Source organism: Phenylobacterium sp., assembly GCF_037189685.1.
Classification (GTDB): Bacteria; Pseudomonadota; Alphaproteobacteria; order Caulobacterales; family Caulobacteraceae; genus Phenylobacterium.
Genome location: NZ_JBBCIT010000013.1, coordinates 1 through 56178 on the forward strand (window position 1 = coordinate 1; position 56178 = coordinate 56178).

The following is a 56178-nucleotide window of genomic DNA, read 5'->3' on the forward strand; positions in this document are numbered from 1 at the left end:
CGGCCGGGGCGCATCCCGGCCGTCGCCGTCCTGGGCTCAGACGAGGGCTTCGAACTCGTCGACCAGGCGTTCCATCTGCCGCATGCCGGCCGCCCAGAAGGCCTTTTCGCGCGGGTTCAGGCCGAAGGGCGCCAGCGCCTCGACATAGGTCCTGGTGCCGCCGGCCGCCAGGAGCCGTTCGTAGAGCGGCGCGAACGCGGCGGGGTCCTCGCGGCGCTTCTCCATCAGGGCCCGGACCAGCAGGTCCCCGAACGCGTAGGCGTAGACGTAGAAGGGCGCGTGGACGAAGTGGCTGATGTAGGCCCAGTAGTGGCGGTAGCCGTTGTCCAGCCGCACGGCGGGGCCCAGGCTCTCGCGCATGATCTCCATCCAGAGCCCGCCGATCTCGTCGGGCGAGAGCTCGCCGTGCTGCCGCGCGGCATGGAAGCGGGTCTCGAACCGATGGAAGGCGATCTGACGGACGACCGTGTTGATTCCGTCCTCGATCTTCCCGGCCAGCAGGCCCCGGCGTTCGGCCTTGCTCGCCTCGCCCAGCAGCTTCTCGAAGACCAGGCCTTCGCCGAAGATCGACGCGGTTTCGGCCAGGGTCAGCGGCGTGCTGGCGAGCAGCGTGCCCAGCGGCTGGCAGAGCGTCTGGTGGACGGCGTGGCCCAGCTCGTGCGCCAGGGTCAGCACGTCGCGCCGCTCGCCCATGTAGTTCATGAAGACGTAGGGATGCCGGTTGGCCGTCACGGAATGGGAATAGGCGCCCGACTGCTTCCCGGGCCGCGGCTTCGCGTCGATCCAGGGCTGGGCGAAGAAGGTGCGCGCCGTATCGGCGAACTGCGGGGCCAGCGCCTCGAAGCTTTCCAGCACGATGCCTCTCGCCTCGTCCCAGCCGTAGGTGCGCGGCGCTCCCGGGTCCAGGGGGGCGTTGCGGTCCCAGTGCTCCAGGTGCTTCCGGCCGAGGACCTGCGCTTTCAGCCGGTAGTAGCGGTGGCTGACCGCGGCATAGCTCTCGACCACCGCCGCCTCCAGGGCGTCCACGGCGTCGGCGTCCACCTCGTTGGCCAGGTGGCGCGAGGCGGCCGGGGTGGGATACTTCCGCCAGCGATCCTCGACCTGCTTCTCGAAGGCCAGGGTGTTGAGGGCGAGCGCCAGCGTCGGCGCGCGCTCGGCCAGGGCCCGGGCCAGCGCCTGGGCGGCCGCCTTGCGGCGCGCCGGGTCCGGGTCGGACGTGCGGTTCAGCAGCTCGGAGAGCGTCAGGGTTTCGCCGGCGACGCGGGCCGACAGGCGGGCCAGGGTCTCGTCGCTCAGGCGCGCCCAGTTGGCGACGGCCGGCGCCTTGTCGATCAGGAGGCGTTCGAGGTCGGCCGTGAGCTCGTGGGGGCGGCCCGCCCGAACCTGGCGCAGCCAGGGCCGCCAGCGCCCCGCCGGCTTGTGCGCCTTCAGCGCGGCTTCCAGTTCGTCGTCCTCCAGCCGGTTGATCTCCAGGGCGAAGAACAGGCTCATGGCGCCGATCCGCGCCGACCGCGCCCGAAGGTCGGCCTCGAACTTGGACCAGGCCGGATCGTCGCGCGCGGTCGAGGCCGAGAGCGAGGCATATGCGCCCACGCCCCACATGAGGTTCACCGCCTGCTCATAGAGCTCGATCCCGTGGTCGATGATCCCGCCCAACTCGGCCGGGCGCGCGCGGGTGGCGATCATCCGGCCTTCCAGCTTGGCCAACTCGCCGTTGACGCGCTCGGCCTCGGTCAGGTCGGTCTCGATCCGCGGGTCCTCGCGGCTGGCGTACAGGTCGTCGAGTCGCCAGGTGGGCAGGGCGTCGGTCTTGAAGGGCGCGTTCATGGTCCGAGCTTAGCGCCGGGGCGCACGCCGGGCCAAGGAGGCGTTCGCGGCCATCGACGGGGTCCTCCGCCTCATCCTACAACGTCGGGATGATCGGCTCCGGCGAATCCGGCGTCCCGGCGGGGCGCCTGGCCATCCTGCATCCGCCGGGACGCATGGGACTGGCCGCCAACCCGTTCGGAAAAGACGTGGCGAACCTGCAGCTCTGGCAGGCGCTGGCCCGGCACGCGGGCTATGAGGTCCTCGACGTCCTGACGTTGCAGCCGGCGGACCCGGGCGAGCTGTCAGAGGCCCTGTTCGGCGCCGCGCCGGCCGTCACCCGTATCGAGACGGCGCTGCTGAGCCGGTCGAAAGCGCCCGAGGCGGCCGGCGCGCTGCTGCGGGGCCAACCCGAGCTCTACGACCTCGCCTGGATGCGCCGGCGCCGGTCGGGGGATCGCGCCTACAGCCTCCTGGGGTTGATCCACACCATCGCGCCGCCGGCGATGCGCCAGATGATCGCCATGACCCAGGTGGCGCCGATGCACGACTGGGACGCGCTGATATGCACCTCGCCCAGCGTCCGGGAGGCCCTGGAGGCGATGTTCGCCGGATGGGGCGAGCACCTCGCGGCGCGGACCGGCGGCGCGCCGCCGCCGCGGCCGCGCCTGCCCGTGATTCCACTGGGTGTGGACGCGGGCGGGTTCGCCGCCCTGGCCGACCGGCCCGAAGCGCGGGCGCGGGGCCGCGCCGGGCTCGGCGTCGCCGAGGACGGCGTGCTGGTCCTGTGGGTGGGCCGCCTGTCCTACTTCGAGAAGGCTTTCCCACAGCCGATGTTCAAGGCGGTGCAGATGGCGCAGGCGGCGGCGGGGCGGCGGATCACCTTCGCCCTGGCCGGCTGGTTTCCCGGTGATCAGGACCGGGGTCTGTACGAACAGGCCGCGCGCCGGCACGCCCCCGGCGTCGACGTGCGCTTCGTCGACGGCAACGACCGCGCACGCCTGGGAGACCTGTGGGCCGCCGCCGACATCTTCCTGTCGCTGGTCGACAACATCCAGGAGACCTTCGGCATCACGCCGGTCGAGGCGATGGCGGCCGGCCTGCCCGTCGTGGTCAGCGACTGGGACGGCTACCGATCGACCGTCCGCGACGGGATCGAGGGTGTCCTGGTTCCCACCCTGGGGGGGCCGGCCGGCGGGGGCGTGGGCGCCCATCTCGTCGAGCGGCACACCGTCGAGCAGGCGTCCTACCAGGCGTATGTGGGCGCGGTGGCCCAGCACACGGCGGTCCACATCGGGAAGGCGGCCGAGGCCCTGGCGGCGCTGGCCGCCTCGCCGGACCTGCGCCAGCGGATGGGCCGGGCGGGACGGGCGCGGGCGGCCCAGGTCTTCGACTGGCCGATCGTGGCGCGCCAGATCCGGGCGCTCACCGACGAACTGGCCGCCGTGCGCGCCGCCAGCCCGGATCCCGCGGCCCGGCCCCCTGCGGATCCGGTGAAGGGCGATCCGTTCCGGGACTTCGCCGGCTTCGCCACGGCCTCCCTGACGCTCGACACCTGGCTGACGCCCGCGCGCGGCGCGACGGCCGACCAGGTCCGTGACCTCGCGGACGGCGGGCTGGATACGGCCTTCTCCGGCTTCCGCGCGCCGCCCGAGACCTGCGCCCAGGCCTTCGAGCTGATCGCCGCGCGAGGGGGCGCCACGGGACGCGACGTGCTGCTGGCGTTCCCGCCCCCCCACCGCCGCGCGGTCGAACTGGGGCTGGCCTGGATGGCCAAGCATGGCCTGCTCGACTGGCTGGCGGCGGGTTAGGCCTTCAGGAGTTCATCCAGCCTGCGGATGTCGACCACCTCGGAGGCGACGCCGCCTTCGAGTTTCATCACCTTGTTGCAGTAGAGCTTGAGCAGCGGCGCTTCGTGCGTGGCCAGCACCAGGATGCCGGCGCGCTCGACCAGTTTCAGCAGGCGCTTGTGCGCCACCTTCTGGAAATCGGCGTCGCCCACGGCGATCCATTCGTCCATCAGCAGGACGTCGCACTCGACCGCCGTGGCGGCGGCGAAGGCCAGGCGTCCCTGCATGCCAGCGGAATAGGTCTTCACCGGCATCGCGAGGAACGGGCCCAGGCCGGTGAAGTCGGCGATCTCGTCCATGCGCTCGTCGATCTCGCGCGAGGACAGGCCTGCGATGCGGCCTCGCAGACGGATGTTGTCATAGCCCGTGGCCGAGGGGTCTATCCCCAGGCCCAGGTCCAGCAGCGAGGCGATCCGGCCCCGCACCTCGATCGTGCCCTCGTCCGGCTCGTAGGCGCCCGAAAGGGCGCGCAGCAGCGTGGTCTTGCCCGATCCGTTGTGGCCGATCAGGCCCAGCCGGTCTCCGGCTTTCAGCCGCAGGTTCACGCCGTTGAGCGCGGTCACGTCGGTGACGCCGGCGTGACGGCCCAGGACGCCCCCCACGTTCACCGCGCGCGCCAGGGCCTTCTTCAGGGACTTGGCGTCGGCCCCGTAGACGGGAAAGCGGATCGTCAGGTCGGTGCAGGTGATCGCGGCGCCGGTCATAGGTAGTGCACGAGCCGCCGCCGCGTGCGGGCGAAGATGAGGAAGGCCAGGGTCCAGCCGACCACCGCCATGACGATCAGCACCGTATAGGTAAGGCTCGAGACCGGCTGTCCCAGCATCGGCCCGCGCACGGCGTGAAGGAGGTGGTAGAAGGGGTTGTAGTCGAGGAACACCTGGTGCTTGCCGAAGCGGTCCGGCAGCCAGAACACCGGGGTCATGAAGATTGCGAACTGCATGATCGAGATCACGATCTGCGGCACGTCGCGGTAGCGCGCCGAGGCGATTCCCGCGAGCAGCGACGCCCAGCTCACGTTCACCAGCATCAGCACCACGCCCAGGATGGCCAGCGGGATGTCGGCGGTCGCCCAGTAGCCGTAGAGGGTCAGCATCGCCACGACGATGACCATGTGGTGGGCCAGGTTGATCAGGTTCCGGAAGACCGTGCGCCACACGAAGGTCAGCATCGGCAGACTGGTCTGCGACAGGATTCCCGACGCCAGGACGAAGGTTTCGCAGCCTTCGTTGATGACGCCGGTCATGACCCCGAAGAAGACGATGCCCAGCGCCACATAGGGCAGGAACTGAGCGAGCGGGATGTTGAACAGGCTCGCGTACAGGATGCCGATGCCCAGGACCATCAGCCCCATCGAGAGCGTGATCCAGAACGGGCCGAGGACCGATCCGCGATAGCGGGATTTCACGTCGTGCGTGGCGAGCGACCAGGCGAGCCCGATCCGCCCGAGCGAGTTCCGCAGGTCCCGCTGGGCCATCTGAAGCTGGAACAGCGCGCCGCGCTGCCCCGTCCGCAGCATGTGGGTGGCGGTTTGCATGGCCTCTCTCGACAGAAGGCGGGTCCGGCAGAAGGGAAGGCTCGACGGAAGGTGGGCCCGACAGAAGGCAGGCGAGGTATCAGCCGCGGGATTCGGGCGCAAGGATGGCTCGGGGCCCGGGCGTTTTGCCACGGCGCGGCGGGCGTGTTAGCCGGGCGCGTGGCCCACACCCCTGCAAGACCGGCCCCCGACCGGATCGCCCGTGACATGACCGGCCGTGAGGCGACCGGATTGCCGACCGTTTCGCTGGAGGGCGCGGGCGTCTGGCTGGTCGTGCCCTGCTACAAGGTCCGGGGGCATATCCTTCGCGTCATCCGCAAGACGCCGGCCTGGTTCGAGGGCATCGTCTGCGTCGACGACGCCTGCCCCGACGGCTCGGGCGACTTCATCGAGGCCGAGAACACCGACCCGCGCGTGGTGGTCCTCCGGCTGGCGAAGAATCAGGGGGTCGGCGGCGCCATGCTGGCAGGCTACGCCGAGGCCGCGCGGCGGGGCGCGCGTGTGATGGTCAAGGTCGACGGCGACGACCAGATGGACCTGTCCTACGCCGCCCAGCTCGTCGCGCCGATCCTGCTGGGCGAGGCCGACTACGCCAAGGGCAACCGCTTCACCTCGATCAGCCACCTGACCACCATGCCGACGATCCGGGTGCTGGGGAACGCGATGCTGAGCTTCGCGGCCAAGCTCTCGACCGGCTACTGGAACATCTTCGACCCCACGAACGGCTATACGGCCATCGAGGCCAACGTGGCCGGACTGGTGATGGAGAAGCGCATATCCAGGCGCTTCTTCTTCGAGACCGACCTGCTCTACCATCTCGGTACGCTGCGGGCGGTGGTGCGCGACGTCCCGATGCCCGCACGCTACGCCGACGAGGTCTCGAACATCCGCATCGGCCAGATCGTCGGACCCTTCGCGCTCAAGCACCTGCGCAACTTCGCCCAGCGGGTCATGGGCCAGTACTTCGTCCGCGACTTCAACGCCGCCAGCCTGGAGCTGGTGTTCGGCCTGTTCTTCTCGCTGTTCGGCGTGGGCTACGCGCTGAGCTACCTGGCCAGCCGGGTGCCGGGGCAGGCGGCGTCCGCCGGCGTCGTCATGCTGGCGGCGCTGCCGGTGATCCTGGGCGTGCAGTTCCTGCTGCAGGCCATGAACTTCGACGTGCTGAACGTGCCCAGCCGTCCGATTCACCCGTACCTCAATGTGCTCAAGGAGCTGGAATCCGAGGAGGGCGCGCCGTGAGCCCGAAGGACATGGCGCTTTGCGCCACGCTGGCCCTGGCGATGCCGCTGGGCCAGATGCTGTTCAAGTGGGGCGCGGTCTTCAATGCGCGCCTTGAAGGCCCGCTCCTGCTGCGCATCCTCCAGAACGGGCCGTTGCTGGGCGCCTTCGCCTGGTACGGCCTGACGGCGCTGCTCTGGTTCTACATCCTGACGCGGGTGCCGCTTTCGCTGGCCTACGCCTTCTCGCTCACCGGAACCTGCCTGGTTCCGCTGGCCGCCTGGCTGGTGTTCAAGGAGCAGTTCTCGTGGAGCATGGTGGCGGGCTACAGCCTCATGATCGCGGGCCTGTTCCTCGTGGTGCGCCCCGCGTGAGCGCCTGGACGCCGGACGGGAACGGGGCGCGCTGGGCGCTGTGGCTCGTGCTGGCGGCGGCCTATGTGATGGTGCTGCGGCTCAACCTGCCGGGCCATCTGTCGGTCGACTCGGTGCTGGCCCTGCGGGAGGGGCGCCTCGGTGTCCGCGACACCTGGAACCCGGCGGTCTTCGGCTGGCTGCTGGGTCTCGCCGACCGCCTGCATCGTGGGACCGCGCTGGCGATGGGCGTCGGCGCCGCGCTGCTGTTCGCCGCCTGGGCGGCGATGGCGGGCCTGCATCGCCGGACGTCCTGGCTGGCTCCCGTGGTGGCGGGGGGGCTCGTGTTCCTGCCCCAGGCGCTGATCTATCCCGGCATCGTCTGGAAGGACGTCTGGTTCGCCGAGTGCGCCGTGGCGGGTTTCGTGCTGCTCGCCTTCGCCCTGCAGGCGCGTCCGGCGCTGGGGCGGCTGGCCCTGTTCGTCGCGGCGGCGGCCCTCTTCGCGCTGGCGGGCCTTCTGCGCCAGAACGGTCTCGTGCTCGCGCTGGCGGCGGGGGCCGCGATCGTGGCGGTGGGGTGGTCTGCGGGTCGCGGCCGGGCGCTGACGGCCGGGGGGCTGTGGGTGGCGACCGTCGCTTTCGCGAGTTTGGTGCTCAGCATGACGGCCCAGCCCCAGGGCGCCGGCGCGCGGCCGGATTCCGCAGGCGCCAAGGGCGTGCGGATCGTGCAGGTCTACGACATCATGGGCGCCGCCGCGCGCGAGCCCTTGCCCCTGTCCCGGCTGGACGCCTTCGATCCCGCCCTCGACGACCTGGTGCGGGCGCGTGCGCGTGACCTCTACTCGCCCGAGCGGGTCGATACGCTGATGGCCGACCGGGCGTTCGGCGCACGCCTGGGACAAGCGCCCGACTCGGTGGTGCGGGCCGAGTGGCTGGACCTGATCGTCCGCGAGCCGGCCGTCTATCTCGCCACCCGCGCCGACGCCTTCCGGTGGGTCTTCGCGACACCTGTCATCGACCGATGCCTGCCCGTCCACGTCGGCGTCGCCGGCCCGGATTTCGCCCTGAAGGACCTTCAGATGCCGCCCCGGCGGGCCGTCGGCGACACACGGCTCTACAACTATGTGACCTGGTTCCTGGACACCCCGGCCTACTCCCACGTCACCTATGCGTTCGTCGCGCTGGCCGTGGGCCTGCTCGTGCTCATGCGGCGGACCCCGGCCGACTGGGCGATGGCGGCGTTCATGGGCGGGGCGCTGGCGTTCACCGCCAGCTTCTTCGTGATCTCGCTGGCCTGCGACTACCGCTACCTCTACCTGCTGGACATCGCCGCCATGACCGGCCTGCTCTACGTCGCGCTGGCGCCGCCCTGGTCGAAGCGTGACAGCCAGGCGCGCGCGGTTTCGGGCCGCGGGCCACGCGCCTCGATGAAGCGGTAGAGCGAAAGCTGCCGGCCCAGGCCGAAGGCGCGGACGCTCACCCGGTCGAACATCGCCCGCACCAGGCCCTCGATCTCGGCGGCGTCGTTGACATGCTCGTGGGCCATGAGCTGGCCGTAGTCCAGGCCGTAGCGGAGGCGGAACTCCAGGCCGGTGGTCATGGACCAGCCCAGCCGCCATAGCAGCCCGCCCTCGGACGGGATCGCCGCCCGGAACACGCCCGAGGGCGTGAGCAGGAGCGCCGAGCGCGCGAGCAGCACGGGCAGGTCGCACACGTGCTCCAGGGCGGCGATGCTGACGATGCGGTCGTAACGGCGGTCAGCCGGAACGTCGGCGATATCCCCGAACGCGTCGCGCACCCGCCCCTGGTGGGGCGAGCCGGCGTAGAGCTCGGCGAACGGCTCGACGATATCGTAGGGCGCGCCGGCCGGCTCGAACGGGAGCTGGTTCAGGTTGCCGGCCCCGACCTCCAGCGTCGGGCGAGCCTCGCCCCCGGCGACGTCGGCGGCGACCTGTCGATGCATCCAGCGTTCCAGGCGCTGCGACAGCGAGGCGGCGGTGCTGCCGCCGGCCCGGTTCTCGGCGTACTGTCGCGCGTATATCTCCGCCAGTTTCGGCGGCAGGGGCGGGCGGGTCTTGGGGAAGCGCGCGAGCGCGGCGTCGAGGGTCATGGAGGGCTCACTTGCGGGCCAGGGCCTCGGACGCTTCCGCGTCGATGCGGTCGAGGAGCTGAAGGGCGGTGTCGAGGTTCCGCTGGTCGGCGCGCCAGCCGTCTTCGAGCCGGCGCGTGAGCGCGCGCAGTTCGGCCTCCAGGCCTTCGGCGACCTGCAGGCGGGCCAGGGCGTCGGCCAGCTCGATGCGGGCGACGGAAAGGTCGCGGGCCATCGGCGACACCAGGGCGCCGATCTCGCGGCGACGTTCGGCCAGGCGGGCCGCGGCGGCGTCCAGGGCCCGGGGATCGGGAGCCTCGCCCGCCGCCCGGGCCTGGAACCAGCCCAGCACCTGAGCCGCGATCTCGCCGGCCCAGCCCAAGGCCTCCAGGCCATCGTCGCCGGCGTTGTGGCGCAGTTCGGGGGTGAGGAACCCGTCGATGCGCTTGCCGGCCGCCTCGGTCAGGCGCGGCAGGGGCGCGGCATGCGCCGCCTCGATCCGCGCCACCTCGGCCCGCCAGTCGGCCAGCAGGGCGTCATAGCCGACGAAGGCCCGGGGCAGGTCCCGGGTATAGGCCTCGGCCGCCAGCATGTAGGCGCTCCAGACCAGCACCGATTTCTCGGCTGCGAACCCGTCGCGCCGGCGCAACGATCCGGCCACGGCCAGGGGATGGCGGACCGGGATCACGCACCGGGCGGCCACGCCGCGTGCGTCCAGCACCCGGCGCCACAGGGGCAGCAGGACCGTGGCGCGAGGGTCCTTCATCAGCGGCCAGGGCGTCCTGGGGAACTCCTCGTCGAACAGCGCCGTGGCCCGTTCGGCCCAGGCGTCTTCCTCGTCGGCCCGCAGCGGCGCATAGGGGAACGCGAAGGGATCGTCCCAGGCCGAGCCTCCGGCCCGCAGGCGCTCGTCGTTGAAGATCGCGATCTTCCAGGGCTCGAAGTAGCCCTTGGCGTTGTGCTCGTCCCCCGGCATCACGTTGGCGGGCAGGGTCGCGCCGGCCAGCGCCAGGAGCTGCGTCACCGCCGAGGTGCCCGAGCGGTGCATGCCCAGCACCAGATAGGCGGTGCGCGGCTTCGAAGGGACGGCCGTCTTGCTCATGCCACGCGGGTGGTACGGGCCGGCCGCCGCGGCTGCAAGCGCCGATCGCGCCGCAGGGGCCGAGGTTGATCCCCCCTGCCACATGTTGCATGTCAGCGCTCGCGGCGCCCCCGGCCGCCCGACCGTTCCCGGAGCTTCAAGGCCTTGACGGCCCCCCTCGTCGCCCTCGCCCACGACCGCCCCCGCACCGAGATCGGCTATCGCGCCGTGGCCGTCGCCTTCGACGCGCGGTTCTATCGTGCGGTCTATACCGACCTGCCGGCCGGGATGGACGCCCTGTGGCACTATCGGATGGCCGGGGAGGGGGAGGGCCGCGACCCGGCGCCCTGGTTCTCGACCGAGGCTTATCGGCGCGACCATCCCGATGTGGCGGAGGCGGAGGGCGGGCCCTTCGCGCACTATCTTCTGGAAGGCCGCTTCCAGGGGCGCGAGATCGCCGCCTCGCCCCATGCCTGGGCCTACCTGGACGCCTCCGGCTGGACGCCGCCGGCCTGGCAGGGCGACGGCCGGCGTGACTGGCAGGGTCGCCACAGGGGCGCTGTCGGCGCGGTCGCGGCCAGCCTTTCCGACCAGCGCGCGGTCGTCGGCGCCGACTTCGACGCCGCCTACTATCTGGCGGTGAACCCCGACATCGCGGCGTCGGGGATGGACCCCCTGGACCACTTCCTGCGGACCGGCTGGCGCGAGGGGCGCGATCCGGCCCCACGGTTCTCGGTGCGCGACTATCTGGAGGCGCATCCCGATGTCGCCGCCAGCGGCCTCAATCCCTTCGTCCACTACGTCATGGCGGGTCGGGCCGAGGGGCGTGCGGCGAAGATCGACCTGGGGTTCCGCTACGAGATCCTGTCGCGGGCCCGGCCAGCGGCCGATCGCCTGGCCGACGCCCGGAACACCGCGGCGCGTCTGCGCCCCGACGCGCCGGAACGGCTGGCCGAGGGGCTGGGGCGCCTGCGTGATCTCCACGTGACCTTCAGCCACGACGACTATGTGCGGAATTCGGGGGGGCTCCAGGCCTGCGTGCGACGCGAGAGCGCCGGGTTCGCGGCGGCGGGAGTGGCGCACCTCCACCTCTATCCGGCGTCCCCCTGGCCGATGGTGCGCGCGGCGGACGAGCCGGGTCTGCTGGGCGTGCTGCTGGACGGCGCCAGCCTGGGCGTTCATCCGCCGTCGGCCGTCGCCCGGGCGTTGGCCGAAGCCGTGACGACGCGGGGCCGGCGCACCTTCGCGGTGCACAGCCTGCTGGGCCATGACGCCGACGACGCGGCCGATATCCTTGCGGCGGCGGGACTCTCGGCGGGCTTCTTCTGGCTGCACGACTTCGCCAGCCTCTGCGCGGGCGTCCATCTGGTGCGCAACGACGTCGAGGATTGCGGCGCGCCGCCGTCCGACAGCCCGGCCTGCGGTGTCTGCGACTATGGCCCCTTCCGCGCCCGCCATGAGGCGGCGCACCGGCGCCTGTTCGAGCGCCTGGCCCTCACGGTGGTCGCGCCCTCGCAGGTGACCCTGGATTTCTGGCGCGCGCGCAGCGGCCTGCCGGCGAAGGGTGCCGTGGTGCTGCCGCATGCCGCGCTGACTTCGCGCACCGGGGGCGGCCGCCCACGGGCCGGCGTGTTCCGGACGGCCTTCCTCGGCATGCCGGCGGCGCTGAAGGGCTGGCCCGTGTTCCGCGACCTGGCTCAGGGGTTCGCCGACGATCCCCGCTACGATTTCGTGCACCTCGGCGGGCGTCCCGACCCGGCCGCACCGGCGGATTTCCATCCCGTCGTGGTAAGCGCGGAGCAGCCGCTCGCCATGCGCGACGCTGTCGAGGCCCTGGACGTGGACGTCGCGCTGATCTGGCCCCTCTGCCGGGAGACCTTCTCCTTCACGGCCTATGAGGCGGCGGCCGGCGGCGCGGCCGTCGTGACCGGTCCCGACAGCGGCAATGTGGCGGCCTTCGCGGCGTCCGGCCGGGGTGTCGTGCTGCCCGACGAGACGGCCCTCGCCGAGGCCTTCGCCTCGGGCGAGATCATCCGTAGGGTCCGTGGGGGCGGACGTGCGGGCGGGGGCGGGCTGTTCGACCTGGCCTTCAGCGGCATGACGGCGGATCTGATCGGGAAGGGCGTGCGATGAAGCGGCTCGTCGCGGCCATGCTGCCGCCGGACATCAGGCGCCGGCTGCGCCGGGCGCAGTTGCACGGCGACCACGCGATCGCCGCGCGCGCGTTCGACCGGGCCTTCTATCTCTCCACCTACGCCGACGTGGCGGCGGGCGGAGGCGATCCCCTCGATCACTACATGGCCCACGGCTGGCGCGAGGGACGCGACCCCAGTCCCGTCTTCTCGACCCGGATCTACCTGGAGATGTTCCCCGATGTGGCGGAGTCGGGCGTCAATCCGTTCGTCCACTGGCTAACCACGGGTCGCCCCAAGCTGCGCCGCCCGCCGCCACCCTACGGCTTCCGCTACGAGGTGATCGCCCGGCTGGCGTCGATGGACGAGCGTCTCGAGGCGCTGCCCCCCGCCGCGCCCGCCTCGGGTTCTGCGGCCGACCTCGACGCCGCCTTCGCCCGAGCCCGCAGCAACTTTGCGAAGCTGCACGTCACCGTCAGCCACGACGACTTCACCGCCACGGTCGGCGGACTCCAGACGGCCATTCGCCGCGAAGCCGCCCGGCTCGAGGCGGACGAACGCGATCATCTGCACGTCTTCCCGGCGCGACCCTGGCCGGTCGTGCGACCCGTGGGTGTCGTCGAACCGCTGGGCGTGGTCTGGAACGGTGTCTTCCTCGGTCACTTCGACGCCGCCGATCTGCGCGCCGCGCTGGCGCGGGCCGGCTCGGCGGCGGCCCGCGTGGAGAGCGGCGGATCGCGCAGCTTCGCGATACACAGCCTGCTGGGCCACGATCCCGACACGGTGGCCGACGTCCTGGCGGCGGCGGGCCTTTCGGCGGGGCATTTCTGGCTGCACGACTTCGCCAGCCTGTGCGCGGGCTTCCACCTGCTGCGCAACGACGTCGAGGATTGCGCGGCGCCGCCGCCCGACAGCCCGGCGTGTGGGGTGTGCGTCTACGGTCCCTGGCGCGCCCGCCATGAGGCCGCCCACGTCCGCCTGTTCGAGCGGCTGAAGCTCACGGTCGCCGCGCCTTCCCGGAACGCCCTGGACCTCTGGGAGGCCCGCGCGCGCCTGCCGCACGCCGGCGCCGTCGTGCTGCCCCATGCGACCCTGGCGGCGCGCGGGCCGGCGCCCGCGCCGGACGGCGGCGGGCCGTTCCGCCTGGCCTTCGCGGGCCTGCCGGTGGCGCACAAGGGCTTCCCGATCTTCGCCGAACTGGCGTCCCGGTTCGCCGACGATCCCCGCTATGAGTTCCTCCATCTCGGCGCGCGCCGAGACCCGGGGGCTGAATGCGGCTTCGAGACGGTGACCCGCGACATGTCGGGCGCGCTCGCGCGGGCGCAGGCGGATGCGGTGCTGGTCTGGCCCCTGTGCCGCGAGACCTTCTCCTTCGTCGCCTACGAAGCAGTGGCCGCGGGCTGTGCGGTCATCACGGGTCCCGACAGCGGCAACGTCCGCGCCTTCGTCGAGGAGACCGGCCACGGGCTCAGTCTGCGCGACGAGGCCGCCCTGGAGGCCGCCTTCGAGTCGGGCGCGATCCTCGACCTCGCCCGCGCGCGGCGACGCCCGATGCTGTACGACCTGAGCTTCAGCGCCCTCTCGCTCGACCTGCCGTCCCCATGAAGATCCTCTGCTACTCCAGCTTCACCTTCTCGTACCTCAACCGGGCGCGGGTGCTGTTCCAGACGCTCAGGCGTCATCATCCCGACTGGGAGTTGGCGGCGCTGATCACCGACCGTCCGCCCGAGGGCTTCGTGTTCGACCCGGGGTCCGAACCGTTCGACCGCCTCGTCTGGGCCGAGGACCTGGGCATACCGGACTTCACCGGCTGGCTGTTTCGCCACGACGTGGTCGAGGTCTGCACCGCGGTGAAGGGGCCGTTCATCCACCAGGCCTGCGGCTGGGGCTTCGACGCGGTGATCTACATGGATCCCGACACCGCCGCGCTGGGCACGCTGGCGCCGCTGGAGGCGTGGCTGGAGGATCACGACATCCTGCTCACCCCGCACCTGGTCGATCCCAACGACGACCCTGCGGCGATCCTGGACAACGACCTGTCGGCCTCGCGGACCGGCATCTTCAACCTGGGCTTCGTGGCCATCCGCACCACGGGCGAGGGCGCGCGCTTCGCCCGGTGGTGGAACGACCGGCTGCTGTCGTACTGCTACGACGACATGCCCAGCGGCCTCTTCGTGGACCAGCGGTGGTGCGACCACGTGCCGGCGCTGTTCGACCGCCTGAAGATCGTCCGCGACCCCGGCTACAATGTCGCGAGCTGGAACCTGTCCACCCGCACCGTCTCGATCGAGAAGGACGGCCGCATCCTGGTCAATGGACATCCCCTGCGGTTCTGGCATTTCACCAAGCTGGGCGCGATCGGCGACGCCATGACCCGCCGCTACGCGGGCTCGAACCATCCCGTCTACGAGATCTGGGCCTGGTACCGGCGTCAGGTGGCCGCCGCGACCGACCCGGCCATCCCCGAGCGCTGGTGGGCCTATGGCGCCTATGATGACGGCCGGCCCATCGCCAAGTCGGACCGCGTGCTCTATCGGGAGCGGCCGGACTTGCAGACGGCCTTCCCCAACCCCTTCGCCTCCGGACGCGGAACTTTCCAAGAATGGCTCGAAACCGAAGGGGCGTGACCCCGGCGGCGGCCAGCCCGCCCCCGGACGCCGCCGCCGCGATCCTCGCCGAGCGCGGGCGTACGCTGGAGAGGGTCCAGGCCCTGGCGCGCGAGCACGCCGGCCTGCGCCGGGTGGCGCACGACGCCCAGCTTCGCGAGGCTCTGACGCGGACAGAGCTGGGCCTCGCGCTGTTCGAAGCCGCGGCTGGCCGCGCCGAGGCCGAGGCGCGCCTCCGCACCCAGGCGCTCGCAGCCTGGCGGCGCACGGCGAAGGTCCGGCCGCCCCGCCGGCACAACCGGCCCAGCAAGGCGGTGGATCGCTTCCTGGCGCGCCTGGGGTCCCTCGGGCAGGCCCTGGTGATCGCGCGCAGCGGCGTCTGGCGGGGCGAGGGACGACCGCTCCACGACCTGCGCCACATGGCGGCCTACGCCCGCCGCGGCGCCCGATCCGACGTCGCGCCCCCGGCGTTGTTCGGGCAGGCGGCCTACCTTTCAGCCTATCCGGACGTGGCCGCCGCCCGGGTCTCCCCGCTGGTCCACTATCTCGTCAGGGGCGGGTTCGAAGGCCGCGCGCCGGCGTCGTTCTTCCAACCCGCCTGGTATGCGGCGCGGCACGCCCATGCGCTGGCGGCGACGGGCCTCTCGCCGCTGGAGCACTATGTCCGGATGGGCGCTCGCGAGGGCGCCTCGCCGCATCCGTTGTTCGACGTGGGTCATTATCTGGCCCAAGGTGTGGAACTGGCGCCCGACGACGATCCGCTTTCGCACTATCTGCGGGAGGGCTGGACGCAGGGGCTCTCGCCGGGTCCGCTGTTCGACGCCGCCTGGTATGCGGCCCAGGTCGGTTCACAGGTCGGCTCCGAGACCGGGCCGCCGTTGCTCCACTACCTCGACCAGGGCTGGCGCGACGGCGCCTCGCCGCATCCGTTGTTCGATGCCCGCTGGTACCGGGAGACCTATCCGGACGTGGGGGACGCGGGCGTGGATCCGCTCACCCACTATCTCATGGAGCCGCCCGAACACTTCCGGCGGCCGGGTCCGTGGTTCGACGCCGAAGCCTACTGGACGGCGCGCGGCGAAGATCGTCCCGCGGGCCTCAACCTGCTGGTCGATTATCTGCTGGGCGGCGCCTGGGCCGCGCGCGACTTCGGGCCGGGCTCGTCCGCGGCCGTCTATTTGACGCGAGAGCCGGAGCTGGCGCGGACGGGCGTCACGCCCCTGGAACACTGGGCGCGGCAGGGGCGGCCCTGAACGCGTCCTCCAGGCCCGGGATCGAGGCCAGGCGGGTTCGCACGGCCTCGTAGTAGTCGGCAGTATAGTGGAAGGGGCTGAGGCCCCAGCGGTGATCGGGGTCCGCGAGCGGCGGTTCCATCGCCTCCACCACCTCGACCCCGGACATGGCCGCCAGGAACGCGGCGTCCTGGCGTTCCAGCAGGTCGTTGTAGGGGCTGATGTCGGCGGGATGGCCGGAGATGATCTGGACGTCGCGAATCGGTTCGTCCGTCCCGTCCGGGCGGCGGAGGCGGCTCGCCCACCGGGCTCGGTGGAGGATCGGGCGCGCATGGACCAGGGGGGTCGACCGGACCAGGGCCGCGAACTGGGCGAGCCCTTCGGCCCACAGGCGGTCGGCGACGGCCGACAATCTGGGGATCACACGGGCGCCTTCGAAGGCGGGTTGCGCGGCATAGCCGCTGCGCAGCAGTTCGCTGCTGCGGCTGGCCAGGGCCCGGCCTGCGGACAGGAGGTCGAAACGCTCGTCGATGAAGTCGAAGATCAGGTGCGTGGGGCGAAAGGCGACCAGGCTGGCCAGGGCTGTCTTCCGCAGGTCGGCGATCAGGGCGCGGTGTTCATGGGCGGTCAGGTCGCCGGGCGTTTCCTCGGCGGGTTCGAACCCGGCCACCGGCGGCGAGAACAGGCTCGGGAAGCTGGTCCGCGAGATGTAGAGCAGCCGCTCGGAGCCGCCGCCCCGGACGGGCCAGAGGTCGCGGGTGATACAGCTTCCGAGAATGGCGATGCGCGACTCCATGCCCGTCCCTATCATGCCGCGCGTGCGTCGAGTCGCGGCATTGACAACCTGAGGAGGCGTCATCATCTACCGGCCCGTTCGCCTAGGGACGGGTCAGAACCGTCAAACTTCCGGCGTGTTCACCCTTTTTGTCGAAGTATGGTGTATCAGGCCCTAGAGTCTGCCGGGACATGGGTCTGGCGCGACCAGGGTCTGGCGGGACGGCTTTCGCGACACATGAAGTTTCTGACGTTCCTCACGGACCTGCCTGACAACGTGCTCGGCCGCGCCCTGCGCGAGGGCCGTCGCCCGGCCATGGTCGCGTTCGGCTTCAGCCTGGTGTCGAACGTCCTCTACCTCGCCCTTCCGCTCTACACGTATCAGGTCTACGGCCGGGTCCTGACCAGCCAGAGTCAGGCGACGCTTTGGTCGCTGACGGCGATCACGCTGTTCGTCTTCATCATCTCGAGCGTCATCGACGACTTCCGGGCGCGTATCCTGATCAACTACGGCGTCGCTCTGGACCAGCGGGTCTCGGGACGGGTGTTCAGCAGCCTGTTCGACGCGGCCGTCCGCGGTGATGCGGGCGCGCGCGCGCAGGCGCTTCGCGACCTGGACCAGTTCCGGCATTCGCTCACCGGCATCGCGGCGGCGGCCTTCTTCGACGTGCCGTGGATTCCGGTCTTCCTGGGCGTGCTGTTCATCATCGACCCGCTGATCGGCGTGGTCACCCTGATCGGCGCGGCGATCCTGGTGTTGCTGGCGATCGCGCAGGCGCGGGCCACCCAGTCGGCGCTGAAGGAGGCCAACGAGGCGGCGCTGCGCAGCTATGCCTTCACCGACGCGGCGCTTCGCAACGGCGAGGTGGTCCGGGCGATGGGGATGCTGCCCACCCTGGGCCAGGCCTGGGCGCGTCACCGCGCGGTGACGATCGAGCGCGGCGCGGCCGCCTCCGAGGCGTCGAACTTCTACACCGACGCCATCAAGGCGGTGCGGATGGGCATGCAGGTGCTGACCATCGGGCTTGGCGCATTCCTGATCCTGAAGGGCTCCATCCACCCGGGCATGCTGTTCGCCAACATGATCCTGGTCAGCCGGGCGCTGCAGCCGATCGAGAAGATCGTGGGGTCGTGGGATCCGCTGAACGCCATGTACCGGGCGTACCTGCGCCTCAACAAGCTGCTCGAGACGGCTGAGGCGCCCGCCGCCGCCACCGCCCTGCCGCGACCGCTGGGCAAGCTGTCGGTGGAGGGCGTGAACTTCGCCCCGCCCAGCGTCCAGCGCCTCGTCCTTTCCGGGGTCAACTTCTCCATCGAACCCAGCGAGGTCCTGGGCGTGATCGGCCCTTCGGGCGCCGGCAAGTCGACCCTGGCGCGCCTGCTGGTGGGAATCTGGAAGCCGCTGAACGGCGTGGTCCGCCTGGACGGCGCCGACGTGTTCACCTGGGATCGCGCCGACTTCGGCCGGTACGTCGGCTACCTGCCGCAGGACACGGAGCTGTTCGCCGGCACGGTGCGCAACAACATCGCGCGCTTCCGCGAGGGGGTCACCGACGAGGAGGTGGTCGCCGCCGCCCAGCTCGCCGGGGTGCATGAGCTGATCCTGCGCATGCCGAAGGGCTACGACACCGACGTCGGCGAAGGCGGCGTGGTGCTGTCTGCGGGCCAGCGCCAGCGGGTTGGCCTCGCGCGCTGCCTTCTGGGCAATCCGGCGTTCGTGGTGCTCGACGAGCCGAACGCCAACCTCGACGCCGAGGGCGAGGACGCGCTGATGCGCGCCATCGACGCCATGAAGGCCAACGGCGCCACCGTGGTGATCATCTCGCACAAGCCCGGGGTGTTCCGCGCCGCCGACAAGATGCTGGTGCTGCGCGACGGCCGCATCGAGCTGTTCGGCCCCCGCGACCAGGTCATGGCGCGCCTCGTGAAGCCCGCCCAGCCGCAGGCGCCCGCCACCGAAGTGCGCGCGGTGGAGGGCGGCCGATGAAGCTCGACCTGAAGCCTTTCCGCCCGACCCCGTCGCCTTCGACCTACGTCACGCCCACCTTCGGCGCCGAGGATCCCGGGGCGATGGCGCCCGAGCTGCAGGAGCGCCTCCGCCGCCCCATGCTGGTGGGCGCGGCCGTGATCGGCGTGTTCGTCCTGGGCCTCGGCCTCTGGGCGTCGTTCAACTCCCTGGCCTCGGGCGTCACGGCGCCGGCGGCGGTCCGCGCCGATTCGCAACGCAAGACCCTGCGCCACAAGGAAACCGGGATCGTGAAGCAGATCCTGGTGAAGGAGGGCCAGCAGGTTCGCGCCGGCCAGCCGCTCCTGCTCTTCAACGACGTCGAGGCCCGCGCGGCGGTCGATGTGCTGCAGAACCAGTACGATACGCTGCTGGCCCAGAACGCCCGCTACACGGCGGAAGCCCTGGGCAAGGCCTCGCTCGAACTGCCGGCCGAACTCACGGCGCGCATGGGCGAGGCGGGGGTGGCCACCATCGTCCGCGACCAGCAGTTCCTCTTCACCACCCGCCAGCAGCTCTTCCAGAGCCAGTCGGCCATCCTCATGCAGCGCATCGAGCAGCAGGAGACCCAGATCCAGGGCGCCCAGGCGCAGCTCGATTCCATCGTCGAGCAGCAGCGCCTGACCGAGGAGGAGCTTTCGGGCTACCGCAAGCTCAACGAGCAGGGCTTTGCGCCGAAGACGCTCATCCTGCGCTACGAGCGCACCCTGGCCGAACTCGGCGGGCGCCGCGGCCAGCTCAACGCCGACATCGCCCGGCTGCGCCAGCAGATGGGCGAGACCCGGCTTCAGCTCGCCTCGTTGCGCAACGAGCGCGCCACCCAGTCGGCCGAGGGCCTTCGCGACAGCCAGACGAAGCTGTCCGACGTGATTCCCCGTCTCACGACCGCGCGCCAGACCCTGGAGTCGACCGTCGTCCGGGCTCCGGTGGACGGCTATGTGTTCAACCTGACCCAGTTCACCGTGGGGGGCGTCGTCGGCGGCGGCGAGGTGATGATGGACGTGGTGCCCACGGGCACGCCGCTGACCGTCACCGCCACGATCAAGCCCGAGGACGTGGACGAGGTCCGCGCCGGCATGCCCGCCAAGGTGAAGCTGACCGGCCTCAATCAGCGGTTCAGCGATTCGCTGGACGCCGAGGTGTCGGTGGTTTCGGCCGACCGGTTCACCGACGAGAAGACCGGCGCCGCCTACTACAAGGTCGATCTGCGCATCCCGCCGACCGAACTGCGCAAGCTGAAGAAAGGTGTCGAACTGACGCCCGGCATGCCCGCGCAGGCGCTGATCGTGACGGGCGAGCGGTCGGTCATGAGCTATCTGATCTCACCGATCACGGAAACGCTGGAAGACGCCTTCCGCGAACAGTAGAGGCGCCGCCGCAACACTGCTGAACACTCGGATTCCGGGGGCTTTTTCAGGTTGCGCAATTGGCGGGGTTCCGATAGGTCTCCCCTTGGGCTCGTCTAACCTGCGCCGCAGCCGTGCTATGGCGCGTGGGGTAATGGACCGCTGGGATGCTCTGCCGCGTGTGGAGGTCAAGCGTTCCAGGGGTCCGTGTGACACAGACTGGAGAGACTAATGGCGACTTATCTTTTCGAGACAATCACGGAAGCGCAGGCTCTCGCCTACAACGCCGGTGCCGATCAGCTCGTTTTTGGCGGCGTCGGCGAGCGTGCGGCGACCACGTCCGTGATCTTCAATCCCGCGACGGCGACCTCCGCGGCGACGGTGACGCTCATCTCGGGCCTGACGGGCCGCGCGGTGACCTTCAGCAATTCCATCGCCACCGGCACGGCCGCTGAAGTCGTGTTCCCCGACAGCTCGTCGCTGTTCATCGGCGGCGCGGGCGACGACGCCGGCACCGGCGGTGCGGGCGGTGACGCCCTGTTCGGCGGCGCGGGCGCCGACACCCTCAACGGGGCTGGCGGCAACGACGTGCTGCAGGGCAACCAGGGCAACGACAGCGTCGTCGGCGGCACGGGCAACGACACCGCTTACGGCGGCCAGGGCAACGACGAACTCGACCTGGGCGACGGCAACGACTTCGGTCAGGGCAACGTCGGCAACGACACCATCACGGGCGGCGCCGGCAACGACACCGTCCTGGGCGGCCAGGGCGATGACGTCATCGACGGCGGCGCCGGCGACGACTTCATCAACGGCAACCTCGGCAACGATTCGCTCACCGGCGGCGGCGGCAACGACCAGATCTTCGGTGAAGCCGGCAACGACACCATCACCGCCACCAGCGGCGCGACCAACTCGCTCACGATCGACGGCGGGGACGGCAGCGACACCATCGTGGCGACGGCGGGCGTCGTGAACATCCTGGGCGGCGCGGGCGCGGACGACATCACGTTCACCGGCGCGGGCTTCGTCCAGGGCGGCGCCGGCGACGACACCGTCACCGCCACCAGCACCAGCTCCAGCCTGACCGTCCTGGGCGGCCAGGGCAACGACGTGATCGACGCCTCGGCGGCCTCGGCCGGCGGCGTGTTCAACGGCAACCTGGGTGATGACTCCATCGCCACGGGCGGCGGCAACGACCGCGTCTTCGGTGAAGACGGCAACGACACGATCGACGCCGGTGCGGGCAACAACACCGTCAGCGGCGGCGTCGGCGACGACGACATCACCGCCGGAGCCGGCAACGACAACATCGACGGTGGCGAAGGCAACGACACCATCGTGGCGGGTGACGGCGCGAACACGGTTGATGCGGGCGCTGGCAACGACAATGTCACCGCGGGCGCTGGCAACGACACCGTCACCCTCGGTGACGGCAACGACACCGCTGACGTGGGCGCGGGCAACGACACCGTCAGCGCGGGCGCCGGCAACGACAGCGTCATCGCGGGCGCTGGCAACGACGTGGTCTCGGGTGGTGAAGGCAACGACACCCTCGACGGCGGCGCCGACAACGACCAGATCGACGCCGGCGGCGGCAACGACAGCGTGGTCGGCGGGGCCGGCAACGACACCGTGCAAGGTGGTGACGGCAACGACACCATCGTGGGCGGAACCGACACCGACTTCCTGTCGGGCGGCAACGGCGCCGACCGCTTCGTGTTCACGTCGGGCGACTCCGGCGTCACGGCCGGTACGCTGGACCAGATCCTCGACTGGGAAGCCGTGGATACCCTCCGCTTCAACGGCCTGGGCGCCGCCACCGAAGGCTCGAACTACATCGAGCTGTCGGCCAGCACCTACGACGCCGCGAAGCTCCTTGCCGACGCTCAGATCAATGGCGGCGTCATCGACTACGTGGTGATCCAAGTCGGTTCGGACGTGGTGGTCTTCGCGGACACCGGCAACAACAACGGTACGGCGGAAGATGCCGTCGTCCTGGTGGGCCGCACCCTGGCCGACATCAGCGCGACGAACATCGTCGGCGCCTGACGGCCGGCCGATAGGCTGAACAAGGATCGGGCCGCCCCTCGGGGCGGCCCTTTTCTTTTGCGGCGTCCGTGCGCCGTGCACTCCCTCCGTCTCGGCCCTGCAGGCCGATCCACCTCACCCGAAGTGTTCCCTTCGAGGGAGGAGCTTGTCGCGTATCGCTCCTCCCCCGCCTTGCGGGGGAGGTGGATCGCGCGGCACGCGCGAGACGGAGGGGGTGCACGGCGCACGGGCCGCCGCAAAATCCCTAAAGCGTCGTCTGGAAGCGCCGTGACAGGACCACGACGCCTTTCCGCCAGACGCGGTATTCCGCCGTATAGGTCCCGCGCGGCCATCCGGCGGCCGGCCGCCTCTTCCCGATATAAAGCATCTCCTGGGCCCGCCAGCTGGCGAGCGGCGGCCGCCGGCTACGCGCCAGGCTGGCCCCGTCGGGGCCCTTGAGGTCCAGTTCCACCTCGTCTCCGGGAAGGAGGGCGATGGCCCGCGCATACGCCACGAGCACCAGCGCCCCCGCATCGGGAACGCCGATGGCGCCGCCTTCGATCTGGTCCATCGTGACCGGGGCCGCCGCGAAGCCGGCGTTGAGGATCGCGCCGGCCCGGTACGGCATTCGCGCCGCGGCCTCGGGAGTCCACAGTCCTGCCGCCCCGTCACCGCAGGCCTGGCCCTCGTCGGGACGGAACGGATCGACGACGCGCCCCGCGCGCCGCACGGTGAAGTGGAGGTGGGGATATTCGGTCTGGCCCGACAGGCCGATCCGTCCCAGCGGGGCGCCCGCCTCCACGGCCTGCCCGGCGTTCACGGCGATGCTGCCCCGGGCCATGTGGCAGTACTGCGTCTCCCAGCCGCCGTCGTGGGTGATCGCCACCCCGTTGCCGCATTCCTCTCCCGCCACGGAAGGCGCGCCGGCGGCCTTGACCGAGATGTCGGGTTTCCCGTCGCGCACGGCGCGTACGCGCCCCGCGGCGGCGGCCAGCACCACCACGCCCCGCCGCTGGGCCGCGAGGTCGGGCAGGCGGATGTCGACGCCGTTGTGACCTTCGTAGGTCATGGTCCCGCAGCGATGGTCGCGCACGCCGGGGCCGGGGTCGCGATCCACATAATGCTGTATCTCGCACGTCCGCCCCGGCTGGCAGGCCACGGGGAAGGTCAGCGGCGGCGCGCCGGAGGCCTGCGGGCCGGGAGTCCGTGCGCCGGGTGCCTGGGCCGTCGCCGGCGTCGTCAGGGCGGCGGACGCGCCGAGGGCGAACGCGGTGAGGACGGAAGGCGCGAGCCGCATGGGCGACTCCTGGGCCAGCCTCTGGGCCAATATATGACCGTCAGGCTTCGAAGCGGATACCGGTCAGGTCGGCCAGCCGTTCGCCGTCGCGGGCATAGATCCGCCGCAGGTGGGCGACGTCCCCGGGCGTCAGGTCGGAAGGATAGTCCGCCGCGCGTCCCACGTGCGATTCGCGCGCCGGGGGCGCCGCGGCGGGCCGCAGCCCGAGGAAGTGGCGCACCCTGTCCAGGGTCCCGCCAGCCTGCCGACGCAGGTCCTCGGATCTCAGGAACAGCAATTGCTCACGCGGGAACAGGCTCAGGAGCCGCTCGGCCTGCTCGCCGTAGAAGCCGCGCTCCACATAGCTGAACTCCCGATGGTGGCCCCAGGGCTCGGTCCGGAACAGCCGCTGCCGCCCCTCGCGGATACACCAGGCGAAAGGATGGGGCTCGACACCGCGGGCGTACTCCATCCGCCAGTGCGACCATGCGCGCTGGACCGGGTCGCGCATCACCACGATCAGCCGGATGGCCGGGTTGTAGGCGGCGATCCGCTCCAGGCTGTTCGGCCAATAGGTGTAGATGGGCGTGGCTTCCCCCCGCGGGCGTTCGTCCGGCGCGGGAAAGACGGCATGGTAGCGTCCGTAGTCCGGCGCGGACCAGTCCACGCCTTCGTCGTCGTCGAAGAAGTGAAGCTCCTTCTCCGCCGGCAGGGCGAGGTCGCCATAGTCTCCCAGGTAGTCGAAGAGGGCGGTCGTCCCGCCCTTCTGGACGCCGGCGATCAGGAAGCTGACAAGGGGCGGCGCGACCATCAGGGCAAAAGCTTCCGGTCAAGGTCGTCATCGGCGGACTTGTCCCGCCGATCCAGAGACGTTGCGCCAGGCCCGCATCGCACGGCGCGGCGGCTGCCCACCCTCTCGCCTTCGGCGCTTCCGGATCGGCGGGACAAGTCCGCCGATGACGAAGCAGATGGAAGGGGGGCCGCGCGCATGGAAGCCGGGTCCCGGATCCGCTCTTCGGGCCGTCGCGGATGACACGAAGGAATTTGCGATCGCCCTGGCTCGGCCATGCGCGTCCATCCCCCGCGGTGGCGTTTCGGGCAAGGGGCTTCTGACAGGCGCGCAGAGCCGCTAAGAGGGCAGATCAACCCGCGCGCTTTGAATCCCGACGGCGCGCCACAGGGCGGACGCATGAAGACGGTGGTGCTGTGAAGACCGTGATCCTGGCCGGAGGCCTGGGAACGCGCATCTCCGAGGAGAGCCAGTTCAAGCCCAAGCCCATGATCGAGATCGGCGGCCGGCCGATCCTCTGGCACATCATGCGCCACTACGCTCACCACGGCTTCGACGACTTCATCGTCTGCCTGGGCTACCGGGGCTATGTGGTGAAGGAGTATTTCGCCAACTACGTCCTCCACAACGCCGACCTGACGGTCGACATGGCCACCGGGGCGCTGGAGTACCACGCCACCAACCACGAGCCGTGGAAGGTGACCCTGGTCGAGACGGGCTCCGACACCATGACCGGCGGCCGCCTCAAGCGGGTGGCGAAGTATCTGGAGCCGGGCCGGCCGTTCTTCATGACCTACGGGGACGGCGTGTCCGACGTGGACCTCTCCGCCCTCCTGGCGTTCCACGAGGCGCACGGCCGCGAGGCCACGATCACCGCCGTCGCCCCGCCGGGCCGCTTCGGCGCGCTGGACATCCAGGACGGCCGCGTCGACCGCTTCGTGGAGAAGCCGCCTGGGGACCAGGGCCTGATCAACGGCGGGTTCTTCGTCCTGAACCCCGCGGTGCTGGACCGGATCGACGGCGATCCCACGATCTGGGAGCGCGAGCCGCTGGAGGGCCTCGCCGCCGACGGGCAGCTCATGGCGTTCCGCCACGACGGCTTCTGGGCGGCCATGGACACCCTGCGCGACAAGAACGTCCTGGAGGCGCTGTGGGCCTCGGGCGAGGCGCCGTGGCGGCGGTGAACCCGGGGTTCTGGGCCGGCAAACGGGTCCTGCTGACCGGCCACACGGGCTTCAAGGGCTCGTGGGCGGCCCTGTGGCTGTCGAGCATGGGCGCGGAGGTGACCGGCCTCGCCCTGCCGTCCGACCAGACGCCCAGCCTGTTCGAGATGGCGGGCGTCGAACGCCGCATCGACTCGCGGCTCGGCGACATCCGGGATCCCGCCGCGATCGATCGGGCGCTGGCGGGAAAGACCTTCGACCTCGTGCTGCACATGGCGGCCCAGGCGATCGTGCGCACCGCGATCGAGGATCCCGTGGCCGCCTTCGACACCAACGTCATGGGCACGGCGCGGCTGCTGGAGGCGCTGAGGGGCCAGACCGCGCTGAAGGCCGTCCTGACCATCACCTCCGACAAGGTCTACGCCAACGACGACGGGGGCCGCGCCTTCGCCGAGGGTGATCCGCTGGGGGGCAAGGACCCGTACTCGGCCTCGAAGGCGGCCGCCGAGATCGTCGTCCAGAGCTTCGCCCGCAGCTACTTCCCCGGCGTGGCGGTGGCCACCGCGCGCGGCGGCAACGTGATCGGCGGCGGCGACTTCTCCCGCGACCGGCTGGTGGCCGACATCGTGCGCGCGGTCCGCGCCGGCGAGGCGGTGACGCTCCGCCATCCCGAGGCGACGCGCCCGTGGCAGCACGTGCTGGACTGCCTGGCGGGTTATCTCACCTTCCTGGAGGCGCTGGCCGTGCGGCCCGACGCGCCACGGGCGCTCAACTTCGGCCCGCGCCCGGGCGGGGCCGAGGTTACGGTGGGCGAACTCGCCACGCTGGGCGTCAAGGCGCTGGGCGGCAAGCCGTGGCGTCACGAGCCCGACCCCGACTCCCTGGAGGCCCGCGCCCTCGCCATCGACGCCACGCGCGCACGGACGGCGCTGGGGTTCGAGAGCCGCCTGGACGCTCCCGAGGCCGTGCGCCTCACCATGGACTGGTATGCGCGCCAGGCGGCCGGCGCAGACGCGCGCGCCTTGTGCCTGGAGCAGATCGAAGGGTACCAAGCCCGCGCATGACCACCCCGCCGCCCTGCCGCTTCTGCCGCGCGCCGCTGACGCGCACCTTCCTCGACCTGGGCGAGCAGCCCCTGGCGAACAGCTACCTCACGCCCGAGCAACTGGCGGCGGGAAACGAGCCCGTCTTCCCGCTGCACACGCGGGTCTGCAACCGCTGCCTCCTGGTCCAGGCGGACCATGAGGTCCCGGCCGAGGCGATCTTCGATGCGGGCTACGCCTATTTCTCGTCGTTCTCTTCGGGTTGGGTCGAGCACGCCCGCCGCTACGCCGAGGCGATGATCGCGCGGTTCGGGCTCGGTCCCGATTCGCTGGTGGTGGAGGTGGCCAGCAACGACGGCTACCTCCTGAAGCACTTCCTGGCCAAGGGCGTGCCCGTCCTGGGCGTCGAGCCCACGGCCAACACGGCCGAGGCGGCCCGCGCCATCGGCGTGCGCACCGACGTGGTCTTCTTCAACGCCGAGACCGGCCGGGCGCTGGCCGCGCGGGGCGACCGCGCCGACCTGATGGCGGCCAACAACGTCCTGGCCCACGTGCCGGACCTCAACGCCTTCATGGCCGGCTTCCCCCAGGTGCTGAAGCCGCAGGGCGTGCTGACCTTCGAATTCCCGCACCTCCTGAACCTGATCGAGAAGGTCCAGTTCGACACCATCTACCACGAGCACTACTCGTACCTGTCGCTGCTGGCGGTCGAGCAGGTGCTGCGGGCGCACGGCCTTCGCCCCTTCGACGTGGAACTTCTGCCCACCCACGGCGGGTCGCTGCGGCTGTTCTGCTGCCATGACGCCGCCGCCCATGCCGAGACCGACGCGCTGCGGGCGCTGCGCGCCACCGAGGCCGACGCTGGCCTGGGCGTGGCGGAAACCTACGACGGCTTCGCGGCGCGGGTGGAGGCGGTCTGCGACAGCTTCCGGGCCTTCCTCTCGGCCGCCCGCGACGAGGGCCGGGCAGTGGCCGCCTACGGCGCGGCGGCCAAGGGCAACACCTTCCTCAACCGCTGCGGCGTCACGCGCGACGACATCGTCGAGGTCTACGACGCCAATCCGGCCAAGCAGGGCCGATACCTGCCCGGCAGCCATATCCCGATCAGGGCGCCCGAGGCGGTGAAGGCGACGCGGCCCGACTATGTGGTGATCCTGCCCTGGAACCTGACCGAGGAGATCACGCGCCAGCTCGCCTTCATCGGCGACTGGGGCGGCCGGTTCGTGGTGGCGTCGCCCGAGACGAAGGTCCTCTCCTGATGCGCTTCGTCCCGACCCCGATCGCCGGCGTGGTCAGGGTCGAGGCCGATCCCCATGCCGACGACCGTGGCCTGTTCGCGCGCTTGCACTGCCCGGAGGAATTCGCCGCTGCCGGCCTCGACTTCGTCCCGGTCCAGACCAGCGTGTCGCGCAATCCGACCGCCGGTACGCTGCGCGGTCTGCACTACCAGGCCGCGCCTCATGCAGAGACGAAGCTGGTCCGGGTGACGCAGGGGCGGGTGTTCGATGTGGCCGTCGACCTGCGGCGCGACAGCCCGACCTATCGGGGCTGGACCGGCGTGGAACTGAGCGCCGACAACCTGGCGGCCCTCTTCATCCCGGAGGGCGTCGCCCACGGCTTCCTGACCCTGGAGCCCGACACCGACGTCCTCTACCAGATCGCGCCGGCGTATCGCCCCGGCCACGAGGCCGGCGTCCGCTGGGACGACCCGGCCTTCGGCGTCGCCTGGCCGATGCGGCCGCAGTTGATCTCGCCGCGGGACGCCGGATATCCCGACTACGATGCTGAAGATTGATCCCACCGCCCGGATCTCGCCGATGGCCGACATCGAGGAATCGGTGCGCGGCACCCTGATCGAGATCGGGCCGCGGGTGATGATCGACAGCTTCGTGAAGATCAAGCCGGCCGGCGGCTCGGGCGACGTGGTGATCGGCCCCGACACCGCCATCAACTCGGGCACCGTGATCTACACCGGCAACGGGGTGACCATCGGCCAGGGTGTGGCCATCGCCGCCAACTGCACCCTGGCCCCCACCAACCACGCCATCGCCGACCGCGATCGGTTCATCAAGGACCAGGGCTTTCAGGCGTCGAAGGGCGGCATCGTCATCGAGGACGACTGCTGGCTGGGGTCGGGCGTCGTCGTACTGGACGGGGCGGTCATCCGGCGCGGCGCCGTCATCGCGGCCGGCTCGGTGGTGCGGGGCGAGGTCCCGGCCTATGCGATCTTCGCAGGCGCGCCGGCGCGCCGCATCGGCGAGCGCGGCGGATGAAGGCGACCGTCGTCGGCGCGGCCGGGTTCGTGGGCGCCCGCCTGGCGAAACGCCTGCGGGCCGACGGGTGGGACGTGTGGGCGCCGGCCAAGGGCGACGCCGACCTGCTGCGCCGGGACCTGGGCGTGGTGTTCTACTGCGCCGGCCTGACCGCCGACTACGACCGACGGCCCTTCGACACGGTGGAGGCGCACGCCAGCCTGGTCAGCCGCCTGATCGAGGCGGGCCGGTTCGAGCGGCTGGTCTACTGCTCGTCCACCCGGCTCTACGACGGCCAGCGCCAGGAGGTGGTCCATGAGGCCGAGCCCCTGACCTTCGATCCGGCCGACCCGCGGCGCGTCTACGACCTCTCCAAGGCCCTGGGCGAGAACCTGACCCTGGCGCGCACCGGCGGACGTGGGTCGGTGGCCCGGCTGTCCAACGTCTTCGACTGGGCCGACGGCGCGCCGGGCTTCCTGTCCGAGTGGCTGATCGCGGCCCGCGGCGGGCGCGACCTGGAGCTGGACTCCAGCCCGAACATCGCCCGCGACTACATCCACCTCGACGACACGGTCGCGGCCCTCATGGCCATCGCCGCCGCGTCGGCCGGCGTCTTCAACGTGGCCGCCGGCCGCCTGACCACCAACGCGGAAGTCGCCCGGGTGTTCGAGGCTGCGGGCTGGACCGTACGGTTCCGCGGTCAGGCCAACCCGCCCCCGCCACCCAACGCCAGCGTCGAGCGCCTCGCGGGGCTTGGCGTGCGGGCGCGGCCCGTCGAGGATGTGGTCCGCGCCTATCTGGAAGGGCTCTGAAGCGCCGTGCAGCTCCTGGACCATACCCGCGACAGCCTCGTCGCCTACCTCACCGCCCAGTGCGCGGCGATCACGCCCGACGGCCGCGAGGACGCCTTCCGCAAGGCCGTGGACGCGCACCTGGACGAGGCGCTGGAGCGGATGCACGTCTGCATCAACGCCTGCGCCCCCTGGCGGCCCGACCAGTTCAACGTGCTGCAGAGTTCGCAGCACTGCATCTTCCTCTACTACCTCTCGAACACGATCTGGAGGCGCTCGGGCGACACGGCGGCGGCCACGCGGCTGTTCCTGATGAACAAGGCCCTGAACGGGATCGACCTGTTCTACGAGATCCAGATGCCGCCGGTGTTCTACATCGGCCATTCGGTGGGCATCGTCCTGGCCAAGGCGACCTACGGGAACTACCTCGTCCTCTACCAGAACTCGACCGTCGGCCGGCACAAGGACCAGATCCCCGTGGTCGGCGACCGGGTGGTGCTCTATCCAAACACCGCCGTGATCGGCCGCGCGGTGATCGGCGACGACGCGGTGCTGAGCCAGGGTGTCAGCGCCGTGAACAGGACCGTCCCGCCCGGCGTCATCGCCTTCCGTGGCGCCGGAACCGACCTGGCCTTCCAGCCGCGGCCCGACGACCTGCTGAAGGAATACTTCCGCCTCTGACCTTGCCTATCCGCGCTTCGCGGTCACCGCGGCGTGGATCATGTCGTAGAAGTCCTTCGCGAACGGCTCGGTCTGGCCCAGCGGCCCCTGGCGCATCCGGTCGCGCAGCGAGCGCCGCAGCTCCAGCCGCCGCTCGCGGTCGGCGGCCAGGGCGACCGCGGTGTCGAGATAGGCCTCCCGCGTGTCGACGGCCAGGTCGCCGATCCCGCTGTTGGCCATGATCGAGGCGCTGAGGCGTTCGTAGAAGGCCGGCCCCGTCAGGCTGACCAGCGGCACGCCCATCCACAGGGTCTCGGCGGTGGTGGTGCCCCCGGTCAGGGGGAAGGGGTCGAGGGTGATGTCCACCTCGTTGTAGTAGGGCAGGTGCGCCCCGCGGATCGCATGCCAGACCAGCCGGTCGGGCGTCACGCCCTCCACGGCGAACTGCTTTTCGATGTTGCGCCGGAAGCTCTCGCCGCTGGCTTCGGGCCGGATGAACGCGAACTTCGACCCCGGCGTTGCGGCGACCACCTTCGCCCAGGTCCGCAGGACGTCGCGGGTGTACTTGTGCGGGTTGTTGGCGGTCCCGTAGGTGATGAAGCCGTTCCGCAGCTCGGGCGCCTCGCCGATCTCGACGGTGTTCGAGAAGAACCGCGCGCCCAGCGCGATCCAGCTCCGCGGCATCAGAAGCGGCGTCTCGATCAGCAATTCGCGCCGGGGCGGGGCGGTGATCGGGTCGCAGATGAACCAGTCGATCGTCGAAAGCCCCGCGGAGTGCGGATAGCCCAGCCAGCTCGCCTGGAGCGGCGCCGGGCGATAGGCCATCACCTCCAGCTTGTTCATGTGGGTGGACCCGCCCAGTTCGATGAGCAGGTCGAGCTGGTCCGCCGCGATCCGTTCGGCGGCCTGGGTGATGCTGGCCTCGGGCCACCAGCGATAGGCGGTCACCTTCTCGGTGATCGCCCTCTGCGCCGCGTCCTCTTTTCCCTGGTAGAAGGAATAGATGAAGACCTCGAACCGCTCGTTGTCGATGTGGTCGAACAGCGGCGCCGCGAAATAGCCCACCGGGTGGGCGCGCAGGTCCGACGACATGAAGCCCAGGCGGATCTTCGGGCCGAGCGGCCGCGGCGGCGGGCGCTTGAGGGTGCGGCGGGCGGCGGCCTCCTCCTGGGCCCGGCCCCAGATGCGGTGCTGTTCGACCAGCTCCAGCCGGTCGTCGTCGCTGCGCACGCGCGCGATCTGCTTCAGCAGCGCGGTGTGGCGTCCGCTCTGGGCCCAGTTGCGGCCCAGGGTCCTGAAGTCGCCGACGGCGTCCAGCGCATCGTAGTCGCAGACGCGCACGAAGACGTCGGTCATGATCTTGTTGGTGGAGTCCGTGAACTCCGGCTTGCGCGGCAGGAGCGTCAGGGCGAGCTGGTAGGCGCGCTCGATATGGCCGCCTTCGTCGCCGAGGCGTGTGCGCTCCAGGCTCTCGACCAGTGCGGTGGCGTATTCGAGCTTGCCCGGCTCCAGTTCGTGCGCCCGCTCGAAATGCCGGTTGGCGCGATCGCGGTCCCAGTCCGAAACGAGGGAGCCGAGCTGGTACTGGAGCCAGGCCGCGTCGGGGTTGGATGGCAGGAGTTCTTCCAGGAAGGTCTGGCAGCCTTTCAGGTCGCCCCCGCGCCGCAGGGTCAGCGCCCGGGCCTCCAGCAGCTTCTGGGCTCCGGGGTTGGCGGCGAGGGCCGCGGTGAGCGCCTCCTCCGCTTCAGCTATGCGGAACTCCTCGGAGAGGCAGCCGGCGAGGTCCAGCCAGGCCTCCACATTGTCGCGCTTGATGCCGACGGCCGCCCGCAACCGGGTCAGCGCGGGGTCGATCTTGCCCTGCCGCGCCAGGGTGCGGCCGAGCTGGCGATGGTACTCGCTGTTGCGCGGCTCGGCCCGGACCAGCTTCGAGAACACGGCTTCGGCGCGCGCGTGCTCCCCCAGGTCCAACAGGACGTTGCCCAGGTTCTGCTGGGCCGCCGGCGCATTGGGCTTGAGCTTGACCGCCCGTTCCAGCACGGGCACGGCCTCGCGCTGGCGCTTGAGCTTCCTCAGCATGACGCCGTGGATGTTGAGCAGGTCGTAGTCGCGGGGATAGCGTTCGAGGCCAGTCGCGGCGTGCTGTTCGCCCTCCTCGAACCGCCCGGCGTTGTAGAGCTGGACCGTCAGGATCCTGTAGACGTTGGAGGGCTGGCCCGGCGCCTCGGCCACGGCGGCGATCAGGTGCCCGATCGCCTCGTCCCGCCGTCCCGAATTCAGCGCCGCCTGCGCGGCCTGCAGCCTGTCGCTCATTCCGTGACCTTCGAGCCCGCGCGCCAGATTCCGCGCGTGAGCGCCCGACTTACGGCTCCGGCCGCGCCGTGGCTAGGACAAGTAGATTATGCCGCGCGCGAGAAGCGCCACTTCAGGGTCAGGATCGTGGCGGACAGGGCCAGGCAGACGATGTTGGACGCTGCCACCGGCCAGCTTCCGATCATCACGCCATAGGCCGTCCAGAGGCAGAAGCCGGTCACGGTGACCGCATACATACGCAGCGAGACCGAGGTGGCGTCGCGTTCGCGCACGATCTTGGCGATCTGCGGCACGAAGCTGGTCATCGAGCACAGGGCGGCGCCCGTGCCGATCACATTGGCGATGAGAGACATGGTGTCCTGGGAGGCATGGGCCTCAGGCCCGGGGCGCTGTGCTGTCCATGGTGACGGTAACGGCGATCCGCACGCCGGGTTGCCCCGGAACGCCGCCGGTCTGCAATCGTCCGCGCACCTGCTGAGCCATGAGCTGCGCCACGGTCAGTCCGAAAGCCGGCGTCGGCGCCCGGTCGCCCGTTCCGTCGTCCACCCCCACCCCGTCGTCGGCGACGCTCAGTTCGAAGCCCTCGCCGATCCGGCGCAACGCGACGCGGATGCGACCGTTGCGGCCGTCGGGATAGGCATGGCGCAAGGCGTTTCCGACGGCTTCGCTGACGATCAGGGCCATGGGCGCGGCGTTGCGGCCGGGAATGGTCACGCTTTCGAGGTCGAGGTCGATATCCACGCCCTCGCGACCCGCCGAACCCGCCAGATCTCCGACGATCTCGCGCACGAGCGCCGCCAGCTCGGCTTCCTCGGCGTCCTCGCTCCAGGCCACGTGCCGATGCGCCACGCTGACCGCCGCGACGCGGCTCTGAACCGCCTTCAGCGCCTGGCGCACATCGTCGTCCGACACCCGCCGGCCCTGAAGCATGACGATCGACGAGATGAGCTGCAGGGTGTTCTTCACCCTGTGCTCGGACTCGCGCTGCCGGGCCGTATGCCGCTCCAACGCGTTCGCCTCGTCGTCGCTGGGACTGGCCATACCCTCTCCCGTCGCAGGCCGGGCAAACCCTACCCCCCGCAACCTGGGCGCGGGGTGCGACTCGACGTCGCAACGGGCGAAACACGTTACACCGCGAATCGTGCATCGGAGCAGCGTCTTGACCGGAAGGGCGCATGCGGGCCAAAGCCCCGCCCATGAACATCCTCCTCGTGGGTTCGGGCGGCCGCGAGCATGCGCTGGCCTGGAAGATCGCCGCCTCGCCGGCTGTCCGCCGTCTGGTCGCCGCGCCCGGCAATCCGGGCATGGCCGCGCAATGTGAGCTTCGGAACGTGGCGGCGACCGACGTTCCGGCGCTGGTGTCCTTGGCGAAGGAGATCGCCGCGGATCTCGTGGTGATCGGCCCCGAATCGGCGGTGGCGGCAGGCCTGGCGGATGCGCTGGAGGCCGAGGGCGTCCGCTGCTTCGGCCCCACCGCCGGCGCCGGCCAGCTCGAATCGTCGAAGGCGTTCACCAAGGCCTTCTGCGACCGCCACGGTCTGCCCACCTCGGCCTATGCGATATGCGACAGCGCCGAGTCGGCCTTCGCCGCCCTGGACAGGTTCCGGCCACCCTATGTGATCAAGGCCGACGGCCTGGCCGCCGGCAAGGGCGTGGTGATCGCCCAGGACCGCGCCGAGGCCGAGGCCGCCATCGACGACGCCTTCGGCGGCCGCTTCGGCGCCGCCGGCGCCCGCGTGGTGCTGGAAGAGTTCCTGGAGGGCGAGATCGGCTCGCTGTTCGCCCTTTGCGACGGCCGGGACTCGATGATCTTCGGCTGGGCGCAGGACCACAAGCGCGCCTTCGACGGCGAACAGGGGCCGAACACCGGGGGCATGGGGACCTATTCGCCCGCGCCCGTCTTCACGCCCGAACTGGTGGAGCAGGTGCGCACGCGCCTGGTCGAGCCGGCCTTCGCCGGAATCGCCGCCGACGGCTTCCCCTACCGCGGCGTGCTGTTCGTGGAGCTGATGGCCACGAAGGACGGGCCCAAGCTGGTGGAGTTCAACGTCCGCTTCGGCGACCCGGAGTGCCAGGTGCTGATGCTGCGCCTGGAGAGCGACGTCGTCCCCTACCTGCTGGCCTGCGCCGAGGGACGCCTGGCCGAGATGCCGCCCCCAGCCTGGCGCGACGAATCGGCCGTGTGCGTGGTGATGGCGGCCGAAGGGTATCCCGGGACACCCAGGGCCGGCGGCGCGATCCGCGGGGCCGACGCCGACTTCGGCCCGCAGACGGCGGTCTTCCATGCCGGCACGAAGCAGGGCGACGACGGCGTGCTGCGCGCCGCGGGCGGCCGTGTGCTGAACGTCTGTGCGCGCGGCGTGACGCTCCAGGCGGCGCGGGACGCCGCCTATGCCGCCGTGGACGCCATCGACTTCCCCGACGGCTTCTGCCGCCGTGACATCGGCTGGCGCGCGCTGGGGCCGCGAGCCTGACGGGAACCACCAGACGCACGAAGGGCCGGAGTGTGCTTCGAGCCTCCGCGCGAGCGGAGGCTCCGTCATGCAACCGCGGAGAACACGAAGGAACGCGGAATCACGGCTTCGCCTTCCGCGCCTTTCCGCGCCTTCCGCGGTTCCTTGAAATTCGAGGGGCGCCGCTTCGCGGCATCGCCGGGGGGGCGCCATGCCGTTTCGTGCCCTTTCGTGATCGACCCTACCCCGCGCCCTCCGCCACGGCCCGCAGGGCAGGCAGGGCCACGTCGTGCCAGGCGGCGGCGAGGGCGCCCTGGACGGCGGCGGCCTCCCGCTCGTCGAACTGATTCCAGCCCGCATGGATCAGGCGCACATGGGTGCCGCCGGCGATGCGGGTCAGGCGGATGTCCACGAACGTGTCGGGCGTGTCGGGGAAGCGCCAGGCGAAGGAAAGGCGCCGCGGTGCGTCGATCACCTCGATACGGCAGGCGATGGCCTCGGTGACGTCGCCGGCCGCGCGACGCCCTTGATCGGGCTGGAGATAGAAGACGTGGCCGGCCAGCGGCGCGAACCTCAGACAGCCCATCCATTGCACGACCAGAGGCGGTTCGGTCAGCGCCCGCCATACCCGTTCGCGAGGTGCGGCGATCTCGATGATCGAAGAGACCTCGTCCGGCATGCCTTGCTCCCCCGCCCGGCGCGGGTAAAAGGAATTTCAAACAAGCGTACGACGAACGGAAGGGAGCGCCATGTCCGTGACCGCGGATCTCGCCGCCGAACAGGCCCGCGAACAGGCCAATACCGGCACCAAGGATGTGGCCGAGTCCCACCGCTTCGACGAGGTGGCGCTGGACGCCTGGATGAAGGCCAACGTCGAGGGCTATCAGGGACCTCTGACGGTGCGCCAGTTCAAGGGCGGCCAGTCCAATCCGACCTATCAGCTCACGACGCCCGGTCAAAAGTACGTCATGCGCCGCAAGCCGCCGGGCAAGCTGCTGCCGTCGGCGCATGCGGTGGACCGCGAGTTCAAGGTGATCTCCGCCCTCTACCCCACGGGGTTCCCGGTGGCGCGGCCGTTCGCGCTGTGCACCGACGACGGCGTGATCGGCACCTGGTTCTACATCATGGATATGGTCGAGGGCCGGGTGCTCTGGGACCAGAGCCTGCCGCAATACGCGCCGGCCGAGCGCAACGCGATCTTCAAGGCCAAGATCAAGACCCTCGCCGACCTCCACAACACCGACTACGTCAAGGTGGGCCTGGAGGACTACGGCAAGCCGGGCAACTACATGGCCCGTCAGGTCGATCGCTGGACCAAGCAGTACAAGGCCTCCGAGACGGTCCACATTCCCGAGGTCGAGCGCCTCATCGAATGGCTGCCCAAGACCGTGCCGCCGCAGGAGCGGACCTCGGTGGTCCACGGCGACTATCGCCTGGACAACATGATCTTCCATCCCACCGAGCCGCGCGTATCCGCTGTGCTGGACTGGGAACTGGGCACCCTGGGCGAGCCGCTGGCCGACTTCACCTACATCCTGATGAACTGGGTGAACGGGACGATCTCGACGATTCCCGACCTCAAGGCCCACGGCATCCCGACGATGGACGAGGCGGTCGAGTACTACTGCGGCCTGACCGGGCGCTCGGGCATCGCCGACCTGAACTGGTTCTTCGCCTACAACAGCTTCCGCCTCGTCGGCATTCTCCAGGGCATCCTCGGCCGTGTGCGCGACGGCACCGCCAACCATCCCGACGCGGCGAACATGGGGCCCCGCGTCGAGGCGCTGTCCAAGCTGTCGTGGTCCTACGCGCAGAAGGCCGGGGCGGCGTAGTCCGCGTCGCGCCGATCCAGCCGCTCAGCCCACAGGCCGGGCCAGCCGTGCGTCCAGCGCGGCCTCGTCGTCGAACACCGCCCGCACGGGCCAGGGCGCGACACGGTCGCGCCAGGCCGGCGGCAGGCGCATCCAGTCCTTCTCGGTGGTGATCAGGCGGGCGTTCGCGCGCAGGGCGTCGGCGGCCAGGATCCGGAGCTCGCGCTCGCCATACGCGTGATGGTCGGGAAAGGCCCGCATCCCGACCACCTCGCCGCCGGCCGCGCGCAGCGTCCGCTCGAACTTCCACGGCTTGCCGATCCCGGCGAAGGCGACCAGCGGGCCAGCCGGTGGCGGGCCGGCCGGAACCAGCCGGGCGACCAGGACCGGCTTCGCCGCCAGTCGTGCGAGCAACGCGGGATCAGGCGCCGTCACGTCGGCCGGCTGCATCAGGACCACGGCGTCGGCGCGGGCCAGGCCGGTGTCGAGCGGCTCGCGCAGGGGACCGGAGGGCACGACGCCCTCGGCGCCGAAGGGCCATTCGCCGTCGCGCGTCTCGCCGTCGACCACCACCAGGGACAGGGTCTTGGCGACCGCAGGGTTCTGATGGCCGTCGTCCATCACCACGACGGGCGCGCCGGCCTGGGCCGCCGCAGCGGCGCCGGCCGCCCGGTCGCGCGCCACCCAGACCGGGACATCCCGCGCGAGCATGAGGGGCTCGTCGCCCACGTCGGCGGCGGTGTGTCGTTCGGGCTCGACGCGCAGCGGCCCGCCGAGCCGGCCGCCATAGCCGCGGGTCAGGACATGGGCGCCCAGCCGGCGGGCGATCTCGCGGGCCACGGGCGTCTTGCCCGCGCCGCCGACGGTCAGGTTGCCCACGCAGATGACCGGGACACCGGGGTCGAACGGGCGCCCACGTTCGAGCCGCCGCGCCGTGGCCCGGGTCCAGGCGGCCGAGAGAGGGCGCAGAAGGATACGGGCGATCCGGCCCTTGGCGGGATCGCGGGCGTACCACCAGCGCGGCGTCGAGAGCTTCATGCGGGGAGCAGGGGTTCGAGACGGGCGAGCGCGTCGTCCAGCGCCGCGGACTGGCGATCGGCGTAGTCCAGCGCCGCGTCGCCCATCCGCCGGGCGATCCGGGCGTTGTCCAGCAGGCCGCGGATGTGGCGCGCCAGCGCCTGGGCGTCGGGCGCGACGATGGCGGCCGCCTCCGCCTCGAGCTCGGCATAGAGGTCCTGGGCGTTGAAGACGTGCGGTCCGGTGAGGATCGGCTTGCCCAGGCGCGCCGGCTCCAGCGGATTGTGCCCGCCAACGCCGTCCACGAAGCCGCCGCCCATCACCACGACGTCGGCCAGCCGGAAGAAGAGGCCGAGTTCGCCCAGGGTGTCGGCCACGTGGATCGGTCCGGCGGGCGCCGCGCCGGTGGACCGGCGGTCGGCGCCCAGGGCGGCCGCGACGTCTGCGCCCCGCCCGGGATGTCGCGGGACCACGATCAGGAGCGCCTCTACAGGGTCGCGGACGGCCTGGCGGAAGGCCTCTGCGACGATGGTCTCCTCGCCGGGATGGGTGCTTGCGGCCACGACCACGCGACGACCGCCCAGGATTTCGCGCAGGTTCCGCAACGCGTCCGGATCGGCCGGCAGGGGTTCGCCCACGCGCTTGAGGTTGAGCTGCGGCCCGCAGGCGCCGCCCAGGCTCACCAGTCGCGCCTCCGAAGCCGCATCCTGGGGCAGGATCAGGTCGAAGGCGGCCAGCAGGGTCCGCGCCGCCGTCGGCCAGCCGCGCCAGCGGCGGGCGCTGGCCTGGGTGATGCGGGCGGACGCCAGCGCCAGCCGCACGCCGCGGCGCCGGGCGGCCAGGATCAGGTTGGGCCAGAGTTCGCTCTCCACGAACACGCCCAGCGCGGGCCGCCAATGATCGAGGAAGCGCGCCACGGCCCGGGGGCCGTCCACCGGCGCGAACTGGTGGATCACGCCGGGCGGCAGCCGGCGGGCCAGCAGCTCGGCCGCCGTCGCCGTGCCCGAGGTGACCAGCAGGACGAGGTCGGGGCGCCGCGCGCGGAGCGCCGAGATCAGGGGCAGCAACGAGGTGGTCTCGCCCACGGAGACGCCGTGCAGCCAGACGAGCGGACCTTCGGGCCGCGCCAGCGACGTCCGGCCCAGCCGCTCGGCCAGTCGCGCCGGAGCCTCTTTCCCGCGTCGCGCGCGGCGGCGCAGGAGGGCCGGAGCGAGGGGTTCCAGCAGGCTCGTGGCCAGGCCGTAGAGCGCGAGCGGGAGAGGACGGCTCACACCGGCCCGGCGTGGTGGGCCAGCCGGCAGGTGCGGGCGGCGTCGGTCTCGACCTGAAGGGTGGCGTGGCCGATGTTGAAGCGGTGCGCCAGCTCCTCGCTGGCCTGGTGCAGGAAGTCGTCGGCGTCGGCGTTGTCGGGCCGGAGCAGGTGGGCGGTCATGGCGGTCTCGGTCGTGGAGAGCGCCCAGACGTGCAGGTCATGGACGTCCTCGACGCCCGGCAGGCCGGCCAGCCATGTCCGCACCTCGTCCACGTCGACGCCGCGGGGCGCGGCGTCGAGCGCCAGGTCGATCGAATCGCGCAGCAGGCCCCAGGTGCCGACCACGATCACCACGGCGATCAGGAGGCCCAGGGCCGGGTCGATCCAGAGGATTCCCGTCCGGCTCATGGCGAAGGCGCCCACCACCACGGCCAGCGACACGCCCGCGTCGGCCGCCATGTGCAGGAACGCGCCGCGGACGTTGAGATCGGAATGGCTGCCGCGCATGAACAGCAGCGCCGTGGCGCCGTTGATGAGCACGCCCAGGCCGGCGGTGATCATCACCAGTCCGGTGGCCACGGGGGCCGGCTCCTGCAGCCGGTGGATCGCCTCGGAGACGATGACGCCCACGGCGACCAGAAGCAGCACGGCATTGGTCAGCGAGGCCAGGATGGTCGCCTTGCGCATGCCGTAGGTGCGCCGCCCGGCAGGCGCGCGCTTCGCCAGGACCGCGGCGCCCCAGGCCAGCAACAGCGACAGGACGTCGGACAGGTTGTGCCCGGCGTCGGCCAGCAGGGACAGCGACTGGGTCCAGAGACCGACGGCCACTTCGGCGACCACGAAGCCGGTGTTGAGCACCACCCCGATCAGGAAGGCGCGGCCCATGTCGTCCGGCGGGGCGTGGTGGTGATGCCCGTGGCCGTGGCCGTGGCCGTGGCCGTGCGCATGCCCATGCCTGTGCGCATGCCCGTGGACGTCATCGTGCGCGGCGTCGGCCATCGGGCCTATGTCTCACCGACTCCGGCGGGGATCAATCTCAGGGCCCTGCCTCAGCGCGAGACCAGGGCCTCGGCCCGCCGGGTTGCGGCGGAGAGGCGGGCGGACCAGTCCTGGATCAGCGCCGCGACCGCCGCGTCGTCGGCGTCGGGGGGGACATCGAGCGGGCCGTCCCAGACCACGGCGCCGCGGCCGAAGGGGGCCGCGAACATGACCTTGTCCCAGGTGCTTTCCAGCCGCCAGGCCGGCGCGGCGGCGATGCCCATGAGGAACACCGGCCGGCCCGACCGTCGGGCGATCTGCAGCGAGCCGGCGGCGATCACCTCGTTGGGGCCTCGCGGGCCATCCGGCGTGACGACCAGCGCGCCGCCGTCCTTCACCCAGTTGGTGGCCTCGCGGATGGCGGCCACGGCCTGCCGCGCCTTGGCCGTGTCGCCGGGCTTGGCGGACGAGACGCGGATGGCGGGGAAGCCCGACATGGCCAGCGCCCGCGCGATGAACTCGCCGTCGGCCGAGGGCGAGATCAGGCAGCGGGTGCGCTTGCGCCACCACTGCGGCGCGGTGGCCAGGCACAGGGGAATGCGCCCGTGCCAGAAGAGCGCGATGGCGCCGGCGGCGTCGTCGGCCAGCACGGGCTCGACGCAGCCGAGGTTCTCGTGCCGCCAGCGCACGGTGCGCAGCACCAGCTTCAGGTAGGTCCCGAGCAGCCAGCCGAGGAAACCCTGGACGCCGTCGGATCGCAGGAGGGCCTTCAAGCCGCCGGCTCCGCCTCCAGGTCCTGGCCCTTGGCCAGGCGCGCGTAGAGACCCCGGCGGCGCACGAGCGCGGCGTGGTCGCCGGTCTCCACCACCCGGCCCCGGTCGATCACATAGATGCGGTCGGCGCCCCGCACCGTGGCCAGCCGGTGCGCGATCAGGAGGGTGGTGCGGCCCGACATCAGCCGTTGCAGGGCGGCCTGCACCTGGGCCTCGCTCTCGGTGTCGAGCGCGCTGGTGGCCTCGTCCAGCAGCAGGATCGGCGCGTCCTTCAGGAAGGCGCGGGCGATGGCGATCCGCTGGCGCTGGCCGCCCGACAGGCGTGCGCCGCCTTCGCCCACCAGGGTGTCGTAGCCTTCGGTCAGGTCGGCGATGAAATCGTGCGCGGCGGCGGCGCGTGCGGCCGCCTCGATCTGGGCTGCGGTCGCCTGGGGCCGGGCATATGCGATGTTGGCGCGGATGGTGTCGTCGAACAGGAACGGCTCCTGGGTGACCAGCGCGATGCGGTCGCGCAGCGAGGCCAGCGTCACCTCGCGCACGTCCTGGCCGTCGATCGTCACCCGGCCGGCGGTGGCGTCGTAGACGCGCGGGATCAGGTTCAGGATGGTGCTCTTGCCGCCGCCCGAGGGGCCCACCAGGGCCACGATCTCGCCCCGCCGGGCCTCCACGTCCACGCCGTCCAGCGCCGGCGGGCCGTCGGCGGCGTACGAGAAGCCGACGCCTTCGAACCGCACCCGCCCCTCGCCGACGGCCAGCGGCCGGGCGGCGGCCTGTTCGCGGACCTCGGGCTCCACGTCCAGGGCGGCGAACAGGCGGCGCGCCGCCGACATGCCTTCGGCGAACACGGTCTGGAGGTTGGCGAGCTGGCGCAGCGCCTGGCTGGCCATGGTCAGCGCCGCCACGAAGGAGAAGAAGGCGCCGGCGTTCATCTCGCCCACCGTCGCCCGCCAGCCGGCGTAGGCGAACACGGCGGCGACGATCAGGGTCATCAGCAGTTCGGTGGCCGGGGCGGCGCGGGCGCGGGCGTTGGCGCCCTTGGTCAGGTGGCGCTGGCGCCGCGCGACCACCTCGGCCACGCGACCTTCCTCGTAGGCCTCGCGGTTCTCCAGCTTGACGACGCGGACGCCGTCCAGGCTCTCCATGATCGCCGACGACAGCGCCGAGGTCTCGGCCATGGCGCCCCTGGCGGCCTTGGTGGTCCGCTTGGCGAAGCGACGCATGATCAGCGAGGCCACGGGCGCAGCGCCGAGCAGCAGCAGCGACAGCATCCAGTCGTTGGCCACCATGACCAGGGTCGCGCCGACGAAGATCAAGAGGTTCTGGGTGTAGTTCACCACGCCGGCGGTCGCCGCCTCGCGGATCAGGCCGGCGTCGTAGAGCACCGACGACACGAAGCTGCCCGAATGGCGGCTGCGCAGGTGGGCTAGGTCGGCGCGCACCAGCCGGCCGAAGAGCTGGACCTGCACGTCGCCCACCACGGCGTTGCCGATGCGATTGACGAGCGTGGCCTGGACCACCTGGGCCAGGGTGCGGCCCACGGCCAGGGCGGCGATGGTGAGCGGCAGCCACAGGATCGCGCCGGGCTTCCGGAACACCAGCAGGTCGTTCGTGGCGGGCTCGATGATCCGTACCAGCTCGGCGCTGGTCCAGGCCACGACGACGGCGGCCAGGAGGGCGACGGTCCAGCCCTTCCACCGCGGGGCCAGATAGACCCGCGCCACCCGCCCGATCAGGGCGCGCGCGCTCAGCTCCGGCGGGGCGGCCTCGCTCATCGCGCTGGGATCGGACGTCGCGCGCCCGGCGTCAACTCCCCGTGGTCGTTGCGCCCAGCCTCCGCGAGAGCCGAGGCTCAGTATCTTTTGTCCACGGATGCACACGGAGACACACGGATGGCGCGGCGGCCTTCATCCGTGTGCATCCGTGGACCTTGAAATCGGAAGGTCGCCGCTTCGCGGCCTCAGCCCTCTTCGGCCCAGGCGCGGATGAGCTGGTGGGCGATGGCCATGCGCGGGGGGCAGAAGACGCCTTCCAGCTCGCCGGCCAGCAGGCCGCGGGCTTCGGCGCGGGTGAACCAGCGGACCTCGGAGAGCTCGGTCTGGTCGGGCGTGCCCTCGTCGTCCTCGACCTCGGCGATCAGGCCGATCATCAGCGACGACGGGTAGGGCCACGGCTGGGTGGAATGGTAGCGGACGCTGATCGTGCGCAGGCCCGCTTCTTCCGACAGTTCGCGGGCGCAGGCCTCCTCGATGCTCTCGCCGGGCTCGAGGAAGCCGGCGAGGGCCGAGAACATCCCCTTGGGCCAGGCCTCCTGGCGGCCCAGCATGCAACGGTCGCCGTGGGCGGCCAGCATGATGACGACCGGGTCGGTGCGCGGGAAATGCTCGGCCTGGCACGACGGGCACTGGCGTTTCCATCCACCGTCGCGCGTTGTCGAGGGTTGGCCGCAGGCGGCGCAGAACTGATGCTTGCGCCGCCATTCGAACATGGCCTTGGCGGTGGCCAGGATGGCGGCGTCGGTATCGGGAAGCTGCAGCGCGATCTGGCGCAGCTCCTTGAACTCGCCCAGGCCCTGGAGCGGCCCCTGGGCCGGGTCGTTCGAGCCCTCGATGTCGACCGCGAAGACGGCGGTCTCGTTCCAGAGGCCCAGGAACAGCAGGCGTTCGTTCCCGCCGGCCAGCTCGCCCACGAGGCGCGAGGGCAGGTAGGCGATCTGTTCGCCGCCGTCCTTGGTCTTCTCGACGAAGGCGCGGCCGTTCCACAGGGCCACGCCCAGGCTTTCGGAGGAGCCGAGCTGGCGCGACAGCCAGTCGGCGTCGCCCCTGCGGTCGCTGGCCCGGTCGAGCGGATTGCCGGCGAAGGTGTTGCGGAAGAACGTGAGCGGCATGGCCCCGTTCATAGTGCGCCTTGCCCGCCGGCCCAACAGGGTTCCGCGCGCGTCCGCGATGGTCGCCGCGGGCGAGGGGGATTTCCGCGGCGATTCCACGCCCGCACGGGTGACACGCGGGCGTCCCGTCCCCAAATTGGCGGGACGCGCCCGGACGCGAGGCGCGGAGCCGTAAAGAACGAGGACGCCGATCATGGCCGACGACGCCGCGAAGCCGCCACCGAACTTCCCCGCCGACTACACGCCGCCGCCGGTGTGGCAGTGGAACAAGGAGAGCGGCGGACGCTTCGCCGCCATCAACCGCCCCATCGCCGGTCCCACCCACGACAAGGTGCTGCCCGTGGGCGAGCACCCGTTCCAGCTCTACTCGCTGGGCACGCCCAACGGCGTGAAGGTCACCATCATGTTCGAGGAGCTGCTGGCCGCGGGCCACGGGGGCGCCGAGTACGACGCCTGGCTCATCAACATCGGCCAGGGCGACCAATTCGGATCGGGCTTCGTCGACATCAACCCGAACTCCAAGATCCCGGCCCTGCTGGACCGCTCCGAGCCCAAGCCGGTGCGCATCTTCGAGTCGGCCTCGATCCTGATGTACCTCGCCGAGAAGTTCGGCGCCTTCCTGCCGACCGACCGCGCGGCGCGGGCCGAGGTGATCTCGTGGGTCATGTGGCAGATGGGCTCCGCGCCCTACCTGGGCGGCGGCTTCGGCCACTTCTACGCCTACGCGCCGATGAAGATCGAATACGCCATCGACCGTTTCGCGATGGAGGTGAAGCGCCAGCTCGACGTCCTGGACCGCCGGCTGGCCGAGAGCGAGTACCTGGGCGGCGCCGACTATACGATCGCCGACATGGCGGTCTGGCCCTGGTATGGCCTGCTGGCCAAGGGCGGCGCCTATGAGTCGGGCGAGTTCCTGGACGTCCAGAGCTACCGGAACGTCCAGCGCTGGACCGAGCAGGTCGGACAGCGCGAGGCCGTGAAGCGCGGCCGCATCGTCAACCGCGCCCAGGGCAAGCCGGCGATCGCCGAGCGGCATTCGGCGGCCGACATCGACACGGCCCTGGCCGAGGCCGGAAAGTAGCGGACGTCCCCGGGCCTCCGCGCGGGCGGAGGCTCCCTCGTGGAAACCACGGCGGCGCGGAAACGCGCCGTCGCCGTCCTTGGTTTCCCGCGCCTTCCGGTCCGTTGAAGCGGGGACGCGGCGTTGCGTTGGGGGCGCCGGGCCGTCGGCGCATTGGAAGGCGGGCTTCGCCCCCTGCCATGCGGAGGAATCGCATATGAACGGAAAAGGGCGCGGAGCCTCGGGGACGCTTCGTCTGCCCGAGGCCTTTCCGCGGCTCCAACCCCGCGCCCGCGGCGCGCAGGAGGACGGATGACCTACGAAACGATCAAGGTCGAAGAGGCCGCGCCGGGGATCACGGCGATCACGTTCAACCGGCCCGACGCGGCGAATGCGCTGTCCACGCAGATGGGCCGCGAACTGCTGGACGCCTGGTCGAAGCTGCGGTCCGACGAGGCGCTGCGGTGCGTGATCCTGCGGGGCGAGGGCAAGCACTTCCAGGCCGGGGCGGACCTCAAGGAACGCAACGGCATGAGCGACGAGGCCTGGGCCGAGCAGCACCGGCTGTTCGAGGCCATGATCCGGATGCAGCTCGCCTGCCCCGTGCCGGTGATCGCGGCGGTGCAGGGGGCGGCGATGGGCGGGGGCTGCGAGATGACGCTGGCCTGCGATTTCGCCTATGCATCCGAGGGCGCGCGGTTCGGCCTGCCCGAGGCGGGCCTGGGCATCCTGCCGGGCCTGGGCGGCACCCAGCTCCTGACGCGGGCCGTGGGGCCGCGGCGGGCGATCGAACTGCTGACCACGGCGGCGCCGTTCACGGCGCAGCAGGCGCTGGACTGGGGGCTGGTGAGCGGCGTGGTCGCGCCCGAGGCCCTGTTCGAGACCGTGCTGGGCGTGGCGACGGTGATCGCGAGCAAGGCACCGCAGTCGGTGCGCGGGGCCAAGCGGGTGGTCCATGGCGGCCTGGACCTGGACCTGAAGCAGGCGATGGACCTGGAGCTGACGGTCTACAATCAACTCTTCACCACCGCCGACCGCCGCGAGGGCGTGGCGGCCTTCAACGAGAAGCGGACGGCGCGGTTCGAAGGGAAGTAGCTGGAGCGACGCCCAGTCTCCGCCTACGGTTCCGCCTGTGAAGATGCCCGCGCCCGATCCGTCGCTCCTGGCCCGCAAGGGCGAGATCGTGCGGGCGCTGCGCCGGATCGTCCCGGGCGAGGGCGTGATCGCCGAGGCGGCCGAGCTGGTCCCATTCGAGAGCGACGGGCTGTCGGCCTATCGCCAGGCGCCGATCGCCGTGGTGCTGCCTGAGACCACGCAGCAGGTGTCCGACATCCTGCGCTGGTGCGGGGCCAACGGGGTGAAGGTGGTGCCGCGCGGGGCCGGCACGTCGCTGTCGGGCGGGGCGCTGCCGCTGGCGGACGGGGTGGTGCTGGGGCTGTCGAAGTTCAACCGGGTGCTGGACGTGGACTACGCCAACCGCTGCGCGGTGGTGCAGCCGGGCGTGACGAACCTGGGCGTGACGGCGGCGGTGGAGGCGGCCGGCTTCTACTACGCCCCCGACCCGTCCAGCCAGATCGCCTGCACCATCGGCGGCAACGTGGCGGAGAATTCGGGCGGGGTGCACTGCCTGAAGTACGGCCTGACCACGAACAACCTGCTGGGCTGCGAGATCGTGCTGATGAGCGGCGAGGTCGTGCGCCTGGGCGGCAAGGCGTTCGACGCCGAGGGCTACGACCTCTTGGGCCTGATCACGGGCTCGGAGGGGCTGCTGGGGGTGGTGACCGAGGTCACGGTGCGCATCCTGCCGAAGCCCGCGACGGCGCGGGCGCTGCTGCTGGGCTTTCCTTCGGCCGAGGCGGCGGGCGCGTGCGTGGGCGACATCATCGCCGCGGGCGTGATCCCGGCCGGGCTGGAGATGATGGACAACCCGGCGATCCGGGCGGCCGAGGCGTTCGTGGGTGCCGGCTATCCGGTGGACGCCGCCGCCCTGCTGATCGTGGAGCTGGACGGCCCCGAGGCGGAATGCGCCGAGCTGACCGGGCAGGTCGAGGCGATGGCGACGGCGCGAGGGGCCGACTTCCTGAAGGTCTCGCAGACCGAGGCCGAGCGGCTGAGCTTCTGGGCGGGGCGCAAGGCCGCCTTCCCGGCCGTGGGGCGGATCGCGCCCGACTACTATTGCATGGACGGCACCATCCCACGGGGGAAGCTGCCGCAGGTGCTGGGCCGCATCTACGAACTGGCGGCCGAGTACGGGCTGGGCGTGGCCAACGTCTTCCACGCCGGCGACGGCAACCTGCACCCGCTGATCCTCTACGACGCCGACCGGCCCGGCGACCTGGAGAAGGCCGAGGCGTTCGGCTCGGATATCCTGAAGCTGTGCGTGGCCGTGGGCGGCGTGCTGACCGGCGAGCACGGCGTGGGCGTGGAGAAGCGCGACCTGATGGGCGAGATGTTCGATCCGACCGACCTCGCCTGCCAGCAGCGGGTGAAGTGCGCCTTCGACCCGGGCCTGCTGCTGAATCCCGGCAAGGTGTTCCCGACCCTGCACCGCTGCGCCGAGCTGGGGCGGATGCATGTGCATCGGGGCAAGGTGGCCTTCCCCGAGCTGCCGCGGTTCTGATGCTGGAGACCCTCAGACCCCTGAAGCCGGCCTCGCCCGAGGAGGTCCAGGCCATCGTCGCCGAGGCCGGCGCCGCGGCGCGGCGCATCGAGGTGACCGGCGCGGGCACCAAGCGCGGGATCGGGGCGCTGGAGCCGGTGGACGTGGTCCTCTCGACCCAGCGGCTGGACCGGATCGTGGACTATGCGCCGGACGAGCTGGTGCTGACGGCGCAGCCCGGCGTGCGGGTCGCCGACCTGGAGCGGATCGTGGCCGCCCGCGGCCAGATGCTGGCCTTCGAGCCGCCGCGCTGGACGCGCCTGCTGGGCGCCCGCGGCGAGCCCACCCTGGGCGGGGTGGTGGCGGCGAACCTCTCGGGACCGCGGCGGCTCCGGGCCGGGGCGGCGCGCGACCACCTGCTGGGGTTCTCGGGCGTGTCGGGCCGGGGCGAGGCGTTCAAGGCCGGCGGCAAGGTGGTGAAGAATGTCACCGGCTACGACCTGATGAAGCTGATGGCCGGGTCGTGGGGAACGCTGGCCGTGTTCACCGAGCTGACGGTCAAGGTGCTGCCCGCGCCGAGGACCGAGGCGACGCTGCTGCTGTTCGGCCTGCACGACGTCCGCGCCTTCGAGGCGATGCAGGCGGCGATGAACGGGCCGTTCGAGGTGTCCGGAGCGGCGCACCTGCCGGTGACCACGGCCCGCGCGCGGCCGCTCAAAGCCGAGATGGCGGTCACCGCGTTGCGGCTGGAGGGGTTCGAGGCGTCGGTGGCGGCGCGGGCCGACGACCTGGCCCAGATGCTGGCTGGGGCGCTGGCCGGCTTCGGCCGCACCGACCGGCTGGACGCCGGGCATTCCCGGGATTTCTGGCTCCAGGTGCGCGAGGCCGAGGCGCTGGCGGGCGATCCCCGGCCGCTCTGGCGGCTGTCGCTGCCGCCGGCGGTTGGCTGGCGCGCGCCGCACGCCCTGCCGGGCGAGGCGCTCTACGACTGGGCGGGCGGCCTGGCCTGGCTGGCCACCGAGGAGCCCGCGGCGCGGGTGCGGGCGGTGGCGCGCGAGCTGGGCGGGCACGCGCTGTGCCTGAAGGGCGACGAGGCGTTCGGCCCGCGCGAGGGGCCGCTGGGCGCGTTGCAGGACCGTGTGAAGGCCGCCTTCGATCCCCTGGGCGTGCTGAACCCCGGCCGCATGGAGGGCCGCCCGTGAGGACCGCCTTCACCCCCGAACAGCTCGCCGACCCCGAGGTCGCGGCCAGCGCGGGCGCGATCCGCAAGTGCGTCCACTGCGGCTTCTGCACGGCCACCTGCCCGACCTACGTCCTGCTGGGCGACGAGCGCGACAGCCCGCGCGGGCGGATCGAGCTGATCCGCGACATGCTGGAGCGGGGCGGCCCGCCGTCGCCGGGGACGGTGACCCACGTCGACCGCTGCCTGTCGTGCCTGGCCTGCACCACCACCTGCCCGTCGGGCGTGGACTACGCCCAGCTCATCGACCACGCGCGGGCGCACATCGAGGCGCATCACCGCCGGCCCTGGCCCGAGCGGCTCGTCCGCGGCCTGCTGGCCCGCGTGCTGCCCTATCCCCGCCGCCTTGCGTGGGCGCTCCGGCTGGGCCGGCTGGCCCGGCCGCTGGAGCCCGTGCTGGCGCGGATGGGCCTGGCGCCGCTGGCGGCGATGCTGCGGCTGTTGCCGGCGGCCAGGCCCGCGCCGTCCAGGCCTCTCGCCGGAACCGTGTCCGCCGTCGCCGAGGGACCACGGGGGCGCGTGGTGCTGCTGAAAGGCTGTGTCGAAGCGGCGATGGCGCCACAGGTCCGGGCCGCGGCGACGCGGCTGCTGGAACGCATGGGATATGAGGTGGTCGAGGCGCCGGGCGAAGGCTGCTGCGGGGCGTTGTCCGAACACCTGGGCCGGGCGGACGAGGCGCGGCGCATGGCGCAGGCGAACCTTGCGGCCTGGGGCAGGCTGGACGGGATCGACGCCGTGGTGACGACCGCCGCCGGCTGCGGGACGATGCTCAAGGTGTATGGCCGGGTGGCTGGCCGTCCGATCGCGGCGCGGGACATCCTGGAGTTCGTGGCCGAGGCGGGCCTGCCGCCGCCGGTGGCCGGCGCCGGGCTGGCGGTCACCTACCATGCGGCCTGCTCGCTCCAGCACGGCCAGCAGATCAAGGCCCCGCCGCTCGCGCTGCTGAGGCAGGCGGGCTTCGACGTCCGCACGGTGGCCGAGGGGCATCTCTGCTGCGGGTCGGCCGGCGTCTACAACATCCTGCAACCGGGGCTGGCCACACGGCTGCGCGACCGCAAGGCGGCCAATATCGCGGCGGCCGGCGGGGCGGTGGTGGCCGCCGGCAACATCGGCTGCATCACCCAGCTCGCGCCCGTGGTCGAGGTCCCCCTGGCCCATCCGGTGGAGTTGCTGGACTGGGCGACGGGCGGACCGCGCCCGGCGGCGCTGGACGGCGTGCGGGAGGTCTGACGCCCTGGGCGCCGACGAGACCCCGGAAGTCGATCCGGTCGCGGGCTATGACGCCGCCGCAGCCGAGATCGCGCGACGCTACGAGAGCGTCCAGGCCGAGGCGGTGCATGCCGCCGTCGCCGACCTCGTCCTGTCCCGCGCGGGCGGCCGGGCGCTGGACGTCGGCGCGGGGAGCGGCCGCGACGCCGCCTGGCTCGCCCGCCTGGGCTATGCGGTGATCGCCGTCGAGCCCGCCGCCGGCCTTCGGGCCGAGGCGCAGGCGCGGCACGCCGGGTCGGGCGTCCGATGGCTGGACGACCGGCTGCCGGACCTGGAGGTCACCCACGCCCTGGGCCACGCCTTCGACCTCATCCTGCTGAGCGGCGTGTGGATGCATGTCCGGCCGGGCGACCGGCCGCAGGCGCTGCGGTCGCTGGCGTCGCTGCTGGCGGGCGAGGGCGTGCTGCTGATCAGCCACCGCAACCCCTCGGCCGTTCCCGACCGGCCGATGTGGGCCTGTCCCGCGGGCGAGCTCGAAGGCCTGGCCGCCGGCAGCGGCCTGCGCGTGATCCGCTCCGTCCCGGCCGAAGACCGGCTGGGCCGCGGCGACGTCCGGTGGACGTCGACAGCCCTCACGCACGCGGGCCTGATGCGCGCGGAGAGCGGCCCGCCGACCTGAAGCAGGCGCTCCGCGCTGCGCGCCCGTGTCGCGGGCGCCGTAGTTTCCCGTAGGGATCGCTACGAAATTTCCTCACCTGCCGGAGACGGGCATCCTGTGCTCAAGGTGGGAGGGGCGACCGATGTGGCCGGAACCGTACGTGATCCTGTGCGCCTTCGTGGCTTACGCGACGATCCTGTCCGGCGTGATGGTGGCCGACCTGGTCGCGGCGCGGCGTTCGTCACGCGGCCTGAACAAATCCGGGCCAGGTCCCCATGTAGGTCACAAACGCCGGGCCAAGGCCCTCATTCTGCAGATGCTCGGGCGTGACCGGTAGGGCGATGGGCGTGAACGCCGGGTCGCGGGCGCGCTCGGGGAAGTCGTGGTGCAGGATGGCGGCGCGGCCGATCAGGACGTAGTCGGCGCCGTCGTCCAGCATCTTCGCCGCGATGGCCGGGGTGGTGATCTTGCCGGCCACGCCCAGCCGGACGTTTCCGCGGTCGAGGTCGGTGAACCAGCTCATCAGGCTGCGGCCCTTGAAGTCCTCCTCGACAGGCTCCTTGAAGACATCCCACAGCGACATGTCGAGGTAGTCGATCCGGCCGTCCGTGAGGATCGCCTGGGCGGTGTCGCGGATCTCGGCCAGCCGCAGGCCGAAGCGTTCGGGCGAGAGGCGCAGGCCCACCTGGAAGTCGGGACGGGTGCGGGCGCGCACGCCGTCGATGATCTCGAAGACGATCCGGGCGCGGTTCTCGATCGAGTCGCCGTAGCGATCCTCGCGGCGGTTGATCCCGGACGACAGGAACTGGGCCAGGACATAGCCGTGGGCGCCGTGGATCTCGACCCCGTCGAACCCGGCCTGGTCGGCGCGGACGGCGGCGGCGACGAAGTCCTCCACGAGCTGCTCCACCTCGCCCAGCGACAGGCCGCGGGCGCCGGTCTCGGGGTCGTCCGAGGGGCAGACGGGCTGGCCGACGAGGTCCTTGGGGCTGCGGTTGCCCGCGTGATGGAGCTGGACGGCCGAGACGCTGCCGTGGCCCTTGATCGCGGCCGCCAGGCGGGTGAGGCCCGGCAGGTGCTGGTCGCCGAAGATCCCGAGCTGGCCGGGGAAGCCCTGGCCGACCGCCTGGACGTGGGCGGCGCAGGTCATGGTGAGGCCGAAGCCGCCCTGGGCGCGCAGCGTGAGCCAGCGGAACTCGTCGTCCGAGAGCGTGCCGTCGGGGTGGCTCTGGAGGTTCGTCAGCGGCGCCAGCATGAAGCGGTTCCTGAGCGCCGGGCCGTGGGCCAGGGTCAGGGGCGAGAACAGGTCGGCCAAGGTCGGGCTCCAGGCTGGGGTGTCGGGAACAGGGGATAGAGGGCTTCCGCAGCGGCCGGCAAACCAGCCTTTCTGCAAGCCGCATCAGCGCGCCGGCGTCATTGTGGCGGCATCGCGGCGATCCACGCGCGGACCAGGGCCAGGCCTTCCTCGTGCGTCAGCGCGCGGCCCAGTTCGGGCATCATCACGCCGGGCTCCGTGGAGGTCATGCGGTGGACGAGGATCGAGGCTTCGGGCCGACCCGGCTCGATGCCGACGCGAAGGCCGCCCGATCCCCGACCCGCGGCCACGGGCCCCTTGCCGACGCCCAGCGCGGCCGGCCGCGCCTCGTCCAGATCAAGGTAGAGGCCCGAGTTCGACGCCACCGCGCGCGGGTTGTGGCAGTGCGCGCAGTTCACGTCGAGATAGGCCCGCGCCCGGTCGGCCAGGGGCGCGGCGGGATCGTCCCAGCGGGCGGCGCGGGGGGCGGCCTCAGGCCGCGGCGCGCCGGCCAGCAGGCCCGCGCGCGCCCAGTGGGCGAGCTGGTTCTCCGGCCCGGAAGCATAGGCGAAGTCGCGGTTGAGGTTGCGGGCGTTGGGGCCGATGGGGACCAGGGTCCTGTCGAGCTGGTGGCACTCCTTGCACTGGTTCTGGTTGGGGACCGCCCACTCCACTGTCCGCGCCCGCCCCTGGGGATCGGTGAAACGGGCCTCCAGGCGGGCGCCGGCGCGCCGCAGCACCGCCTCGGTCTGGGCCTCGTTCCAGACGTAGGCGAAGGCGGTCCATCCCTCGGCCTTGCGGATCAGGAGCCGGGTCTCCAGCCGCCGGCCGGGATAGCCGAAGGTCTTCACCAGCGTGGCCCCGACGGGAAATTCGAAGGCGCCGTGCGCACGATACCGGACCTTCGCGCCCGGCGGCAGGTAGAGGAAGCGGTGCTTGTCGGCGTAGTCGCTGAACAGCGGGGTGTTCAGGTCGTAGGGCGTGAGCCCCGTGTTGGCTTCGGTCTGGCCGGCGCCCGTGAACAGACGATAGTCCGACAGCTTCGGCGCCGGCGTCTCAGCCAGGAGGACGTCCAGCGCGACGGGCGGCGCGACCGGCCCCGGCGGTGGCGCGGCGCCCAGGCAGAGGAGGGCGGCCAGGGCCGCGAGCCACCGCATCGCGCCGGCCTCAGGCCCCGAGGTCGGTCTGCGCCCCGAGGTCGGTCTGGGGCTTGGGCAGGACGACCGGCGCCGGCTCGGCCACTGTGGCGCCGTCGATGGCGACGTTCGGCGTCATGTCCGGGTTGGCCTTGTCCACCTGTCCGGGGCCGGGCAGGCGCAGGTTCAGCACCGGACCATCGGTGAGGCGCATGCGGACGGGGTCGCTGTTCTGCGGGTGGCTGGTGACGCCGTCCCACATCACCGGCGGGATGTCGCGGCCCAGCAGTCCCTTGATGACGTCGCCGCCCGCGAACTTCGGGTCCCACCCGTTGCGGCCGATCCGGTTGTCGCGGACCACGATGTCGCGGGCCAGCGGGTTGTAGGTCTTGTCGTCGAATTTCTGGGTGTAGCTCACCAGCATCACCGCGGTGGACTGGTTGCCGGCGATCTCGTTGTCGAAGACGTGGACGTTGCGGTTGGCCATGATCATCACGCCCGTGCCCACAGGGACGCCGGCGACGATGTTGCCCGCGGGTGCGAAGTTGGGCGTGTCGTTGTCCACCACCTTGTTGCGGAACAGACGGGTGGAATGGCCGCCCATGACCGGCAGGTTCGGCAGGTCGAACACCAGGATGCCGCCGGTGTTGCGGGTGGCGACGTTGTCGAAGACGTCGGCGTTCATCGAGTTCTCGATCTCGATGCCGGCCACGTTGAACTCGGCGCGGCTGCGCTTGACCACGATGTTCTTCGACTGGCCCACATAGATGCCGGCGTCGGACGCCCCCCGCACCAGGGCGCGATCGATCAGCACGTTGCTGGACGAGACCGGATAGACGCCGTAGGCGCCGTTGGTCTCCTTGGGGCCGCCGGTCCATTCGACGCGGACGTTGACGAAGCTGATCTGGTCCGAGCCCTTGGACTTCAGCCCGTCGCCCTTGGTGTCCTCGACGGCGAGGTCGCGGATGGTCACGCGGTCGGACGTGACCAGCAGGCCTTCGCCCGCGCCCTTCTGCCCCTTGAACGACAGGATGGTGGCCTCGGGGCCGGCGCCTTTCACCGTCACGTCGTCCACGTCCAGCGAGAGGCCGTCCACCAGGTCGTAGCGGCCGGCGGCGATCTGGACCACATCGCCCGGCTTCGCGTCGAGCAGGGCGGTCTGCAATCGTTCCTGGGCGTCGGGGCCGGGGCCGACCGCGATGGTCTTCGCATGGGCTGCGCCCGTGAGCGCGGTGGCGGCCAGCAGGGCCAGCATCAGCTTCGGCATAGGGTCCTCCCCGGCATCGTGACGCGCCGTTCAGGTTCGAGGAGACGCTGTTCAACTCGAGCGCGCAAGCCCTAAGGTGGCGCTCATGGACGTTCGGATCCTGCGCATCACCGCCGCCGGCGCTGGCCTGCTGAACCGGGTCGAGGACGACGTCTTCGACCACGAGATCGACCCCCGCCACCTCGCGGCCTATCTGGCCGACCCCGGCCACCTGCTGGTCTGCGCGGTGGCGGACGGCGTCGTGATCGGTCAGGCCCGCGGTGTCATCACGCGTCAGCCGGACGCCCCGCCCGCGCTCTACATCGACAACCTGGGCGTGGCCGAGGGGCGCCGGCGGGAAGGGATCGCCTCGCGTCTGCTCGAGGACCTCACCGAGTGGGGCCGCGCGAACGGCTGCGCCGTCGCCTGGGTGGCGACGGAACTGGACAACGACCCGGCCCGCGCTCTCTACGCTGGCCGCGGCGCCGAGATGCAGGCGGTGGCCTACTACGAGTACGCGCTGGACGAGGCGTAGGCGTCGATTTCGGCCAGGTGCGCCTGCGCCGTTTCGGGCGGCAGGAACGAGCCGGTGAAACTGTTCTTCGCGAGCGTGACCAGTTCCGCCTTCGTCAGGCCCAGGGCGTCGGCCGTGGCGGTCCAGTTGCGGCCCAGGTAGCCGCCGAAATAGGCGGGGTCGTCGGAATTCAGCGTCGCCTTCAGGCCCAGGCCCAGCATCCGCTTCAGGGGATGGTTCGCCAGGTCGTCCACCACGCACAGCTTGAGGTTCGAGAGCGGGCAGACGGTGAGCGTCATGCCCTCGGCGACGAGGCGTTCCACCAGCTTCGGGTCTTCCAGCGCGCGGTTTCCGTGGTCGATGCGGTCGACGCCCAGGATGTCCAGCGCCTCCCAGACGTACTCCGGCGGCCCCTCCTCGCCGGCGTGGGCCACCAGCTTGAGGCCGCGCTCGCGGGAGGCCTTGAAGACCCGGGCGAACTTCGACGGGGGGTGACCGACTTCGGAGCTGTCGAGGCCCACGCCCAGGATACGGTCCAGGTAGGGCTCGGCCATGCGAAGCGTGGCGAAGGCGGCGTCCTCGTCCAGGTGGCGCAGGTAGCAGAGGATCAGGCCCGAGCCCACGCCCAGCGTGCGCTCGGCCTCGGCCATCCCCGCCAGCAGGCCGTCGGCGACCACGGCGAAGGGGATGCCGCGGTCGGTGTGCGTCTGGGGATCGAAGAACAGTTCCACATGCCGGCAGCCGTCGGCGGCCACGCGGCGGAAATAATCCAGCGCCAGGTCGCGGAAGTCGTCCTCGGTCCTGAGCGCGCCGGCGCCCTGGTAGTAGATGTCCAGGAAGTCCTGGAGGTTTCCGAAGGCGTAGGCCGCGCGCACCTCCTCGACCGAGCGGAAGGGCAGGTCGAGGCGGTTGCGCCGGGCCAGCTCGAACATCAGTTCCGGTTCGAGGCTCCCCTCGATGTGCAGGTGCAGTTCGGCCTTGGGCAGGCCCTGGATGAAGGCGGTGAGGTCGCTCATGCCGTCACCCAACTCCGAACCTGCGGCGGGTTCAAGACTCCCGGCTTCCTTGCAAGACCGGCGGGCCGGAACGCCCGTTCCGGGGCGGCCACGGCTTGCGGCGGGCGATGAGTGATCTACGCTGTCGCCGTAACCGGGGGCGTGCGTGCAGGGCGATGTGGCGGTGGATGGCGGTGGAGCCGCGGAGGCGAAACTCGCCGCCGCGCATCGCGCCCTGCTGGAAACGCCAGGCATCCAGTTCGACTTCAAGGGTGCGCCGCCGCCGCCGAAGCCGCCCTCGTGGCTGAAGGGACTGGTCGAGTTCCTGGACGCCATCGCGCCCATGATGGTCGTGGTGTTCTGGGTCGGCGTGGCGGTCGGGGTCCTGTTCATCGTCTACCTGGTCGCGCGGGAGTTCGCGCCCGAATCCTGGTTCCGCCGCAGGTCGGCGGTGGGCGAGGTGGCCGACTGGCGGCCCGATGCGGCGGCGGCCCGGGCGCTGCTGGAGGACGCCGATCGCCTGGCCGAGTCGGGCCGGTTCGAGGAGGCGATCCACGTCCTCCTGTTCCGCTCCATCGACGATCTCGCGGGCCGCCGCCCCGGCGCAGTCCGTCCGGCCCTGACCAGCCGCGACATCGCCGAGCTTGCGGTCCTGCCGCCGGCGGCGCGGGCGGCGTTCGCGCGCCTGGCCCGGGCGGTGGAGCAGACGTTCTT

Annotated in this window: 50 protein-coding genes (1 of these 50 only partly in view); 28 read left to right on the forward strand and 22 right to left on the reverse strand. The window is 71.4% G+C overall.

The genetic code is table 11. From position 1 onward, the window contains the following. Positions 1–36 precede the first annotated feature (36 nt). Positions 37–1827, reverse strand: coding sequence for a M3 family oligoendopeptidase (locus WG212_RS08920; RefSeq protein ID WP_337186743.1), 1791 nt, complete (start codon positions 1825–1827; stop codon positions 37–39). An 89-nt stretch (positions 1828–1916) separates the two neighbouring features. Between WG212_RS08920 and WG212_RS08925 the strand changes: the two genes are divergently transcribed. After that, on the forward strand, positions 1917–3617 hold the full coding sequence (locus WG212_RS08925) for a glycosyltransferase family 4 protein (protein ID WP_337186744.1): 1701 nt from the start codon (positions 1917–1919) through the stop codon (positions 3615–3617). On the opposite strand, the gene WG212_RS08930 is transcribed toward WG212_RS08925, so the two are convergent. Then, entirely contained in the window at positions 3614–4360 is a 747-nt protein-coding gene (locus tag WG212_RS08930; protein WP_337186745.1) for an ABC transporter ATP-binding protein, read from the reverse strand. The genes WG212_RS08925 and WG212_RS08930 overlap by 4 nt on opposite strands. Then, complete coding sequence (locus WG212_RS08935; RefSeq protein ID WP_337186746.1) at positions 4357–5190, reverse strand: ABC transporter permease; 834 nt, start codon at positions 5188–5190, stop codon at positions 4357–4359. The genes WG212_RS08930 and WG212_RS08935 overlap by 4 nt, the downstream gene beginning before the upstream one ends. A 207-nt stretch (positions 5191–5397) precedes the next feature. On the opposite strand from WG212_RS08935, the gene WG212_RS08940 reads away from it, so the two are divergent. The 3 genes from WG212_RS08940 to WG212_RS08950 are packed head-to-tail and all read left to right on the forward strand — an operon-like array spanning position 5398 to position 8200. Then, complete coding sequence (locus WG212_RS08940) at positions 5398–6429, forward strand: glycosyltransferase family 2 protein (protein ID WP_337186747.1); 1032 nt, start codon at positions 5398–5400, stop codon at positions 6427–6429. Next, positions 6426–6782 carry an EamA family transporter gene (locus WG212_RS08945; protein ID WP_337186748.1) on the forward strand — a complete coding sequence of 119 codons (357 nt, stop codon included), beginning with the start codon at positions 6426–6428 and terminating at the stop codon, positions 6780–6782. The genes WG212_RS08940 and WG212_RS08945 overlap by 4 nt, the downstream gene beginning before the upstream one ends. Continuing rightward, positions 6779–8200, forward strand: coding sequence for a hypothetical protein (locus WG212_RS08950; protein ID WP_337186749.1), 1422 nt, complete (start codon positions 6779–6781; stop codon positions 8198–8200). The genes WG212_RS08945 and WG212_RS08950 overlap by 4 nt, the downstream gene beginning before the upstream one ends. Here WG212_RS08950 and WG212_RS08955 read toward each other — a convergent pair. Together WG212_RS08955 and WG212_RS08960 are read right to left on the reverse strand one after the other, a co-directional pair. Next, positions 8110–8871, reverse strand: coding sequence for a hypothetical protein (locus WG212_RS08955; RefSeq protein ID WP_337186750.1), 762 nt, complete (start codon positions 8869–8871; stop codon positions 8110–8112). The genes WG212_RS08950 and WG212_RS08955 overlap by 91 nt on opposite strands. Before the next feature lie 7 nt (positions 8872–8878). Continuing rightward, the gene (locus tag WG212_RS08960) at positions 8879–9952 is read right to left on the reverse strand and encodes a hypothetical protein (RefSeq protein WP_337186751.1); all 1074 of its coding nucleotides are present in this window, start codon (positions 9950–9952) and stop codon (positions 8879–8881) included. Positions 9953–10096: 144 nt separating this feature from the next. Here WG212_RS08960 and WG212_RS08965 point away from each other — a divergent pair, with 144 nt between their 5' ends. From WG212_RS08965 to WG212_RS08980, 4 genes are read left to right on the forward strand one after another with little or no spacing between them, the layout of a single operon-like run. Beyond that, positions 10097–12064: a hypothetical protein gene (locus tag WG212_RS08965; protein ID WP_337186752.1), complete on the forward strand. Its 1968-nt coding sequence runs from the start codon at positions 10097–10099 to the stop codon at positions 12062–12064. After that, the gene (locus WG212_RS08970) at positions 12061–13668 is read left to right on the forward strand and encodes a hypothetical protein (protein WP_337186753.1); all 1608 of its coding nucleotides are present in this window, start codon (positions 12061–12063) and stop codon (positions 13666–13668) included. Before WG212_RS08965 ends, WG212_RS08970 begins: the two co-directional genes overlap by 4 nt. Continuing rightward, complete coding sequence (locus WG212_RS08975) at positions 13665–14690, forward strand: hypothetical protein (RefSeq protein WP_337186754.1); 1026 nt, start codon at positions 13665–13667, stop codon at positions 14688–14690. The genes WG212_RS08970 and WG212_RS08975 overlap by 4 nt, the downstream gene beginning before the upstream one ends. Further along, entirely contained in the window at positions 14666–15922 is a 1257-nt protein-coding gene (locus tag WG212_RS08980) for a hypothetical protein (RefSeq protein WP_337186755.1), read from the forward strand. The genes WG212_RS08975 and WG212_RS08980 overlap by 25 nt, the downstream gene beginning before the upstream one ends. Here the strand turns inward: WG212_RS08980 and WG212_RS08985 are convergent. After that, positions 15882–16697: a DUF6270 domain-containing protein gene (locus tag WG212_RS08985; protein WP_337186756.1), complete on the reverse strand. Its 816-nt coding sequence runs from the start codon at positions 16695–16697 to the stop codon at positions 15882–15884. The two genes, WG212_RS08980 and WG212_RS08985, sit on opposite strands and share 41 nt — an antisense overlap. 216 nt (positions 16698–16913) lie before the next feature. Here WG212_RS08985 and WG212_RS08990 point away from each other — a divergent pair, with 216 nt between their 5' ends. The 3 genes from WG212_RS08990 to WG212_RS09000 all read left to right on the forward strand — a co-directional run bounded on the left by WG212_RS08990 (position 16914) and on the right by WG212_RS09000 (position 22078). Beyond that, on the forward strand, positions 16914–18662 hold the full coding sequence (locus WG212_RS08990) for a type I secretion system permease/ATPase (protein WP_337186757.1): 1749 nt from the start codon (positions 16914–16916) through the stop codon (positions 18660–18662). Continuing rightward, positions 18659–20047: an HlyD family type I secretion periplasmic adaptor subunit gene (locus tag WG212_RS08995; protein ID WP_337186758.1), complete on the forward strand. Its 1389-nt coding sequence runs from the start codon at positions 18659–18661 to the stop codon at positions 20045–20047. Before WG212_RS08990 ends, WG212_RS08995 begins: the two co-directional genes overlap by 4 nt. A 210-nt stretch (positions 20048–20257) precedes the next feature. Then, the gene (locus WG212_RS09000) at positions 20258–22078 is read left to right on the forward strand and encodes a calcium-binding protein (protein WP_337186759.1); all 1821 of its coding nucleotides are present in this window, start codon (positions 20258–20260) and stop codon (positions 22076–22078) included. Positions 22079–22322: 244 nt separating this feature from the next. Here the strand turns inward: WG212_RS09000 and WG212_RS09005 are convergent, their stop codons facing one another. Together WG212_RS09005 and WG212_RS09010 are read right to left on the reverse strand one after the other, a co-directional pair. Next, on the reverse strand, positions 22323–23354 hold the full coding sequence (locus tag WG212_RS09005; protein WP_337186760.1) for a M23 family metallopeptidase: 1032 nt from the start codon (positions 23352–23354) through the stop codon (positions 22323–22325). A gap of 40 nt (positions 23355–23394) precedes the next feature. Next, a complete protein-coding gene (locus WG212_RS09010; protein WP_337186761.1) occupies positions 23395–24144 on the reverse strand; it encodes a sulfotransferase domain-containing protein in 750 nt (249 codons plus the stop codon). 395 nt (positions 24145–24539) lie between these two features. Between WG212_RS09010 and rfbF the strand changes: the two genes are divergently transcribed. The 7 genes from rfbF to WG212_RS09045 are packed head-to-tail and all read left to right on the forward strand — an operon-like array spanning position 24540 to position 30053. Continuing rightward, a complete protein-coding gene (rfbF, locus tag WG212_RS09015; RefSeq protein ID WP_337186762.1) occupies positions 24540–25307 on the forward strand; it encodes a glucose-1-phosphate cytidylyltransferase in 768 nt (255 codons plus the stop codon). Then, positions 25274–26350, forward strand: coding sequence for a CDP-glucose 4,6-dehydratase (gene rfbG, locus WG212_RS09020; protein ID WP_337186763.1), 1077 nt, complete (start codon positions 25274–25276; stop codon positions 26348–26350). Before rfbF ends, rfbG begins: the two co-directional genes overlap by 34 nt. After that, positions 26347–27588, forward strand: coding sequence for a class I SAM-dependent methyltransferase (locus tag WG212_RS09025; protein WP_337186764.1), 1242 nt, complete (start codon positions 26347–26349; stop codon positions 27586–27588). The genes rfbG and WG212_RS09025 overlap by 4 nt, the downstream gene beginning before the upstream one ends. Then, a complete protein-coding gene (rfbC, locus tag WG212_RS09030) occupies positions 27588–28124 on the forward strand; it encodes a dTDP-4-dehydrorhamnose 3,5-epimerase (protein WP_337186765.1) in 537 nt (178 codons plus the stop codon). Before WG212_RS09025 ends, rfbC begins: the two co-directional genes overlap by 1 nt. Next, positions 28111–28602 (forward strand): acyltransferase, encoded by a 492-nt coding sequence (locus WG212_RS09035; protein WP_337186766.1) that lies wholly within the window; start codon positions 28111–28113, stop codon positions 28600–28602. Before rfbC ends, WG212_RS09035 begins: the two co-directional genes overlap by 14 nt. After that, the gene (locus WG212_RS09040) at positions 28599–29393 is read left to right on the forward strand and encodes an NAD(P)-dependent oxidoreductase (RefSeq protein WP_337186767.1); all 795 of its coding nucleotides are present in this window, start codon (positions 28599–28601) and stop codon (positions 29391–29393) included. The genes WG212_RS09035 and WG212_RS09040 overlap by 4 nt, the downstream gene beginning before the upstream one ends. A 6-nt stretch (positions 29394–29399) precedes the next feature. Further along, positions 29400–30053 carry a hypothetical protein gene (locus WG212_RS09045; protein ID WP_337186768.1) on the forward strand — a complete coding sequence of 218 codons (654 nt, stop codon included), beginning with the start codon at positions 29400–29402 and terminating at the stop codon, positions 30051–30053. Positions 30054–30059: 6 nt separating this feature from the next. Here WG212_RS09045 and WG212_RS09050 read toward each other — a convergent pair whose 3' ends face one another. The 3 genes from WG212_RS09050 to WG212_RS09060 form a co-directional block, all read right to left on the reverse strand. Further along, entirely contained in the window at positions 30060–32345 is a 2286-nt protein-coding gene (locus tag WG212_RS09050; protein ID WP_337186769.1) for a tetratricopeptide repeat protein, read from the reverse strand. 86 nt (positions 32346–32431) lie between these two features. Next, positions 32432–32698, reverse strand: coding sequence for a SemiSWEET transporter (locus tag WG212_RS09055; RefSeq protein WP_337186770.1), 267 nt, complete (start codon positions 32696–32698; stop codon positions 32432–32434). A 22-nt stretch (positions 32699–32720) separates the two neighbouring features. Further along, positions 32721–33386 carry a sensor histidine kinase gene (locus tag WG212_RS09060; protein ID WP_337186771.1) on the reverse strand — a complete coding sequence of 222 codons (666 nt, stop codon included), beginning with the start codon at positions 33384–33386 and terminating at the stop codon, positions 32721–32723. A 155-nt stretch (positions 33387–33541) separates the two neighbouring features. Between WG212_RS09060 and purD the strand changes: the two genes are divergently transcribed. Beyond that, positions 33542–34819, forward strand: coding sequence for a phosphoribosylamine--glycine ligase (gene purD / locus WG212_RS09065; RefSeq protein WP_337186957.1), 1278 nt, complete (start codon positions 33542–33544; stop codon positions 34817–34819). 220 nt (positions 34820–35039) lie between these two features. Here the strand turns inward: purD and WG212_RS09070 are convergent, their stop codons facing one another. Continuing rightward, positions 35040–35477: an SRPBCC domain-containing protein gene (locus WG212_RS09070; protein WP_337186772.1), complete on the reverse strand. Its 438-nt coding sequence runs from the start codon at positions 35475–35477 to the stop codon at positions 35040–35042. Between the two features lie 70 nt (positions 35478–35547). On the opposite strand from WG212_RS09070, the gene WG212_RS09075 reads away from it, so the two are divergent. After that, a complete protein-coding gene (locus tag WG212_RS09075) occupies positions 35548–36630 on the forward strand; it encodes a phosphotransferase family protein (protein ID WP_337186773.1) in 1083 nt (360 codons plus the stop codon). A gap of 24 nt (positions 36631–36654) precedes the next feature. On the opposite strand, the gene lpxK is transcribed toward WG212_RS09075, so the two are convergent. The 6 genes from lpxK to nudC all read right to left on the reverse strand — a co-directional run bounded on the left by lpxK (position 36655) and on the right by nudC (position 43513). Then, a complete protein-coding gene (gene lpxK / locus WG212_RS09080; RefSeq protein ID WP_337186774.1) occupies positions 36655–37647 on the reverse strand; it encodes a tetraacyldisaccharide 4'-kinase in 993 nt (330 codons plus the stop codon). Next, entirely contained in the window at positions 37644–38897 is a 1254-nt protein-coding gene (locus WG212_RS09085) for a glycosyltransferase N-terminal domain-containing protein (RefSeq protein WP_337186775.1), read from the reverse strand. The genes lpxK and WG212_RS09085 overlap by 4 nt, the downstream gene beginning before the upstream one ends. Then, complete coding sequence (locus WG212_RS09090) at positions 38894–39877, reverse strand: cation diffusion facilitator family transporter (RefSeq protein WP_337186776.1); 984 nt, start codon at positions 39875–39877, stop codon at positions 38894–38896. The genes WG212_RS09085 and WG212_RS09090 overlap by 4 nt, the downstream gene beginning before the upstream one ends. Before the next feature lie 50 nt (positions 39878–39927). Next, positions 39928–40629 (reverse strand): lysophospholipid acyltransferase family protein, encoded by a 702-nt coding sequence (locus WG212_RS09095; protein WP_337186777.1) that lies wholly within the window; start codon positions 40627–40629, stop codon positions 39928–39930. Next, on the reverse strand, positions 40626–42401 hold the full coding sequence (locus WG212_RS09100; protein WP_337186778.1) for an ABC transporter transmembrane domain-containing protein: 1776 nt from the start codon (positions 42399–42401) through the stop codon (positions 40626–40628). Before WG212_RS09100 ends, WG212_RS09095 begins: the two co-directional genes overlap by 4 nt. 185 nt (positions 42402–42586) lie before the next feature. Beyond that, the gene (nudC, locus tag WG212_RS09105) at positions 42587–43513 is read right to left on the reverse strand and encodes an NAD(+) diphosphatase (protein ID WP_337186779.1); all 927 of its coding nucleotides are present in this window, start codon (positions 43511–43513) and stop codon (positions 42587–42589) included. A 193-nt stretch (positions 43514–43706) separates the two neighbouring features. On the opposite strand from nudC, the gene yghU reads away from it, so the two are divergent. The 6 genes from yghU to WG212_RS09135 all read left to right on the forward strand — a co-directional run bounded on the left by yghU (position 43707) and on the right by WG212_RS09135 (position 50300). Then, a complete protein-coding gene (yghU, locus tag WG212_RS09110; protein WP_337186780.1) occupies positions 43707–44594 on the forward strand; it encodes a glutathione-dependent disulfide-bond oxidoreductase in 888 nt (295 codons plus the stop codon). A gap of 291 nt (positions 44595–44885) precedes the next feature. Continuing rightward, positions 44886–45668 carry an enoyl-CoA hydratase/isomerase family protein gene (locus tag WG212_RS09115; RefSeq protein WP_337186781.1) on the forward strand — a complete coding sequence of 261 codons (783 nt, stop codon included), beginning with the start codon at positions 44886–44888 and terminating at the stop codon, positions 45666–45668. Positions 45669–45711: 43 nt separating this feature from the next. Next, positions 45712–47193 carry an FAD-linked oxidase C-terminal domain-containing protein gene (locus WG212_RS09120; protein ID WP_337186958.1) on the forward strand — a complete coding sequence of 494 codons (1482 nt, stop codon included), beginning with the start codon at positions 45712–45714 and terminating at the stop codon, positions 47191–47193. After that, positions 47193–48374 carry a glycolate oxidase subunit GlcE gene (gene glcE / locus WG212_RS09125; RefSeq protein WP_337186782.1) on the forward strand — a complete coding sequence of 394 codons (1182 nt, stop codon included), beginning with the start codon at positions 47193–47195 and terminating at the stop codon, positions 48372–48374. The genes WG212_RS09120 and glcE overlap by 1 nt, the downstream gene beginning before the upstream one ends. After that, positions 48371–49642: a glycolate oxidase subunit GlcF gene (glcF, locus tag WG212_RS09130; RefSeq protein WP_337186783.1), complete on the forward strand. Its 1272-nt coding sequence runs from the start codon at positions 48371–48373 to the stop codon at positions 49640–49642. Before glcE ends, glcF begins: the two co-directional genes overlap by 4 nt. A 4-nt stretch (positions 49643–49646) precedes the next feature. After that, entirely contained in the window at positions 49647–50300 is a 654-nt protein-coding gene (locus tag WG212_RS09135; protein ID WP_337186959.1) for a class I SAM-dependent methyltransferase, read from the forward strand. A 220-nt stretch (positions 50301–50520) separates the two neighbouring features. On the opposite strand, the gene WG212_RS09140 is transcribed toward WG212_RS09135, so the two are convergent. The 3 genes from WG212_RS09140 to WG212_RS09150 form a co-directional block, all read right to left on the reverse strand. Further along, on the reverse strand, positions 50521–51594 hold the full coding sequence (locus WG212_RS09140; protein ID WP_337186784.1) for an NADH:flavin oxidoreductase: 1074 nt from the start codon (positions 51592–51594) through the stop codon (positions 50521–50523). A 98-nt stretch (positions 51595–51692) separates the two neighbouring features. Further along, entirely contained in the window at positions 51693–52730 is a 1038-nt protein-coding gene (locus WG212_RS09145; protein WP_337186785.1) for an SO2930 family diheme c-type cytochrome, read from the reverse strand. Positions 52731–52740: 10 nt separating this feature from the next. Next, positions 52741–53976: a parallel beta-helix domain-containing protein gene (locus tag WG212_RS09150; RefSeq protein ID WP_337186786.1), complete on the reverse strand. Its 1236-nt coding sequence runs from the start codon at positions 53974–53976 to the stop codon at positions 52741–52743. 85 nt (positions 53977–54061) lie between these two features. On the opposite strand from WG212_RS09150, the gene WG212_RS09155 reads away from it, so the two are divergent. Further along, entirely contained in the window at positions 54062–54490 is a 429-nt protein-coding gene (locus WG212_RS09155; RefSeq protein WP_337186787.1) for a GNAT family N-acetyltransferase, read from the forward strand. Here the strand turns inward: WG212_RS09155 and WG212_RS09160 are convergent. Continuing rightward, positions 54463–55485 carry an adenosine deaminase gene (locus WG212_RS09160; protein ID WP_337186788.1) on the reverse strand — a complete coding sequence of 341 codons (1023 nt, stop codon included), beginning with the start codon at positions 55483–55485 and terminating at the stop codon, positions 54463–54465. The genes WG212_RS09155 and WG212_RS09160 overlap by 28 nt on opposite strands. Before the next feature lie 145 nt (positions 55486–55630). On the opposite strand from WG212_RS09160, the gene WG212_RS09165 reads away from it, so the two are divergent. After that, positions 55631–56178 carry the 5' portion of a DUF4129 domain-containing protein gene (locus WG212_RS09165; protein WP_337186789.1) on the forward strand. It continues 85 nt past the right edge of the window, so only the first 548 of its 633 coding nucleotides appear in the window; it begins with the start codon at positions 55631–55633; its stop codon lies off the right edge, out of view.

Excerpts from the sequence above, each read along its gene's own strand:
- WG212_RS09005 (WP_337186760.1), bottom strand. The coding sequence starts at position 23,354 with ATGCGGCTCGCGCCTTCCGTCCTCACCGCGTTCGCCCTCGGCGCGTCC.
- WG212_RS09055 (WP_337186770.1), bottom strand. The coding sequence starts at position 32,698 with ATGTCTCTCATCGCCAATGTGATCGGCACGGGCGCCGCCCTGTGCTCG.
- purD (WP_337186957.1), top strand. The coding sequence starts at position 33,542 with ATGAACATCCTCCTCGTGGGTTCGGGCGGCCGCGAGCATGCGCTGGCC.
- WG212_RS09040 (WP_337186767.1), top strand. The coding sequence starts at position 28,599 with ATGAAGGCGACCGTCGTCGGCGCGGCCGGGTTCGTGGGCGCCCGCCTG.
- WG212_RS09010 (WP_337186761.1), bottom strand. The coding sequence starts at position 24,144 with ATGGTCGCGCCGCCCCTTGTCAGCTTCCTGATCGCCGGCGTCCAGAAG.
- WG212_RS09120 (WP_337186958.1), top strand. The coding sequence starts at position 45,712 with ATGCCCGCGCCCGATCCGTCGCTCCTGGCCCGCAAGGGCGAGATCGTG.
- WG212_RS09035 (WP_337186766.1), top strand. The coding sequence starts at position 28,111 with ATGCTGAAGATTGATCCCACCGCCCGGATCTCGCCGATGGCCGACATC.
- nudC (WP_337186779.1), bottom strand. The coding sequence starts at position 43,513 with ATGCCGCTCACGTTCTTCCGCAACACCTTCGCCGGCAATCCGCTCGAC.
- WG212_RS08925 (WP_337186744.1), top strand. The coding sequence starts at position 1,917 with ATGATCGGCTCCGGCGAATCCGGCGTCCCGGCGGGGCGCCTGGCCATC.
- WG212_RS09075 (WP_337186773.1), top strand. The coding sequence starts at position 35,548 with ATGTCCGTGACCGCGGATCTCGCCGCCGAACAGGCCCGCGAACAGGCC.
- WG212_RS08980 (WP_337186755.1), top strand. The coding sequence starts at position 14,666 with ATGGCTCGAAACCGAAGGGGCGTGACCCCGGCGGCGGCCAGCCCGCCC.
- WG212_RS09160 (WP_337186788.1), bottom strand. The coding sequence starts at position 55,485 with ATGAGCGACCTCACCGCCTTCATCCAGGGCCTGCCCAAGGCCGAACTG.
- WG212_RS09100 (WP_337186778.1), bottom strand. The coding sequence starts at position 42,401 with ATGAGCGAGGCCGCCCCGCCGGAGCTGAGCGCGCGCGCCCTGATCGGG.
- yghU (WP_337186780.1), top strand. The coding sequence starts at position 43,707 with ATGGCCGACGACGCCGCGAAGCCGCCACCGAACTTCCCCGCCGACTAC.
- WG212_RS09070 (WP_337186772.1), bottom strand. The coding sequence starts at position 35,477 with ATGCCGGACGAGGTCTCTTCGATCATCGAGATCGCCGCACCTCGCGAA.
- WG212_RS09025 (WP_337186764.1), top strand. The coding sequence starts at position 26,347 with ATGACCACCCCGCCGCCCTGCCGCTTCTGCCGCGCGCCGCTGACGCGC.
- WG212_RS08995 (WP_337186758.1), top strand. The coding sequence starts at position 18,659 with ATGAAGCTCGACCTGAAGCCTTTCCGCCCGACCCCGTCGCCTTCGACC.
- WG212_RS09050 (WP_337186769.1), bottom strand. The coding sequence starts at position 32,345 with ATGAGCGACAGGCTGCAGGCCGCGCAGGCGGCGCTGAATTCGGGACGG.
- WG212_RS09060 (WP_337186771.1), bottom strand. The coding sequence starts at position 33,386 with ATGGCCAGTCCCAGCGACGACGAGGCGAACGCGTTGGAGCGGCATACG.
- WG212_RS09150 (WP_337186786.1), bottom strand. The coding sequence starts at position 53,976 with ATGCCGAAGCTGATGCTGGCCCTGCTGGCCGCCACCGCGCTCACGGGC.
- rfbC (WP_337186765.1), top strand. The coding sequence starts at position 27,588 with ATGCGCTTCGTCCCGACCCCGATCGCCGGCGTGGTCAGGGTCGAGGCC.
- WG212_RS08920 (WP_337186743.1), bottom strand. The coding sequence starts at position 1,827 with ATGAACGCGCCCTTCAAGACCGACGCCCTGCCCACCTGGCGACTCGAC.
- WG212_RS08990 (WP_337186757.1), top strand. The coding sequence starts at position 16,914 with ATGAAGTTTCTGACGTTCCTCACGGACCTGCCTGACAACGTGCTCGGC.
- WG212_RS08960 (WP_337186751.1), bottom strand. The coding sequence starts at position 9,952 with ATGAGCAAGACGGCCGTCCCTTCGAAGCCGCGCACCGCCTATCTGGTG.
- WG212_RS09090 (WP_337186776.1), bottom strand. The coding sequence starts at position 39,877 with ATGGCCGACGCCGCGCACGATGACGTCCACGGGCATGCGCACAGGCAT.
- WG212_RS09115 (WP_337186781.1), top strand. The coding sequence starts at position 44,886 with ATGACCTACGAAACGATCAAGGTCGAAGAGGCCGCGCCGGGGATCACG.
- WG212_RS08940 (WP_337186747.1), top strand. The coding sequence starts at position 5,398 with ATGACCGGCCGTGAGGCGACCGGATTGCCGACCGTTTCGCTGGAGGGC.
- WG212_RS08970 (WP_337186753.1), top strand. The coding sequence starts at position 12,061 with ATGAAGCGGCTCGTCGCGGCCATGCTGCCGCCGGACATCAGGCGCCGG.
- WG212_RS08930 (WP_337186745.1), bottom strand. The coding sequence starts at position 4,360 with ATGACCGGCGCCGCGATCACCTGCACCGACCTGACGATCCGCTTTCCC.
- WG212_RS08975 (WP_337186754.1), top strand. The coding sequence starts at position 13,665 with ATGAAGATCCTCTGCTACTCCAGCTTCACCTTCTCGTACCTCAACCGG.
- WG212_RS08955 (WP_337186750.1), bottom strand. The coding sequence starts at position 8,871 with ATGACCCTCGACGCCGCGCTCGCGCGCTTCCCCAAGACCCGCCCGCCC.
- WG212_RS08985 (WP_337186756.1), bottom strand. The coding sequence starts at position 16,697 with ATGGAGTCGCGCATCGCCATTCTCGGAAGCTGTATCACCCGCGACCTC.
- WG212_RS08935 (WP_337186746.1), bottom strand. The coding sequence starts at position 5,190 with ATGCAAACCGCCACCCACATGCTGCGGACGGGGCAGCGCGGCGCGCTG.
- WG212_RS09000 (WP_337186759.1), top strand. The coding sequence starts at position 20,258 with ATGGCGACTTATCTTTTCGAGACAATCACGGAAGCGCAGGCTCTCGCC.
- WG212_RS09155 (WP_337186787.1), top strand. The coding sequence starts at position 54,062 with ATGGACGTTCGGATCCTGCGCATCACCGCCGCCGGCGCTGGCCTGCTG.
- lpxK (WP_337186774.1), bottom strand. The coding sequence starts at position 37,647 with ATGAAGCTCTCGACGCCGCGCTGGTGGTACGCCCGCGATCCCGCCAAG.
- WG212_RS09145 (WP_337186785.1), bottom strand. The coding sequence starts at position 52,730 with ATGCGGTGGCTCGCGGCCCTGGCCGCCCTCCTCTGCCTGGGCGCCGCG.
- glcE (WP_337186782.1), top strand. The coding sequence starts at position 47,193 with ATGCTGGAGACCCTCAGACCCCTGAAGCCGGCCTCGCCCGAGGAGGTC.